This is a genomic window from Streptomyces sp. NPDC059003 (assembly GCF_042740445.1).
In the GTDB taxonomy this organism is placed as follows: domain Bacteria; phylum Actinomycetota; class Actinomycetes; order Streptomycetales; family Streptomycetaceae; genus Streptomyces.
This window is the reverse complement of the sequence record NZ_JBHYJH010000082.1, coordinates 1-43,081: the sequence shown is the minus strand read 5'-3', so window position 1 is coordinate 43,081 and position 43,081 is coordinate 1. Positions and strand designations below refer to the sequence as shown.

38 protein-coding genes are annotated in these 43,081 nt (G+C 71.7%); 9 read left to right on the top strand and 29 right to left on the bottom strand.

What is annotated here, in order from left to right; all coding sequences use genetic code 11:
- Nucleotides 1-124: 124 nt before the first annotated feature.
- Genes ACFWZ5_RS26385 through ACFWZ5_RS26370 form a run of 4 tightly spaced genes read right to left on the bottom strand, consistent with a single transcriptional unit; the run spans nucleotide 125 to nucleotide 3,897 of the window.
- Nucleotides 125-802: a response regulator gene (locus ACFWZ5_RS26385; RefSeq protein WP_384799966.1), complete on the bottom strand. Its 678-nt coding sequence runs from the start codon at nucleotides 800-802 to the stop codon at nucleotides 125-127.
- Complete coding sequence (locus tag ACFWZ5_RS26380) at nucleotides 799-2,136, bottom strand: sensor histidine kinase (protein ID WP_384799969.1); 1,338 nt, start codon at nucleotides 2,134-2,136, stop codon at nucleotides 799-801. Before ACFWZ5_RS26380 ends, ACFWZ5_RS26385 begins: the two co-directional genes overlap by 4 nt.
- 25 nt (nucleotides 2,137-2,161) lie before the next feature.
- The gene (locus ACFWZ5_RS26375) at nucleotides 2,162-2,950 is read right to left on the bottom strand and encodes an ABC transporter permease (protein ID WP_384799972.1); all 789 of its coding nucleotides are present in this window, start codon (nucleotides 2,948-2,950) and stop codon (nucleotides 2,162-2,164) included.
- Nucleotides 2,947-3,897 (bottom strand): ATP-binding cassette domain-containing protein, encoded by a 951-nt coding sequence (locus tag ACFWZ5_RS26370; RefSeq protein ID WP_384799975.1) that lies wholly within the window; start codon nucleotides 3,895-3,897, stop codon nucleotides 2,947-2,949. The genes ACFWZ5_RS26375 and ACFWZ5_RS26370 overlap by 4 nt, the downstream gene beginning before the upstream one ends.
- A gap of 267 nt (nucleotides 3,898-4,164) precedes the next feature.
- Between ACFWZ5_RS26370 and ACFWZ5_RS26365 the strand changes: the two genes are divergently transcribed.
- Nucleotides 4,165-4,746 (top strand): GNAT family N-acetyltransferase, encoded by a 582-nt coding sequence (locus ACFWZ5_RS26365; RefSeq protein WP_384799978.1) that lies wholly within the window; start codon nucleotides 4,165-4,167, stop codon nucleotides 4,744-4,746.
- Here ACFWZ5_RS26365 and ACFWZ5_RS26360 read toward each other — a convergent pair.
- The 9 genes from ACFWZ5_RS26360 to ACFWZ5_RS26320 form a co-directional block, all read right to left on the bottom strand.
- Entirely contained in the window at nucleotides 4,743-6,425 is a 1,683-nt protein-coding gene (locus ACFWZ5_RS26360; RefSeq protein WP_384799981.1) for a type IV secretory system conjugative DNA transfer family protein, read from the bottom strand. The two genes, ACFWZ5_RS26365 and ACFWZ5_RS26360, sit on opposite strands and share 4 nt — an antisense overlap.
- 1 nt (nucleotide 6,426) lies before the next feature.
- Nucleotides 6,427-7,851, bottom strand: coding sequence for an ATP-binding protein (locus ACFWZ5_RS26355; RefSeq protein WP_384799984.1), 1,425 nt, complete (start codon nucleotides 7,849-7,851; stop codon nucleotides 6,427-6,429).
- 76 nt (nucleotides 7,852-7,927) lie between these two features.
- Nucleotides 7,928-9,487: an SCO6880 family protein gene (locus ACFWZ5_RS26350; RefSeq protein ID WP_384799987.1), complete on the bottom strand. Its 1,560-nt coding sequence runs from the start codon at nucleotides 9,485-9,487 to the stop codon at nucleotides 7,928-7,930.
- Nucleotides 9,484-10,815, bottom strand: a complete 1,332-nt coding sequence (locus tag ACFWZ5_RS26345; protein ID WP_384799990.1) for a hypothetical protein — start codon at nucleotides 10,813-10,815, stop codon at nucleotides 9,484-9,486. The genes ACFWZ5_RS26350 and ACFWZ5_RS26345 overlap by 4 nt, the downstream gene beginning before the upstream one ends.
- The gene (locus ACFWZ5_RS26340; RefSeq protein WP_384799993.1) at nucleotides 10,805-11,653 is read right to left on the bottom strand and encodes a hypothetical protein; all 849 of its coding nucleotides are present in this window, start codon (nucleotides 11,651-11,653) and stop codon (nucleotides 10,805-10,807) included. The genes ACFWZ5_RS26345 and ACFWZ5_RS26340 overlap by 11 nt, the downstream gene beginning before the upstream one ends.
- A gap of 165 nt (nucleotides 11,654-11,818) precedes the next feature.
- A complete protein-coding gene (locus ACFWZ5_RS26335) occupies nucleotides 11,819-12,127 on the bottom strand; it encodes a hypothetical protein (RefSeq protein WP_188337772.1) in 309 nt (102 codons plus the stop codon).
- Nucleotides 12,128-12,414: 287 nt separating this feature from the next.
- Complete coding sequence (locus tag ACFWZ5_RS26330) at nucleotides 12,415-14,187, bottom strand: tol-pal system YbgF family protein (protein WP_384799996.1); 1,773 nt, start codon at nucleotides 14,185-14,187, stop codon at nucleotides 12,415-12,417.
- Between the two features lie 149 nt (nucleotides 14,188-14,336).
- A complete protein-coding gene (locus ACFWZ5_RS26325) occupies nucleotides 14,337-14,888 on the bottom strand; it encodes a GNAT family N-acetyltransferase (protein WP_384799999.1) in 552 nt (183 codons plus the stop codon).
- 3 nt (nucleotides 14,889-14,891) lie between these two features.
- On the bottom strand, nucleotides 14,892-15,131 hold the full coding sequence (locus ACFWZ5_RS26320; RefSeq protein WP_384800001.1) for a DUF397 domain-containing protein: 240 nt from the start codon (nucleotides 15,129-15,131) through the stop codon (nucleotides 14,892-14,894).
- Between the two features lie 138 nt (nucleotides 15,132-15,269).
- On the opposite strand from ACFWZ5_RS26320, the gene ACFWZ5_RS26315 reads away from it, so the two are divergent.
- Nucleotides 15,270-16,394: an NlpC/P60 family protein gene (locus ACFWZ5_RS26315; RefSeq protein WP_384800003.1), complete on the top strand. Its 1,125-nt coding sequence runs from the start codon at nucleotides 15,270-15,272 to the stop codon at nucleotides 16,392-16,394.
- Nucleotides 16,395-16,650: 256 nt separating this feature from the next.
- Nucleotides 16,651-17,352: a phosphatase PAP2 family protein gene (locus ACFWZ5_RS26310; RefSeq protein WP_384800006.1), complete on the top strand. Its 702-nt coding sequence runs from the start codon at nucleotides 16,651-16,653 to the stop codon at nucleotides 17,350-17,352.
- 325 nt (nucleotides 17,353-17,677) lie between these two features.
- On the opposite strand, the gene ACFWZ5_RS26305 is transcribed toward ACFWZ5_RS26310, so the two are convergent.
- On the bottom strand, nucleotides 17,678-19,267 hold the full coding sequence (locus tag ACFWZ5_RS26305) for an FAD-binding oxidoreductase (protein ID WP_384800009.1): 1,590 nt from the start codon (nucleotides 19,265-19,267) through the stop codon (nucleotides 17,678-17,680).
- A gap of 672 nt (nucleotides 19,268-19,939) precedes the next feature.
- On the opposite strand from ACFWZ5_RS26305, the gene ACFWZ5_RS26300 reads away from it, so the two are divergent.
- On the top strand, nucleotides 19,940-20,764 hold the full coding sequence (locus ACFWZ5_RS26300) for a hypothetical protein (RefSeq protein WP_384806374.1): 825 nt from the start codon (nucleotides 19,940-19,942) through the stop codon (nucleotides 20,762-20,764).
- A gap of 93 nt (nucleotides 20,765-20,857) precedes the next feature.
- A complete protein-coding gene (locus tag ACFWZ5_RS26295; protein WP_384806372.1) occupies nucleotides 20,858-21,049 on the top strand; it encodes a hypothetical protein in 192 nt (63 codons plus the stop codon).
- Between the two features lie 144 nt (nucleotides 21,050-21,193).
- On the opposite strand, the gene ACFWZ5_RS26290 is transcribed toward ACFWZ5_RS26295, so the two are convergent.
- Entirely contained in the window at nucleotides 21,194-21,550 is a 357-nt protein-coding gene (locus ACFWZ5_RS26290) for a metal-sensitive transcriptional regulator (RefSeq protein WP_384806370.1), read from the bottom strand.
- 179 nt (nucleotides 21,551-21,729) lie between these two features.
- Here ACFWZ5_RS26290 and ACFWZ5_RS26285 point away from each other — a divergent pair, with 179 nt between their 5' ends.
- Together ACFWZ5_RS26285 and ACFWZ5_RS26280 are read left to right on the top strand one after the other, a co-directional pair.
- Entirely contained in the window at nucleotides 21,730-22,350 is a 621-nt protein-coding gene (locus ACFWZ5_RS26285) for a DUF47 domain-containing protein (RefSeq protein ID WP_384806368.1), read from the top strand.
- A gap of 6 nt (nucleotides 22,351-22,356) precedes the next feature.
- Nucleotides 22,357-23,355, top strand: coding sequence for an anion permease (locus ACFWZ5_RS26280; RefSeq protein WP_384806366.1), 999 nt, complete (start codon nucleotides 22,357-22,359; stop codon nucleotides 23,353-23,355).
- Between the two features lie 259 nt (nucleotides 23,356-23,614).
- Here ACFWZ5_RS26280 and pstB read toward each other — a convergent pair whose 3' ends face one another.
- From pstB to mshD, 11 genes are all read right to left on the bottom strand, one after another.
- Nucleotides 23,615-24,391 (bottom strand): phosphate ABC transporter ATP-binding protein PstB, encoded by a 777-nt coding sequence (gene pstB, locus ACFWZ5_RS26275; protein ID WP_384806646.1) that lies wholly within the window; start codon nucleotides 24,389-24,391, stop codon nucleotides 23,615-23,617.
- A gap of 82 nt (nucleotides 24,392-24,473) precedes the next feature.
- A complete protein-coding gene (pstA, locus tag ACFWZ5_RS26270; RefSeq protein WP_384806648.1) occupies nucleotides 24,474-25,526 on the bottom strand; it encodes a phosphate ABC transporter permease PstA in 1,053 nt (350 codons plus the stop codon).
- Nucleotides 25,523-26,548 (bottom strand): phosphate ABC transporter permease subunit PstC, encoded by a 1,026-nt coding sequence (gene pstC, locus ACFWZ5_RS26265; protein WP_384806650.1) that lies wholly within the window; start codon nucleotides 26,546-26,548, stop codon nucleotides 25,523-25,525. Before pstC ends, pstA begins: the two co-directional genes overlap by 4 nt.
- 106 nt (nucleotides 26,549-26,654) lie before the next feature.
- Nucleotides 26,655-27,776 carry a phosphate ABC transporter substrate-binding protein PstS gene (pstS, locus tag ACFWZ5_RS26260; protein WP_384805081.1) on the bottom strand — a complete coding sequence of 374 codons (1,122 nt, stop codon included), beginning with the start codon at nucleotides 27,774-27,776 and terminating at the stop codon, nucleotides 26,655-26,657.
- Between the two features lie 308 nt (nucleotides 27,777-28,084).
- Complete coding sequence (locus tag ACFWZ5_RS26255; RefSeq protein ID WP_384805083.1) at nucleotides 28,085-28,507, bottom strand: NUDIX hydrolase; 423 nt, start codon at nucleotides 28,505-28,507, stop codon at nucleotides 28,085-28,087.
- A gap of 21 nt (nucleotides 28,508-28,528) precedes the next feature.
- On the bottom strand, nucleotides 28,529-29,716 hold the full coding sequence (locus ACFWZ5_RS26250; RefSeq protein WP_384805093.1) for a CHAD domain-containing protein: 1,188 nt from the start codon (nucleotides 29,714-29,716) through the stop codon (nucleotides 28,529-28,531).
- A gap of 1 nt (nucleotide 29,717) precedes the next feature.
- On the bottom strand, nucleotides 29,718-32,108 hold the full coding sequence (locus tag ACFWZ5_RS26245) for an RNA degradosome polyphosphate kinase (protein WP_384805085.1): 2,391 nt from the start codon (nucleotides 32,106-32,108) through the stop codon (nucleotides 29,718-29,720).
- 99 nt (nucleotides 32,109-32,207) lie between these two features.
- The gene (locus tag ACFWZ5_RS26240) at nucleotides 32,208-33,209 is read right to left on the bottom strand and encodes an ABC transporter permease (protein WP_384805087.1); all 1,002 of its coding nucleotides are present in this window, start codon (nucleotides 33,207-33,209) and stop codon (nucleotides 32,208-32,210) included.
- Complete coding sequence (locus ACFWZ5_RS26235; RefSeq protein WP_384805089.1) at nucleotides 33,206-34,117, bottom strand: ABC transporter ATP-binding protein; 912 nt, start codon at nucleotides 34,115-34,117, stop codon at nucleotides 33,206-33,208. The genes ACFWZ5_RS26240 and ACFWZ5_RS26235 overlap by 4 nt, the downstream gene beginning before the upstream one ends.
- Before the next feature lie 10 nt (nucleotides 34,118-34,127).
- A complete protein-coding gene (locus tag ACFWZ5_RS26230; protein WP_384805091.1) occupies nucleotides 34,128-34,568 on the bottom strand; it encodes a GntR family transcriptional regulator in 441 nt (146 codons plus the stop codon).
- Nucleotides 34,569-34,672: 104 nt separating this feature from the next.
- Complete coding sequence (mshD, locus tag ACFWZ5_RS26225) at nucleotides 34,673-35,617, bottom strand: mycothiol synthase (RefSeq protein WP_384804883.1); 945 nt, start codon at nucleotides 35,615-35,617, stop codon at nucleotides 34,673-34,675.
- 204 nt (nucleotides 35,618-35,821) lie between these two features.
- Between mshD and ACFWZ5_RS26220 the strand changes: the two genes are divergently transcribed.
- Both ACFWZ5_RS26220 and ACFWZ5_RS26215 read left to right on the top strand, forming a co-directional pair.
- Complete coding sequence (locus ACFWZ5_RS26220; RefSeq protein WP_384804885.1) at nucleotides 35,822-37,669, top strand: bifunctional metallophosphatase/5'-nucleotidase; 1,848 nt, start codon at nucleotides 35,822-35,824, stop codon at nucleotides 37,667-37,669.
- A gap of 52 nt (nucleotides 37,670-37,721) precedes the next feature.
- Nucleotides 37,722-38,927, top strand: coding sequence for a DUF2993 domain-containing protein (locus ACFWZ5_RS26215; RefSeq protein ID WP_384804887.1), 1,206 nt, complete (start codon nucleotides 37,722-37,724; stop codon nucleotides 38,925-38,927).
- A gap of 105 nt (nucleotides 38,928-39,032) precedes the next feature.
- On the opposite strand, the gene abc-f is transcribed toward ACFWZ5_RS26215, so the two are convergent.
- From abc-f to ACFWZ5_RS26200, 3 genes are all read right to left on the bottom strand, one after another.
- Complete coding sequence (gene abc-f, locus ACFWZ5_RS26210) at nucleotides 39,033-40,676, bottom strand: ribosomal protection-like ABC-F family protein (protein ID WP_384804889.1); 1,644 nt, start codon at nucleotides 40,674-40,676, stop codon at nucleotides 39,033-39,035.
- Between the two features lie 168 nt (nucleotides 40,677-40,844).
- Nucleotides 40,845-42,278, bottom strand: coding sequence for an ATP-binding protein (locus ACFWZ5_RS26205; protein WP_384804891.1), 1,434 nt, complete (start codon nucleotides 42,276-42,278; stop codon nucleotides 40,845-40,847).
- Entirely contained in the window at nucleotides 42,275-43,012 is a 738-nt protein-coding gene (locus tag ACFWZ5_RS26200; protein ID WP_384804893.1) for a response regulator transcription factor, read from the bottom strand. The genes ACFWZ5_RS26205 and ACFWZ5_RS26200 overlap by 4 nt, the downstream gene beginning before the upstream one ends.
- Nucleotides 43,013-43,081: the final 69 nt, after the last annotated feature.

Here is a 43,081-nt window from a genome sequence, read left to right as displayed (position 1 = left end):
GATGGTACTGCAGGGGGGACCCTGTGGGAGAGTAGGACGCCGCCGAACTAAATTTAAGGGAAAACCCCCGTATCTTACGATGCGGGGGTTTTCTGCGTTTTCGGGACGGGCCGTACCGCCCTCTTCAGGACGGCCGTACCAGCCTCGTGTCGTACGCCAGAATTACCGCCTGCACCCGGTCCCTCGCGCCCGTCTTGGCGAGGATGCGGCCCACATGGGTTTTCACCGTGGACTCGGCGAGGTGCAGTCGGGCGGAGATCTCCGTGTTCGTCCAGCCCTGGCCGATGACCGTGAGGATCTGGAGTTCCCGGTCCGTCAGGGCGGAGAGGCGCGGGTGCCTGGCCGGGTCCATGGGGGCCTCGGATTCCGTGCCGGTCGGCAGCTGGTCGGCGAAGGTGTCCAGGAGGCGGCGGGTGAGGCGCGGCGCGACCACCGCGTCGCCGGTGGCGACCGCGCGGATGCCGGAGAGAAGCTCCTCTGGTAGCGCGTCCTTGATGAGGAAGCCCGAGGCGCCCGCACGCAGACCCGCGTACGCGTACTCGTCCAGGTCGAACGTCGTGAGGATCAGGACGCGGGAGTTCGCCCCGGAGGTGACGATGCGGCGGGTGGCCTCGATGCCGTCCATGTCCGGCATGCGGATGTCCATCAGGACGACGTCCGGGCGCAGGCCGGAGGTCATGCGGACCGCGTCGGTGCCGTTGCCGCCCTCCCCCACCACCGTCATGTCGTCCTGGCTCTCCAGGAGCATGCGGAAGCCGAAGCGCTGCAACGGCTGGTCGTCGACTATGAGGACGGTCGTCACTGGGTGGATTCCTTGGGTCTCGGCAGATGGAGGTGGACGCGCCAGCCGTGCGTGGGGGCGGGCAGCGGGCCGGCCTCAAGTGTGCCCGCGTACAGAGACGTTCGTTCCCGCATGCCGGTGAGGCCGCGGCCAGGGGCCGACGTGGCCGACGTGGCTGATGTGGTCGACGGGGTCGACGGGGACGTGCGTGGGGACGAGGACGCGGTGGCGGAACCCGTGTCCGTGACCGTCACCGTCACCCCGTCCGTGTCGTCGTACGCCACATCGACCGTCGCCGTCGCGCCCGGGCCGCCGTGCTTCAGCGTGTTCGTCAGGGCCTCCTGCACGACGCGGTAGACCGTGAGCTCCTGACCCTGCGGCAGGCGGTCCGCGCGGCCGCGGAACGTGCTGCGTACGGGCAGGCCCGCGGCCCGTACGCCGTCGATGAGGCGGTCCAGGTCCGTCAGGGCGGGCTGGGGCGTGAGCGCGGCGGCCCCCAAGACGCCCGTGGAGCCGTTCGTGCCCGTCACGTCCGCGATGCCCGTCGTGTCCGCGGTGTCCTCGCGCAGGACGTCGAGCAGGCGGCGCAGTTCCGCGAGGGCCTGGCGGCTCGTGGAGCCGATGGCGTCCAGGGCGCGGGCGGCGTGCTCGGGGGACTTGGCCGCCGCGTACTTGCCGCCGTCGGCGAGGCCCGTGATGACGGACAGGTTGTGGCCGATGATGTCGTGCATCTCGCGGGCGATGCGGGTGCGTTCGGCGGCGGTCGCGAGCTGGGCCTGCTGGTCGCGCTCCACCTCGAGCTGGCGGGCTCGCTCCACGAGGGCCTTGGTGTAGTCCTGGCGCGAGCGGACGGCGATGCCGAGGAGCGCGACGATCGCGTACGCCCAGACCTGCGGGACGATCTGCTGGTCCCAACTGCCCTTCGGATAGCGGACGGTGCCCACCACGAGCGGCACCATCATCAGGGCGCCCGCCCGGCCGAGGGTGCGCAGCGGCAGCCGCAGCGCGATGTTGAACAGGACGATGAGCTGGACCAGGGCGATCTGCAGCATGGCGCCGGTGCCGCTGCTGACCGCGCCGAACGCCAGCATCACGGCGAGGACCGCCATCGGGTGGCGGCGGCGCCACAGCAGCGGGACCGACATGCCGAGGCTGAGGGTGAGGACGAGGGGGCCCGGCACGTCCGTGTCGTGCGCGACGTTGCGCCAGCCGCCGCCGGCGTAGTCGACGAGCGCCGAGATCACGAAGAAGACGGTCACCAGCAGGTCCCAGACCAGCGGGCGGCGCGTGTCGACGGCGCGCACCCGCTGGACCAGGCGCTGGACGTGCTGAGTGAGGGGGTGCTGGTCGGCCATCTCTCTCTTATACGTCCGTGCGTCGTTATACGTCACGGCGCTTGAGCAGCGCCGACGCCGCCGTCAGGACGGCCGCCGCCCACAGGGCCAGGGCGAGCAGGCCCACGCCCGGCGCGACGGTGTTGTCGACGCGTGTGATCGAGCCGAGGGACGAGGCGGCCTGCGCGGGGAAGTACTTGACGACCGTGTCGACCGCGTCGAACGGCAGCGACGACAGGACCTCCGGCAGGACCAGGACGGCGCCCACGAACGCGCCGATGCCGCCGGGCACCGACCGCAGCAGCGCGCCGAGGCCGAGCGCGATCAGGCTCATGAGGGTGATGCCTGCGGCGCTGCCCGCGAGGGCGCCGAGCACGCCGGAGTCGGTGAGCGACAGCTCCTTGTCGGTGCCGTCGAGCCAGATCTGGGCGGTGAGGAAGGTGAGGACGTTGGTGACGAAGCAGAGGGTGAGGGCGACGGCGGTGAAGACGGCCGCCTTCGACCACAGGACCGGCAGGCGGCGCGGCACGGCGGTCAGCGAGGCGCGGATCATGCCCGTCGAGTACTCGCCCGCCGTGACCAGGATGCCGAGGACCGCCAGGCAGATCTGCGACAGCTGGGTGCCGAAGAGGATGAACACGACGGTGTCGACGTCGGAGTCGTCGCCGTCGTAGGTGGTGCCCATGGCGATGCCGACGGTGAGGACGAGGGCGGCCGCGGCGGCCAGGGTGATCCAGGTGGTGCGCAGCGTCCACAGCTTGTGCCATTCGGAGCGCAGGACGCGGGCGGGCGTGATCCCGTACCTGGCGGGTGCGGTGGCGGGTGCGGTCGTCATGCCGCGGCTCCTTCCCGGGTGGCGCTCGGCAGGTCCAGGGACATGCCGTACTCGACGGAGTCGTGCGTGAGGTCCATGAAGGCCTGCTCCAGGGACGCGGCGTGCGGGGTGAGTTCGAACAGGGGGATGGCGTGGGCCGCCGCGGTGCGGCCGATGTGTTCGGCGTCGGCGCCGCGTACGTCGAGGGTGCCGGGGGTGTCGCTGGTGACGGTGGTGCCCGGGCCGGCGAGCAGTTCGGCGAGGCGGGCCGCCGCGGGCGAGACGACCTTGACGGAGCCGGTGCCGGAGTCGCGTACGAAGCGCTCGACCGTCGTGTCCGCGAGCAGCCTGCCACGGCCGATGATGATCAGGTGGTGGGCGGTCACGGCCATCTCGCTCATCAGGTGGGACGAGACGAGGACCGTGCGGCCCTCCGCGGCCTGGGCCTTGAGGAGGTTGCGGATCCACAGGACGCCTTCGGGGTCGAGGCCGTTGACCGGCTCGTCCAGGATGAGCGTCGCCGGGTCGCCGAGGAGGGCGGCCGCGATGCCGAGGCGTTGGCCCATGCCGAGCGAGAAGCCCTTCACGCGGCGGCCCGCGACGTCGGACAGGCCGGTGGTGTCCAGGACCTTTTGTACGCGGGAGCGGGGGATGCCGTGGGTGTGGGCGAGGGCGAGGAGGTGGTGGTAGGCGGAGCGGCCCGGGTGCAGGGAGCGGGCCTCCAGGAGTGCGCCGACCTCCGTGAGGGGTGCGGGGTGGGTGGCGTAGGCGCGGCCGCCGATGGTGCAGCGGCCGGTCGTCGGGGCGTCCAGGCCGACGAGCATGCGCATGGTGGTGGACTTGCCGGCGCCGTTGGGGCCGAGGAAGCCGGTGACGGTGCCGGGGTGGACCTCGAAGGTGAGGTCGTCGACGGCGGTCTTGGGGCGTTTGCCGCCGTAGCGTTTGGTGAGTGCGTGGGCCCTAATCATGGGTTGATGGTCGCTGGGGGTGTGGGGGTGGCGCGTCGGACCGGGGTGTTGTTGTCGGGTGGGGGGTGGTACTGGGGTACGACGGGGGGTGGGCCCTCGCGGGTGCGCCCCAGGCCCGCCCCTTCACCGAAACCAGGGGGCCGGCCCCCTGGCACCCCCGGGAAGCAATTGGCGCTTCGCGCCTCGTCCTCAAACGCCGGACGGGCTGAAACTTCGCCGAGCCGGGCTGGAACGGTGTGCGGCGGGCTGGAATGCGAAGATCGGTGTATGGAACATCTCATACGGGCCGTGCGTGCTGGGGAATGGCGGCAGGTCAGGGAGTTGCGGCTGGTCGCGTTGCGGGATCCGGCGGCGCCTGTGGCCTTTCTGGAGACGTACGAGAAGGCCGTCGCGAGGCCGGACGAGTTCTGGCAGGACCGTGCGGCCGGGGCCGCGGCGCCCGGTGGTGGGATACGGCAGTTCATCGCGGAGGGGCCCGACGGCGGCTGGGCGGGGTCGGTGACCGTGATCGTGGAGGAGCCGGGGACGCAGAGCGTGCTCGGCTCGGTGATCGAGCAGCGGCAGGCGCACCTGGTGGGCGTGTTCGTGCGGCCCGAGGTGCGGGGCACCGGGCTCACCGAGGCGCTGTTCGAGGCCGCGGTGGAGTGGGCGCTCGCCCCGGAGGGCGAGGGGGCCGGGGTGGAGCGGGTGCGGCTCTTCGTCCACGAGGACAACGCGCGCGCCGAGGCGTTCTACCGCAAGTTCGGCTTCGTACGCAGTGGGCTGAACGCACCCGTGCCGGACGACCCCGGCGCGCGGGAGCACGAGATGGTGCTCGGCCGGGGGCGCAGGACCGCGGACACGGCCTAGCCGCGGAGCTCGTCGTGGGGCCAGCGGGCGCGGCCCTGTTCGCGGGAGCGCAGGAGTGCGAGGGTCGGCATGCCTCGGTCGGGGCCGGTGGCGAGGAGTTCCGGGAGTTGCGGGAGCGGGGCCACGGCGGCGATGTCGTCCAGGACCAGCGTCATTGGTGGGTCGAGCCGACCGGAGGATGACCGTTCGGCCATGCGCCGGCCGCGCTCGACCACGCTGGAGGCGAGTGCCGTGAGAAGCGGCATCGCGCCGGGGTTCGTCTTCGGGTCCTCGATCGGCTCGCCCACCACGAAGAGCGTGCCCCCTTCGTCGACGAAGGAATCCAGGGCGAGGGCGTCGCCGCGGTTCGGGGTGCAGGACTCCCGTACGTTCACGGTGAACAGGGACGACAGGGCGCGGGCCGTCAGCTCCTGCGCGATGTCCCGGCGTTCGGTGTACGCGGTGAGCGCGGACTCCAGCTCGCCCGCTGCGCCCGACGACGCCTTCGGGTGCGTGCGCAGGATGCGGACGGCCTCCTGGACCTGGGTGCCCTGGGCCCAGCGGTGTACGTGCTTGAGGGAGCGGCCGTCCACGGCTGCGGCGTGCAGGAAGGTGCGCAGCAGGGTCTCCGCGGTGTCCGCGACGGCGGTGTCCAGCTTGGCGCTCGGCCTTATGGGGGCGAGCAGGGCGCGGGCGCGGTGGGTTGCCGTGGTGTTGTCCTCGCAGCCTGCGGTGGGGGACCAGTGGAGGCGGGCCGGGGTGTCGCACAGGTGCGAGGGGTCGTAGACGAGGACGGGGCCCAGCTTGGATCTGGCGTCCTTGGTCTCCTCCCAGAGGGTGGGGTCCGAGGTGACGACCAGGGCTGCGGATTCGGCGTCCGCGATGGCCTGGGCGGCCAGGGGGCGGCGGGTTTCGGGGGTGCCGAGGACCAGGGGGGTGCGGGGGGTGGGGACCGTCGGGGTTTTGGTGAGCGGTGGGGTGGGGGCGGCGTCAGGGTTGGGCGCACCCGGCGCGGTGGGCTGTGCCCACCCTTCCCCAAGTTCTCGGCTTCGCTCGAACAGGGGAGGCCCCACTCGCCCTGCGGGACGATTGCCCACAGCGGTAGCGGCATCGGCGTCGGCTGCCGCGTCGCGGGGGTTGTCCACAGCCGGTACGGCATCGGCGGGCTCGGCGTTCGGCCGTACTGCCGGGACGGTCGGTTTCTCCGGTGCCACCGTCGGGGCGGCTGTTTCCACGGCTTTCGCTGTGTCTGCCGTCTCCTTCGGGGCCGGGACCTCGTGGTCCCGTACACCTGCCTGCTCCTCCCGCCGAATCCGTCTCCCCGCGCGGAAGCGCGCCACCGTGCCGAGGACGAAGATGGCCAGGACGATCAGGACCATGATCTGGCCGATGAGGAAGCCCCAGAGGAGGCCGTAGCCGGAGAGCTCGGACTTGGGGGTGTCGGGCCAGGCGCCCGCGACGTCGTGGGGCTGTTGGATCAAGTGGCGCACGGCGGTCGGGGTGTTGGAGAAGGACACCTGGTCGGGCCACTCGCCGTGGGCCCACCAGGCGGCGATGCCCGTCGCCGACCACATGAGCACGACCATGCCGAGCAGGAAGGCGAGGACGCCCACGAGCAGCCCGTCGGGGACGCCGCCGGTCGGGCGCCCGCGCCGGTCGTCGTAGCGCCGGTCCGGCCCCTCGTGACGGTCCTGCCCCATGTCAGGCCACCGTCGAGCGGGAGGTCCCCGGGCCTTCGCCCATCTGCTGCTCCATGTACGCCGCCCTCTCCTCCGCCTCCCGTTCGGCCGCCGCGAGCGCGTCGGAGGACGCGAGCAGGTCGCTCGCGGACTCCGTCATGGCGCGGTCGGTGAAGACCAGGGGGCGTTCCGTTTCCGTGATCAGGTGTTTCACCACCTGGACGTTGCCGTTGACGTCCCAGACGGCGATGCCGGGGGTCAGCGTGGGAATGATCTCGACGGCCCAGCGGGGCAGGCCGAGCACGCGCCCGGTGGCGCGGGCCTCGTCGGCCTTCTGGGCGTAGATGGTGCGGGTGGACGCCATCTTGAGGATGGCGGCGGCCTCCTTCGCCGCGGCGCCGTCGACGACGTCCGAGAGGTGGTGGACGACCGCCACGAAGGACAGGCCGAGGCGGCGGCCGAACTTCAGCAGGCGCTGGAACAGCTGCGCCACGAAGGGCGAGTTGATGATGTGCCAGGCCTCCTCGACGAGGAAGATGCGCTTCTTCCGGTCGGGGCGGATCCAGGTGTGCTCGAGCCAGACGCCGACGATCGCCATGAGGATCGGCATGGCGATGGAGTTCCGGTCGATGTGGGACAGGTCGAAGACGATGAGGGGCGCGTCCAGGTCGATGCCGACGGTCGTCGGCCCGTCGAACATGCCGCGCAGGTCGCCGTCCACGAGGCGGTCGAGGACGAGGGCGACGTCGAGGCCCCAGGCGCGGACGTCGTCTATGGCGACGTTCATCGCCTCGGCGGACTCCGCCTCGGGGTGGCGGAGCTGCTCGACGATGTCGGTGAGGACGGGCTGGCGCTCGACGATGGTCTCGTTCACGTACGCGTGCGCGACCTTGAGGGCGAAGCCGGAGCGCTCGTCGAGGCCGTGGCCCATCGCGACCTCGATGATCGTGCGGAGCAGCGCGAGCTGGCCCGTGGTCGTGATCGCCGGGTCCAGGGGATTGAGGCGGATGCCCATGTCAAGGGCGGCCGTCGGGTCGAGCCGGATGGGAGTTATGCCCAGCTCCTGCGCGATGAGGTTCCACTCGCCGACGCCGTCCTCGCCCTGCGCGTCGAGGACGACGACCTGGCGGTCCTTGAACCGCAGCTGGCGCAGGACGTACGTCTTCTCCAGGGCGGACTTGCCGTTGCCGGACTCGCCGAGCACCAGCCAGTGCGGGGCCGGGAGCTGCTGGCCGTACAGCTGGAACGGGTCGTAGATGTAGCCCTTGCCGGAGTACACCTCGCGGCCGATGATCACGCCCGAGTCGCCGAGCCCCGGCGCGGCCGTCGGCAGGTAGACCGCCTGGGCCTGCCCGGTCGACGTACGCACCGGGAGGCGCATCGTCTCGACCTTCCCGAACAGGAAGGACGTGAACGCGTCCGTGAGGACGGTCAGCGGGTCCCGCATGGCACCTTCACACCCTTACGCCTCGGCCCGGTGACCCGCGCCGTCGTCACCGTCACCGTCACCGTCATCGTCGTCGTCATCGCCGGATGCCGGTCGCGAACGGCAGCGTGTTCACGAACGCCCTGTGGTGCTCGCGGTCGCACCACTCCAGCTTCAAATATGACTTCCCCGCCGACGCCCTGATCGTGCGCTTGTCACGTGCCAGAGCTTCGGGGGAGCGGGACGACACCGTGATGTAGCCGACGAGGTTGACGCCCGCCGCGCCGCTCGCGAGGTCCTCGCCGCGCTGGTCGAGGCGGGAGTGCGAGGCGATGTCGCGGGGGTCGACGGTGCGGTTCATCTTGGCCTGGCGGCTGGCCTCCGCCTCGTCGTTGGTCTTCTCCGTGAGCATGCGCTCGATGGCGACCTCGGTGGGCTCCAGGTCCATCGTGACGGCGACGGTGCGGATGACGTCCGGGGTGTGCACGAGCAGCGGCGCGAGGAAGTTGACGCCGACGGGCGTCATCGGCCACTCCTTCACCCAGGCCGTGGAGTGGCACCAGGGGGCACGGGTGGACGACTCGCGGGTCTTGGCCTGGAGGTACGTGGGCTCCATGGCGTCGAGCTCGGCGGGCCAGGCGTTCCGTTTCGTCATCGCCTGGATGTGGTCGATGGGGTGGTCCGGGTCGTACATGGAGTGGATGAGGGAGGCGAGGCGGCCCTGGCCGAGGGGCTGGCGGACCCGGATGTCCGCTTCCTGGAGGCGCGAGCAGATGTCGGTGAGCTCGCGGGCCATGACGACGGCGAGCCCGGCGTCGCGGTCGAGCTTCCTGCCGCCCTGCGGCCGGGCGGCGCGGGCCATCGCCTGGGCCTCGGCGGCCAGGTCGCGGGAGTAGTGCATGCAGGCGACGAGGTAGGCGCGGTGCTGCTCGCTGCTGGTGGACACCATCGACTGGAGCTGGTCGTAGCTGTGCTGGAGCCAGGGCAGCGCGCGGTCGTCGCCGCGCGCGGAGACGTCCTTGGCGTGCGCGTCCGGGTCGGCGGGCAGCGTACGGGCCAGCATCTGAAGGCGCGTCACGAAGCCGTCGCCGTTGGCGACGTGCTTGAGCAGCGTGCCGAAGCGGTCGACGAGGGCCTCCTGGTCCTCGCTGTCGCGCAGGCCGACGCCGGGGCCCTCGATCTCGATGGCGGCGGTCACGGTCCGCCGGTCGGCGTGCAGCAGGACGGCGATCTCGTCGGGGCCGAAGGGCGCGGCCAGCCAGCTGATGCGGCCGATGCCGGGCGGCGGGCCGATCTCGATCTCGCGTCCGTCGAGCCGTACGCCCGCTTCGGCGGCGGTCGAGCGGTAGGCGGTGCCGCGCCGCAAGGACCGCTTGTAGCTGCGGTTGATCTCGAACCACTTGTAGAACGTGCGCCCCTTGTACGGGACGTACACCGCGGCGATCGCGAGCAGCGGGAAGCCCATGAGCAGCACGATGCGCGGGGCGAGGAAGGGGATGAGGATGCCGCACATCATGCCGAGGAAGGCGCCGCCGATGATCAGCGCGATCTCGCCGGTCTCGCGGTTGCGGCCGATGACGGCGTTGGGCCGGGCGCGGCCGATCAGATAGGTGCGGCGGGGCGTGACCGGTGGGGACACATGGGACTGGGTCGTCAACGCCCTTCACCTCCTGTGCTGTTGGTACTGCCGCCGCGGTTGCCCGCGTGCGGGGTGTTGGACGGGCTGGTACGGGGCGGGGGTGCGGCGGAGGGGACAGATCCGCCGCTGTTCGGGGCGGGCGCGGGCTGCCGGTGGGCGTGCGAGGACATGCCGCTGCCCACGGCGTTGGCGGTGGCCGCCTGGGGCGGGGTGTCGCCGCCGCCGGCCTTGCCGCCGCCCGCCTTGCCGTTGGAGCGGGCGCTGTGGGTGCGGATGCCCTGGGCGACCCAGGCGGCGGGGGAGTTGAGGGCGGTGGCGGCCCTGTTCTCGGCGCCGCGCATGAGGCGGTTGTTGCGGGTGGCCATGATGTCGTCGCCGAAGCCGGGGACGAACCGGTAGATGGAGGCGCTCGCGAAGATGGCGAGCAGGATCACGGAGAGGCCGGAGACGACGGCCGACAGGGAGTCGGGGCCGTCCTCGCCCTGCAGCGCGCCCGCGACGCCGAGCACGATCACGATGATGGGCTTCACCAGGATGATGGCGACCATCAGGCCCGCCCAGCGGCGGATGCGGCCCCAGGTGTTCTTGTCGACGAGGCCCGAGTACACGACCGTGCCGAGCAGCGCGCCGACGTACAGCATCGCGGCACGGATCACCAGTTCGAGGCAGAGGATGCCCGCGGCGGCGATGGACACGGCGGACACGACGATCAGCATGATGGGGCCGCCGCCGATGTTCTCGCCCTTGTCGAGGGCCTGCGAGAACGTGCCGAAGAACTGGTCGGTCTCGCCGCCCACCGACTTGGCGAGCACCTCGGAGATCCCGTCGGTCGCGGACACGACGGTGGACAGGATCAGCGGGGTGAACGCGGACGCGAGCACCGTCAGCCACAGGAACCCGATGGCCTCCGACAGGGCCGTGAGCAGCGGCACGCCGCGCACCGCCCGCTTGGTGACCGCGAGCAGCCACACGATGAGCGTCAGGACGGTCGACGCGGCGAACACCACGGCGTACTGCTGCAGGAACTTCTGGTTGGTGAAGTCGACCGCGGCCGTGTCGTTCACGTACTCCGTGAGCTTGTTGACGATCCATGAGGCGGCGTCGCCGAAGCCGCGGGCGAGGGCGGACAGGGGGTCGAGCTGGGAGAGCGCGTCGTTGTCGCCGGGCGACTTGGGGGTGCCGCTGTCGCCGCCTTCGCCTTGTTGGCAGTACTTCTTGGCGGGGCCGTGGATGAGCTTGCAGGGGTCGTCGGGCGCGGCCGTGGCGCGCGCCGCGTGGAGGAGCACCACGGTCTGTACGGCCGCCAGCGCGGCGGCGAGCTTGAGCACGGGGCGACTACCGGGCATAGGTGAACCCTCCGTACCCTTCGACCGCCTCGGCGATCTCGTCGGAGCCGGACGCGCGGTCGTCGCCAGGGACCGGGGCGGGACCGTCCTTCTGGGAGTGCGTGGTGATCTTCCAGTCGCCGTCGATCCACGCCAGCTTCATGGTGATCGTGAACCAGCTGCTGGTGACGGGCTTGGTGGACCGCTCGCCCGCGAGCCCGAGCAGGCCGCCGCACCAGGTCTCCACGGTGGCCTTGCCGCCGGAGAACGCGGTGACCTTGGTGCCGATCGGGTTCGTGCGGGAGACGAATTGGTAGCCGCTCGGCGTCGAGCCGTCCGCGTTCAGGCCCACGTTCTTGAAGAAGCCCGCGGTGTACGCCTTGTCGAGCTCCGTCTTGAACCTGCCGACGCTGGCCGGGGCCATGATGGTGCTGAGGATGCCGTCGCGCTTGGACTTGTCGAACATCTCGGCGGAGCCGAGCGCCACCGCGTAGTTGGCCGCGGCGCTCTGCACCCCCTGCTCACTCTTCCCGAACCCCCCCGGAATCCCCCCGTTCTTCCCGCTCACCGGCCGCTCCCCGGACGGTGCGGTGGGCGCCGCCTCCGCCCCCTTGCCGCCCCCGCGGCCCCCGTCGCCCCCGCCGGACGACGAGTCGTCCTGGTTCGCGAAGGCGATGGCGGCGATGAGGAGGACCACGACGCCCACGACCGTGATGAGGCTGCGCGAGGACGAGCGGCCGCCGCGGCCCGGGGAACGGCCGGATCTGCGCGCCGTGCCGTACCCGTCGGGGCCGTCGCCCTCGGGGAGCCGCGTCCGGGTCTCGCCGGTCCCGCCGAAGAGGTCATCGTCATCGCTCATGCCGCGCACGTCCCCTCAACCTCTTCCTTGTCCGCCGAGTCCGCCAGGTGCACCGGATACGACGGTAGCCGTGCTGGATTCCGCGCGGGCGCGGTGTGGTGACTCGACATCAGGGAGTTGCAACCTCAGCCGGTGGGCACGACGGACGGGGGTGGAAGGAAGGGTTCAGACCGCCATGCCGTACACGATGGTGAACAGCGTGCCGAGTGAGCCGATGATGAAGACGCCGGTGAGGCCCGCGATGATCAGGCCTTTGCCCTGCTCCGCGCTGAAGGTGTCGCGCAGCGCGGTCGCGCCGATGCGCTGCTTGGCCGCGCCCCAGATCGCGATGCCCAGGCACAGCAGGATGGCCACGGCCATCACGACCTCGATCATCACGCGTGCCTCGTTGCCGAGGGTTCCGAAGGGACCCCAGTCGGGGGCGATCCCACCGATGATGGTGGTGATGTCGCCCTTCTCGGCTGCCAAAAGCATGTGTAACTCACCGCCCCTAGTGGGTTGTTCGTGCACCTCTGCCCACCTCTGCCTACCGCAGTGCAGAGGACGGAGCTCATTGTCGCCGACAATCGGGCCGGAGCGTGCCGCGTTGACGCCATTCGTTGGCCGACTTCGTACGTTTCGTCGTACGCAACCCGCGTAGCCGTGCCACGCGGAGCGCAGAACGGTATACGAAGGAACGTATGGTCACTCTGTGTATCACGCGACTAGACGCCGGGCAATGAATGCCCGGCGTGGCCTCTGACGTCGATTCAGGGAGGCTTTCAGGTCAGGCCGTCGAGGTCGCCGATGCCGCCGCTGACGACGTAGGTGCAGTCCGTGTAGCGGTAGCCGCTCTGGACCTTGGCGCCGTCGCTGTGGTTGCGGACCAGGCCGGTGCCGCCGGCGCCGCGCTTGTAGAGGAAGTGGTACTCGCCGGGCGGCAGGCGCAGGGTCCGCTGCGGGTAGCTCTTGCCGCCGGCCTTGCAGGCCTTGCTCTTGCCCTCGGCCCTGCTGTCGTACGTCGAGCAGCCCGCGCAGGCGCCGAGCTTGACGCTGCCGGTCGCGGGCCCGGTGAACAGGACCTCGACGGCGCTCGGCCCGTCGTTCTTGACGACGAACTCCTGGCCGGACCCGGGGCCGCGCTGTGCGGGCAGCTTCCGGCCCGCCTGGGGGCGCTCGGCGGCGATCTCGGCGGCGATGGCGATGGTCCGGGCGCGCTCGCGCCTGTCGCTGTCCGGGTACGTCGTGGCGAAGTCGCGCAGCTTCTTGGCGGCCTCGGTGAACTGGTCGTCCTTGAAGGAGTCCACGCCGCAGGCGTAGTCGCCCGACTCGGCGGCGCGGTCGGTCTTGGCGACGACCGGGTCGCCGGCGTCGTCGGGCAGGCCGTGGGCGACGGCGGCGATGCGGTTCACCTTCTCGGTGGCCGTGCAGGGGTCGGAGCCCTCGATGCCCCGCGCACGGTCGTCGACGGCGGCGCTGAGGCCGGGGACCACCTTCCCGGCGGCGTCGGAGCCGGGGAAGGAGGCGAGCAGCTCCCGCAGCTGCGCGGGGTCGCCCTTGTCGAGGGAGGCCATCCCGCACTCGTACAGGGAGGTGGCGAGCCGGTTGTCGGGCCAGGTGGCGAGGGTGCCGAGGCGGTCCTTGCCGAGGCTGCGGGGCAGCGTGCGCAGATACTTCAGGGGCGCGACGGCCTCGCAGTACTGGCGGTCGGCGTAGGGCGCGGCGACGGATCTGTAGTACGCGTCGAGGCGGTCGGGCACGCGGTCGGCGGCCTTGGATCCGGCGTGGTCGTCGACGAGGCGCCGGTAGATGCCCATGGCGGTGCGGTAGTCGCTCTCGGCGGCCGTGAAGGGCTGTCCGGACCGGTCCTTGACCAACTGGTCGGCGTTGTCGAGCCGGTCGAGCAGCATCTCCTCGACGGCGTCGTCGTGCGCGGCGTCGTAGGCGTAGGCGCCGGTGGCGGGGACGGCGAGGAGGACGACGCCGAGCCCGGCGGCGAGCGGGGCGCGCAGGCGCCAGGCGAGGGCGGTGCGGCGGGCCCGGCGGGCCGCGTCGGCGGCGGCGAGCACGAGGAAGGCGGCGTATCCGACGAGGACGCCGCCGGGGACGCCGTTCACGTCGGCGGGCAGGGCGGCCAGGAGCAGCGCGGCGGTCGCCGCCCAGCACAGGACGGCGGGCAGCCAGGCCCGGACGAGCACATAGCCGAGGCCGAGCCCGCTGAGGTTGAGCACCGCGGCGGCGACGGGCCGCAGCGGCTCGGGCGGCGCGGGCGGCGCGGGCTCGGGCGGGGGCGCGGCGGCGGGGGGCTCCAGGAGCTCCGGGGGGCCGTAGGGCGGGGGCGCCGGGGCTGACGCCGGGGGAGACGCGGGGGGAGGTCCGGGCGGGGCCGCGGGCGGCTGCTGCGGCAGCGGTGGCGGCGGGGCGGCGGGGTGCGGGGCGTACGCGGGCGGTGGCGGGCCGAAGGCGCCGGGAGGGCTGTCGGCGGGCTCGTGCGGCTCCCCGGGCGCGCCGTGCCGATCGTCGCGCGGCTCGTCTCTGGGGTCGTTGGGTCCCATCGGCGGCTCCCCCCAGCCGTAGAACGTAGAACACCGAGAACGTAGAACACCGGGAACGCGGAAGACTCCCGTGCGGACGCGGAATGCTCCCGTGCGGACGCCTCCCCAGACGTCCAACTCCCCTACGGTCCGGCAAAGCTGGCGCTCCGTCAATCACCCGTGACGGTCTGCTTCCGGCCTGCTTGCAGCCGCCGCAGGAAGCAGACCCGGTCGAGCCCGGGACCGTCGTAGCCGGTGTGCACGGACACCCCGCCCGGCCCCACGGCGTCACCCGTCTCGATGCCGAACCCCATGGACCGGTGGAAGGCGATGGATCCGGTGTTCGTCGGCGAGGTCACCGCCCGCACCCGCGTGCGGCCCGCGTCGGCGGCGCCCCGGAAGAAGGCCTCGTACAGCTCGCGGCCCACACCCCGCCCGCGCAGCGCCGGGTCCACGCCGACGAAGTGGATGTACGCCTCGTCGGGCAGGTCGGCCGGATGGAAGCCGACCAGGAAGGCGCGGATGCCGGTCTCGTCCTCCCGTACGAGGCTGGTGCGCGCGAAGAACTGCAGGAACAGCTTCGGCAGGAGCAGGGAGAGCTCGCGCATCTCGGCCGGGGAGCGGTCGGTCCACCACGTGCGTACGGCGGCGACGACGCGGGCGTGGTCGTCGGGCCGCGCCTCGCGCAGCCGTGTCTCTCGCGTCTCGTGTGTCTCCCGCATCGCTCAGACCCCCTCGCTCCCTTCGACCCCCTCGACGAAGTGGTCGAACTCGCCCGCCTGTACGCCGAGCACGAACGCGTCCCACTTTCTGCGGGTCGTCGTGACCACGTTGTCCGGGTCGTCGGTCGTGCGCAGGTGGACCGTGTCGGCCGGGCCGAAGGCGAGCTCGATCCAGGGGCCCGGGCCCTGCTCGTCGTCCGGGGCGGCGCGGACCCAGTGCAGGTCGGGGTGTCCGTCGGTCATGGGTGGCGTCTCCTTGGGGGTGCGGGCGGGGGGCGGCTTCGAGTATGCGTTCTGGCTGTCGCGGTCCTCCACCCCGGCCGGGGGGTGCGCCTCTACACTGAGCGCGGCGGACTCCCGGTGGGCGAGGGGTGGTTGACGGTGCGTAAGGCGTGGTTGCTGGCGACCGTCGCGTTCAGCGGGTCCATGGGGTTCATCGGGCTGCTCGTCGTCGGGACGTTCGTCGCGGCGGGGAGCCTCGCGGGCGGGTCCGGCGGCGGGAACGTGGGGCTGGCCAAGGGTGCCGTGCCGACCACGTACCAGCCCATCGTCCAGAAGTGGGGCAACCTGTGCAAGGCCATCAACCCGGCCCTGCTCGCCGCCCAGCTGTACCAGGAGAGCGGGTTCAACCCGCAGGCGAAGAGCCCGGCCAAGGCGCAGGGCATAGCGCAGTTCATCCCCGGGACGTGGGCGACCCACGGCATCGACGGTGACGGCGACGGGGACCGGGACGTCTGGGACCCCAAGGACGCCATCCCCTCCGCCGCGTCGTACGACTGCAAGCTCGCCAAGTACGTGGAGGACGCCCCCGGCGACCCGACGAAGAACATGCTCGCGGCGTACAACGCGGGCGCCTACGCCGTCATCAAGTACGGCGGCGTACCGCCGTACCGCGAGACGCAGAACTACGTCCAGATCATCACGACCCTGGAGAAGAGCTTCGCGCGGCCCATCGGCCGGGTGCGGCCGTCGCAGCAGGCGGCGGGCGCCATCTACTACGCGCAGAAGAAGCTCGGCACCGAGTACCTGTGGGGCGGCAACGGCACCTCCGACCAGAACGGCCGGTTCGACTGCTCGGGCCTCACCCTGGCCGCGTACCGCAGCGTCGGGGTCGAGCTGCCGCGCGTCGCCAACGACCAGTACAACGCGGGGCCGCACCCCAAGCGGGACGAGCTCCTCCCCGGCGATCTGGTGTTCTTCTCCGACGACCTCAGCAACTCGCGGGCCATCCGGCACGTCGGTATCTATGTGGGCGGCGGCTACATGATCGACGCGCCCAGGCCCGGCGCGGTGATCCGCTTCGACCCCATTGACACTCCTGACTACTTCGGTGCCACGCGAGTCACGGAAGATGGCGCAAAAGCGCTGCCCGAGAAGCGCCCCGAGAAGCGTGTGGACCGGCCGGAGAGCGAGCCGTCGAGCAAGCCGTCAAGTGGGCCGTCGGACAAGCCCACCGGCACGCCCGAACCCTCCCCCTCGGGGGCGGACGGCGGCGCGGAGGTCTGACCGGCGGCGTGAGCGGAGGCGCGCGCACGGCGCGTGCGCCGTGTGATCTGGCTTGAACCCTGCGTTAAAGGACCCCCCTGAGCTGCGGTGATGAGTCTCTCTTCGATAACGTCTGAGTGATCTTTCGGTGGAGAGTGGAACGTAGTGAAGGGGACCGCACGTTCCCTTGACTGGTACGGCACGGACCACGGGGGTTGGTGGAAGGGCGCGCGGCGGAGCGCGCTCGTGAGTGATGAGGACAAGGGGCCGCGGCACCATGGCTGGACTCGATGCACCCGGGTCGAACCCCGACGTCAGCCTGCTCTACGACATCAACGGCCTGGCGGAGGACTCCCCGGGCTGGTTCGCCCGCACCATGGAATTCGTCGGCGAGTACGGAATCCTGCTCGCCCTGGTCCTGCTCGTCCTGTGGTGCTGGTGGGGCGCCCGCAGGCGCGGCACGCTCGACGACGCCGCCACCTCGGTCGCCGCCGTCGTCTGGGCACCGCTCGCCGCGGCCATCGCCGTCCTGGTGAACGTGCCGATACGCGGGTTCGTGGAGCGCCCCCGCCCCTTCGTCGACCACCAGGGCCTGGACGTCCTGGTCGACGGCAAGACCGACTACTCCTTCGTCAGCGACCACGCGACGCTCGCCATGGCCATCGGCGTCGGCCTGTTCGTCGCGAACCGCAGGTTCGGCATCGCCGGGATCGCGCTCGCCGTGGCCGAGGGCTTCTGCCGGGTCTTCATGGGCGTGCACTACCCGACCGACGTGGTCGGCGGCTTCGCGCTCGGCACGGCCGTCGCGCTGCTGCTCTCGCCGCTCGCGATGGTGCTCCTGACGCCGCTCACCAAGGCGGTGGGGCGCTCCGCGAAGGGTTCCCGCCTCGTGTGGCGGGGGGCGCGTGGGGTGGAGCCGGTAGCGGCGCTGCCGGAGCAGGAGTCCGCGGGGTCGGACGAGAAGGGCCTCGCGGCGTAGACGCGTCGGGCGCCGTGCACGGGGCGGCCCGCTCGGCCGCGCGGCGGCGCAGGAGCCAGAGCCCGGCGGCGCCCGCGAGCGCGGTGACGCCCGCGGAGACGAGGGCCAGGGGCCCCGCGTCGGAGTGTCCGGCGGCGACGGGGGCCGCCGAGAGAACCAGGGCCGCGGTCGCGGCCATCGCTATGTGTGGAGTCATGCCCCCAGGCCAGCGGGCCGGGCGGCGACGGGCCACCCGGGGGCCGGTCCTGCGGGGCCGAACGGGTTCCGGGCGGGGCCGAACGGGTTCCGGACGGGCGCGCCCACCCGGAACCACACGGCTCCGGGACTACAGCGCCTGCGGGAACGTGAAGAAGCGCGACGGGTCGTACGTCTTCTTCACCTTCTTCAGGCGCGGCGCCGCCTGGCCGTAGTACGCCTCGCGCCAGTTGGTGAGCGTCGCGTCCGTGTAGTTCTGGTACGCGGCCCCGGACGCGTAGCGCCGCATCGCACCGTGGGCCGCCGCCAGCCAGGACTGCGAGCCGGATCCGGACGTGCCCGCGCGCCACGACACGATGTACTGGGCGAGCATGCGCGAACGGCGGTGCACGAACGCGGTGGCCGTCGGGTCGACGCGGTTGACGGCGCCGCCGAGCGCGGTCAGGGCGATGCTGCCCGCGGTGCCGCGGGGGCCGCGCACGTTCTCGATCTGGTTGAGCAGCGCGCGGATCCCGGCCGCCGACAGGGAGCGGTCGAAGAAGTCCGAGCGGGCCGCGTACGTCTCCCGGCCGAGGGCCCCGCTCGGGGTGCGGCCCGGCGTGGCGCCCGGCAGATGGCACTGCGCGTCCGACGCGAACGACGAGCAGCCCGCGTACACCTCCATCGCCTCCTCGTACGAGCGGCGCTTCAGGGAGACGCTGCGGGCCGGGGAGCCCGCCTTGTCGGCGAGCCGGTCCACGGCGTTCTGCAGGCCGCCGTACGTGCCGAGCGAGAACGCGGCGACGGAGAGGGTGGGCGTGCCGCCCGGCACGGCCGCGAGGTGCAGCGACGACCAGATCTCGTCCGGCTGCGAGGGCCCCCACTCCTGCCAGGCCTTGAGGACGGCGGCGGCCTTCGACCAGGGCCAGGTGAGGTACGCGGACACGGCCTGCGGCGCCGGGTGCGTACGGAACGTCAGCTCCGTGACGACGCCGAAGTTGCCGTTGCCGGCGCCGCGCAGGGCCCAGAAGAGGTCCTTGTGCTGCGACTTGTCGGCCGTGAGCTGCTTGCCGTCCGCCGTGATCAGGGTCGCGGAGGTGAGGCTGTCGCAGGTCAGGCCGTACGCGCGGGAGACCACGCCGTGGCCGCCGCCCAGGGTCAGACCGCTGATGCCGACCGTCGGGCAGGAGCCCGCGGGGATCGTGACGCCCTTCGCGGCGAGGGAGCGGTAGACGTCGATGAGCTTGGCGCCGCCGCCGATGGTGGCGCTGTTCCCGCTCGCGCGGACGCGGTTCAGCTTCGACACGTCGACGATGAGCTTGCCGGTGCCGGAGGACCAGCCCGCGTAGGAGTGGCCGCCGTTGCGGATCGCCACGCGCACGTCGTGCGCGCGGGCGTAGGCGAGCGTGGTGCGGATGTCGTCGGGGTGCGCGACGTACGCCACCGCGGTGGGCTTCAGGTCGTCGAAGCGGGTGTTGTACAGCTGGCGTGCCGTGGCCCACTTGGCCTCGTTCGGGCGGACCAGGACGCCGTCCAGGTCCCTGGCCAGGGCGGCGAGGCTCGCGGGGGCGGAGGCGGCGGCCGTTCTTATCGGTGTGGTGCCGGTTGTTGCGGCGGTCGCTGTGCGTGTGCCAGCGCCTGCGCCGCTGCCGTTCCCGTTGCCGCTGGTGCAGGCGGCGGTGCCGGTTGCCGCCAGTGCGGCGGCGGTTGCGGCCGTGCCGATGAACGTACGTCGTTCCATTGAGCCCTCCCGTTGCTTCCCGCCCATCGAGACGGCGCCAGGCCCCCCGGGGTTCCGGTGAGTGGGGGGCCGCCGTCGCCGACTGCGGGCCCCCGCCGCTACCGCGGCGGCCTTCTCCCACCCGCCCGCCCGTTTCCAGCGTCCCGCGGGGTGACTGCCCCCAGCGGGGGTTCCCCGCCGTCGGCGGCGAATGGGGTGGGCGGGCGGGGTAGCTCTCGCCGCGAAGCGGCGGGCCGGGGGCGTATCGGGGCCGGGTGCGGGTCGGTGGGTGGTGCGCCGCGCTGCGCGCGGCGTTGTTTCCCACCCGCCCGCCCGTTTCTGGTCGGACGGGGGTGGACGCCCCCTGTGGGGGTTGCCCGTCGTCGGCGGGTGCGGGGGTCAGGGGGAGGTGGGCGCGCCCTCTTGGAGGGCGTGGGCGGTGGCGTCTGTGCGGGCCTTGCTTCGGGCTCTGCGGGCCGGGCCCCGCCAGCCGCAGGTACAGCGTGCGGCGCAGAAGCGGCCGTTATCGACGGTGGAGGTGCGGTGCGGTGCTTCGGGAGGTCGCTGCTCGGGCACGGACCCACGGTACGCCCAACGGGTGAACGCGATACCGCGTGACAACACCCCGTACCGGTCGTTAGTCGAGACGACACGGCTGGTTGACGCCGGGAGAGGCTGGGGGTCGGCAGGGCGATGGGGCAGCAGCGCAGGCACGCGGGCAGTGCGGTGGTCGGGGCGGCGGCGGTGGGGCTCATGGCGCTCGTGACGGGGTGTTCCGGCGGCGGGGCCGCGGCGAGCGACGACCCGAGGGCGGCCGACCCGGCGGGCACGGTGCGGCGCGTCGCCGACTCCCTCGTACGCGCGGGCAGTTCCCAGGCGCGTACGTCCATGGAGATGGCCAGCGGCGGCACCCGCGTGACGATCCGCGGCGAGGGGGCGTACGACTACGCGCGGCGCGTGGGGCGGTTCCGCGTCGTGCTGCCGCAGGACCCGGCGGACCGCGGCAGGCGGAAGCCGCCGGTCACCGAGCTGATGGCGGACGGCGACCTCTACATGAAGAACCGCGGGGCCGGGGTGCCCGCCGACAAGTGGGTGCGCGTCGAGACGGAGTCCCTGTCCGACGGGAACCTCGTCACCGGCGGCGCCACCGACCCGCTCGTCGCCGCCGAACTCCTGCGCGGCGCGCACGACGTGACGTACGCGGGCCGGACCCGGCTCGACGGCGTCGACGTACACCACTACCGAGGGGTCGCGGACCTGGCGCGCGCCGCGAAGAGCGCGGCGGAGGACCACAGGGGAGCGCTGCGGGCCGCGGCGGCGAAAGGGTTCAGCAAGAGCGGGGTGCGGTTCGACGCGTACCTCGACGACCGGGGTCTGCCGCGCAGGATCCGGCACCGGTTCGCGGTCGCCAACGCCGATGTGGCGTCGACCACTTCGCTGTACGGCTTCGGCGCCCGGGCCGGCGTACGGCTGCCCGCGGAGCGGGACATCTACGCGGGGAAGATCGCCGAGCGGTAGTCGCAATATGGTCCGTCCGTGTCATGCGCGGTGCGTAGGGCGCTCCCTACTCTAGGAAGCCGGTACCGGCACAACCGTGGTCAGGAAGAGGTGGTGAACGTGGCTCCTATCGGCGGCACAGCGGTTCAGGACCACGTTGCCCTCGCCGAGATCGAGCTGTGCGGCGAACTGATCATCGCGGCGTCGGCCGCGCGCGGTGAGCGGCTCAGTGCGGACCGGATCGACGAGGTGCTCAGGGTCTCCGACGGGCCGGAGGAGATGGCGGAACCCCGACCGGGGTTCTGACCTCCCACGGCCCCGCCGCTTCGCGGCGGGAATTTCTCCCACCCGCCCACCCGTTTACCAGGCACCGCGCGGTGGACCTCAGCGCGGAGCGCCGCGGGTGAGTGGGTGGGGGTGCCGTAGTCCCCGCCCAGCCCGCCGCAGGCGTCACGTGCGGAGCATCCGCCCGATCGCCTTCGTCGCCTCCTCCACCTTCGCGTCGATCTCGTCGCCGCCCTTGAGGGCCGCGTCGGCGACGCAGTGCCGCAGGTGCTCCTCGAGGAGCTGCAGCGCGAAGGACTGGAGTGCCTTCGTGCCCGCGGAGACCTGCGTGAGTATGTCGATGCAGTAGACGTCCTCCTCGACCATGCGCTGGAGGCCGCGGATCTGCCCCTCGATGCGGCGCAGGCGCTTGAGGTGCTCGTCCTTCTGCTTGTGGTAGCCGTGCGTCTGGTGGGCCAGGTGCTCCTGCGGCTGCTTCTCGACATCGCCGCCGGGCGCGGCCGCCGCCTCCGTGGTCGTCATCGCATCCTCCTGTGCGTCCCCCGGTATATACCCTGGGTGGGTATATGGTACCGGATTTCTTGGGTGGTGTGCTGATCACTGTGCCTGATGGGCGACACTGGGGTCCGGCCGGTTAGCAGTGGCCGGATGATGCGCCTAGCATCAGCCTGACCGCATCCAAAGCACCCCGAGGACCCCACGTGCGTTTTCGTCTGACCCCCAGGGAGACGAGCTTCTACGACATGTTCGCCGCATCCGCGGACAACATCGTCACGGGCTCCAAGCTCCTGATGGAACTGCTCGGGGCCGACGCCTCGGCCCGAGCCGAGATCGCAGAGCGTATGCGGGCCGCCGAACACGCGGGGGACGACGCGACGCATGCGATCTTCCACCAGCTGAACTCCTCGTTCATCACGCCGTTCGACCGTGAGGACATCTACTCCCTCGCGTCGTCGCTCGACGACATCATGGACGCCATGGAGGAGGCCGTCGACCTGGTCGTCCTGTACCAGATCGAGGAGCTCCCCAAGGGCGTCGAGCAGCAGATCGAGGTGCTCGCCCGGGCCGCCGAGCTGACGGCCGAGGCGATGCCGAATCTGCGCACCATGGCCAACCTCACCGAATACTGGATCGAGGTCAACCGTCTGGAGAACCAGGCCGACCAGATCCACCGCAAGCTGCTCGCGCACCTCTTCAACGGCAAGTACGACGCCATCGAGGTGCTGAAGCTCAAGCAGATCGTCGATGTGCTGGAAGAGGCGGCCGACGCGTTCGAGCACGTCGCCAACACCGTGGAGACCATCGCGGTCAAGGAGTCCTGAGGCTTCGTGGACACCTTTGCGTTGGTCGTGACCATTGGCGTCGCGCTCGGTTTCACGTACACGAATGGCTTTCACGACTCCGCGAACGCCATCGCCACATCCGTCTCCACCCGGGCCCTGACGCCCCGCGCGGCGCTCGCGATGGCCGCGGTCATGAACCTCGCCGGCGCGTTCCTCGGCAGCGGCATCGCCAAGACCGTGAGCGAGGGGCTGATCGAGACGCCGCACGGCACGAAGGGGATGTGGATCCTCTTCGCCGGGCTCGTCGGCGCGATCGTCTGGAACCTGGTCACCTGGTACTTCGGCCTGCCCTCGTCCTCGTCCCACGCGCTGTTCGGCGGTCTCGTGGGTGCGGCGCTCGCGGGTGGGATCGGGGTCATCTGGTCCGGGGTCGTCGAGAAGATCGTCATCCCGATGTTCCTGTCGCCGCTGGTCGGGCTCCTGGTCGGCTATCTGGTGATGTGCGCGATCATGTGGATGTTCCGCAAGTCGAATCCGCACAAGGCGAAGCGGGGTTTCCGTATCGCGCAGACCGTCTCGGCGGCCGGCATGGCGCTCGGGCACGGTCTTCAGGACGCGCAGAAGACCATGGGCATCGTGGTGATGGCGCTCGTCATCGCCGACGTCGAGGACGCGGGCGATCCCATTCCGGTGTGGGTGAAGCTCTCCTGTGCGGTGATGCTGTCGCTCGGTACGTACGCCGGTGGGTGGCGGATCATGCGGACCCTCGGGCGGAAGATCATTGAGCTTGATCCGCCGCAGGGGTTCGCCGCGGAGACCACGGGGGCGGGGATCATGTTCACCACCGCCTTCATGTTCCACGCGCCCATTTCCACGACGCATGTCATCACCTCGGCGATCATGGGTGTGGGGGCCACGAAGCGGGTCAACGCGGTGCGGTGGGGGGTCGCCAAGAACATCATTCTTGGGTGGTTCATCACCATGCCTGCGGCCGCGCTTGTCGCTGCGCTCAGCTTCTGGATCGTGAATCTGGCGTTCCTGTAGGCCTCGCGGTGCGCCCCAGGCCCGCCCCTTCCCGAACTAGGGGGCCAGCCCCCTAGCACCCCCGAAAAGCAGTTGGCGCTTCGCGCCTCGTCCTCAAACGCCGGACGGGCTGGATATTTGCCGAGCCGGGCTGAAAGGCTTCGCGAGCTGGGTTGGAGAGTGCCGCGGGCCCGCCCCCCTGGATGGAAGCCAGGGGGGCGGGCCCTTTTGCGTCCCTGCGGTGGCACCGCCATGCAGCACCGCGGGGAGTCGGGGTGGCTCAGCCGAAGCGGCCGGAGATGTAGTCCTCGGTGGCCTGGACCGACGGGTTGGAGAAGATGCGCTCGGTCTCGTCGATCTCGATGAGCTTGCCGGGCTGGCCGACCGCCGCGAGGTTGAAGAAGGCCGTGCGGTCCGAGACGCGGGCCGCCTGCTGCATGTTGTGCGTCACGATGACGATCGTGAACCGTTCCTTCAGCTCGCCGATCAGGTCCTCGATGGCGAGCGTGGAGATCGGGTCGAGGGCGGAGCAGGGCTCGTCCATGAGGAGGACCTGGGGCTCCACGGCGATGGCGCGGGCGATGCACAGGCGCTGCTGCTGGCCGCCGGAGAGGCCGGAGCCCGGCTTGTTCAGGCGGTCCTTGACCTCGTTCCAGAGGTTGGCGCCCTTGAGGGACTTCTCGACGACGTCGTTCAGCTCGGACTTCTTGTACGCGCCGTTGAGCTTCAGGCCCGCCGCGACGTTGTCGTAGATCGACATGGTCGGGAACGGGTTCGGGCGCTGGAAGACCATGCCGATGGTGCGGCGCACGTTCACCGGGTCGACACCGGAGCCGTAGAGGTCGTCGCCGTCGAGGAGCACCTTGCCCTCGACGCGGCCGCCGGGGGTGACCTCGTGCATGCGGTTCAGGGTGCGCAGGAACGTGGACTTGCCGCAGCCGGAGGGGCCGATGAAGGCCGTCACCGAGCGGGGCTCGACCGTCATGGAGATGTCTTCGATCGCCTTGTGCGATCCGTAGTAGGCATTGAGGCCCGAGACGTCGATTCGCTTGGCCATGGGGATCACTGCTTTCGGAAATGAGGGGTACTGCTGTCGGTCGCTCTGGCCGCGTCAGCGACCTGTCGTGCGGCGGAGCCGCTCATCGATACCGCGGGGCCTTCCAGCGGGCGATGCCGCGGGCCACGAGGTTGAGGATCATGATGAAGGCGATGAGGGCGAGCGCCGCCGCCCAGGCGCGGTCGTAGCCGGCGGCGGTGCCGGACGCGTACTGCTGGTAGATGTACAGCGGCAGCGAGCCCTGCGGGCCGTTGAACGGGTCCGTGTTGATGAAGGGGTTCGTCCAGACCAGGAGCAGCACGGGGGCGGTCTCGCCCGCGATGCGGGCGACGGCCAGCATGACGCCGGTCGTGATGCCGCCGATGGCGGTGGGCAGGACGACCTTCAGGATGGTGCGCCACTTCGGTACGCCGAGGGCGAGGGAGGCCTCGCGCAGCTCGTTCGGGACGAGCTTGAGCATCTCCTCGGTGGAGCGCACGACCACCGGCATCATCAGGATCGACAGCGCCATGGCGCCGGCCCAGCCGGAGAAGTCGAAGTCCAGGATCAGGATCCAGAAGCTGAGGACGAACAGTCCCGCGACGATCGACGGGATGCCCGTCATGACGTCGACGAAGAAGGTGACGGCCTTGGCGAGCTTGCCCCGGCCGTACTCGACGAGGTAGATCGCGGTGAGCAGGCCGATCGGCACGGCGATCAGGCAGGCGAGGCCGACCTGCTCCAGGGTGCCGATGATGGCGTGGTAGATGCCGCCGCCGGCCTCGTCGTCGGCGACGACGCCCATGGAGTGGGTCAGGAAGTAGCCGTCGAAGACCTTCACGCCGCGCTTGACGGTCTCGTAGATCAGCGACGCCAGCGGGACGACGGCGAGCAGGAACATCACCCACACCACCGAGGTGGCGAGGCGGTCCTTGGCCTGGCGGGAGCCTTCCACCCGGGCCGCGAGGGCGTAGGAGGCGCCGACGAACAGCAGGGCCGCGATCAGGCCCCACTGGAGGCGCGATTCCAGGCCCGCCCCGAGGCCGACCGCGACGGCGACGGCGAGGGAGCCGGCCGCGAGGGCGTACGGCGCCCAGCGGGGCAGGCGCGCGGCCTTCAGGCTGACGGGGGCGGGCTTGACGGTCGTGGTGCTCATGCGTTGGCCCCCGAGTACTCCTTGCGGCGGGCGATGATCAGCCGGGCCGCGCCGTTGACGAGGAGCGTGATGATGAACAGGACGAGACCGGAGGCGATGAGGGCGTCCCGGCCGTACTCGCTGGCCTCGCTGAACTTGCTGGCGATGTTCTGCGCGAACGTGCCGCCGCCGTAGTCGAGCACGGACGTCTGGATCAGGAAGCTCGGGGAGAGCACGGTGGCCACGGCGATCGTCTCGCCGAGCGCGCGGCCGAGGCCCAGCATCGAGGCGGAGATGATGCCGGAGCGGCCGAAGGGGAGCACCGACATGCGGATGACCTCCCAGCGCGTGGCGCCGAGGGCGAGCGCGGCCTCCTCGTGCATCTTCGGGACCTGGAGGAAGACCTCGCGGCTCACGTTGGTGATGATCGGCAGGATCATGATCGCGAGCAGGATGCCGACGGTCATGAGGGAGCGCGGGGCGCCGCCCTCGTACTCGAAGATGCCGGTCCAGCCGAAGTAGTCGTCGAGCCAGCTGTAGAGACCGGTGAGGTTCGGGGCGACGACGAGGGCGCCCCACAGGCCGTACACGATCGAGGGCACGGCGGCCAGCAGGTCGATCACGTACGCGATGGGGGCGGCCAGCTTGCGCGGCGCGTAGTGCGAGATGAACAGCGCGATGCCGACGGCCACGGGCACGGCGATGGCGAGCGCGATGATCGAGCTCACGATGGTGCCGAAGACCAGGACGGCGATGCCGAAGTAGGGCTTGCCGTCGTGCATGACGCCGGCGGGGTCCCACTCGAAGGTGGTGAGGAAGTTGCCCTCGTTGTCCGCGAGGGCGATGGACGCGCGGTAGGCGAGGAAGGCCGCGACGGCGGCCATGATCAGCAGCAGCGCGATGCCCGAGCCCCGGGAGAGGGCGAGGAAGATCCGGTCACCGGGGCGGGTGGCGCCGCGTGCGGCGCGCTTCTGCTCGGTGGTCGTGGGCTTGGCGTCCTCGACGTGCGAGGGCGGGGGAGGTGTGTCGGTGGGTATGTCCATGGGGTTCTCCGGTCTGCGGAGCCGGCCGTGCGGTGGGCGCGGGCGGCTCCAGGCGGCGGTGCACCGGACGGCGCGGCCCGCCGGGGAGGCGGGCCGCGCTCTTAGGTCAGCTCAGGCCCTTGACGGTCTCGCGGACCTTGGTGATGATCTCGGTCGGCATCGGGGCGTAGGACTCGTCCTTCAGCACGGACTGGCCGTCCTCGCTGGCGATGTAGTTCAGGAAGGACTTCGTCGTGGCGAGGGTTTCCTTGTTGTTGTTCTTCTCGCAGACGATCTCGTACGTGACCAGGATGATCGGGTACGCGCCCTCGGCCGTGGGCTTGTAGTTCAGCTCCATGGCCAGGTCCTTGCCCTTGCCGACGACCTTGGCCTCGGCGATGGCCTTGGAGGCGTTGTCGACGGTGGCCTTGACCGGCTCCTTGGCGCCCGTCTTGACGTCGACGGTCTTGATGCCTTCCTTGGCGTACGACAGCTCCATGTAGGAGATGGCGCCCTCGGTCTGCTTCACCTGCTGGGCGACGCCGGAGGAGCCGCTCGCGGACTGGCCGCCCTTGGCCGCCCAGCTCTTGGCGGGCTCGTACGGCCACGCGGAGGGGGCGGCGCCCTTCAGGTACTTGGTGAAGTTGTCCGTGGTGCCGGACTCGTCGGAGCGGTGGAAGGCCTGGATCTTGGTGCTGGGGAGCTTGGCGTCGGGGTTGAGCTTCTTGATCGCCTTGTCGTCCCAGTTCTTGATCTTGTCGTTGAAGATGTCGGCGATGGTCTTGGCGTCCAGGGTGAGGCTGTCGACGCCCGGGACGTTGTAGCCGATCGCGATCGGGCCGCCGACCAGCGGCAGGTCGATGGCCTGGCTGCTCTTGCAGACCTTCTTCGACTGCGCGATCTCCTCCGGCTTCAGGGCCGAGTCGGAGCCCGCGAAGGCGGTCTGGCCCTGCAGGAAGGAGGTGATGCCGGCGCCGGAGCCGTCGGGCTTGTACTGCAGCTGCACGTCCTTGCAGGCCGCGCGGTACTGCTTGACCCAGGCGTCGATCGCACCCTTCTGCGCGGACGAGCCGGAGGCCATGAGCTGGCCCTTGGCGCCCTCACAGTCGATCTTGCTGTTGGCGGTGGTCGTCTTGCCGCCGTCCTTGTCGCCGGTGTCGTCCGAGCCGCACGCCGTGAGGGCCAGGGCGCCGGAGACGGCGAGAGCACCGAGGGTGAGGGCCCGCCGGTTCATGCGCTGAAGCTTCACTTTCGGGAGTTCCTTCCGGGAGCCGCCGGGCCGTTTGGTCGGCCGGTGGTGGCGGCGTGCGAAGTGGTTCGGGGAGGCCGTGGACGGCCGCAGGTTCCATCGCTGGTTCCAACACGTGGTGCGGGAGCGATCAGGGCGGTCACGCCACGCATCACGTAAGGCCGAAATTAGGCAGATCAGGTGAAGCGGTCGATGGGCGTAAGTGAACGAGCGGTGAACCTACGCGGACGTTGTGGTTAGGTCACGGGCCGATTACGGCGACGGGCGCGTGACGAATGAGGGGGCGTGCGGCGCTGTGCCGTGCGCCGTCATGCGGTGCGCGCCGCCCCGAGCCATACGTCCAGGAGGCGGCGGTCCCGGTACTGGGTGAGGCGGGCGCGGGCCTCGGGTGCGGGGAGCCAGCGGATGCGGTCGACCTCGCGGTTGGGGGTGAAGTGGCCGGGGCCCGCCTCGGCGGCCCAGTAGTGGACGACCTTGGGGCGGCCGTTCGCCAGATAGTGGGCCGCGGGGAGGGGCGGGCCCAGTACGCAGGTGAAGCCGGTCTCCTCCTCGACCTCGCGCACGGCGCAGTCCAGGAGGGTCTCGCCGGGCTTCAGCTTGCCCTTGGGCCAGGACCAGTCGTCGTACTTGGGCCGGTGCACGACGCAGAACTCCAGGGCGCCGTGCACCGGGGAACGGCGCCACAGGACGCAGCCCGCCGCGCTGATCGGGTCTTGTGCCGGTCCGCCCATGGAGCCCTCGCCCTTCCTTCCTTACGTGGTGACCGCCTCGCGCAGCCAGGCCCGCTGGAACGCGAACCTCGCCGCCTCCACCTCGTGCCGCTGGTCGGCGTGGAGCACGCCAAGGGCGTACGCGGTGGCGGGGGCGATGCGGGGCGTGCGGGCCGCCGACGCCGCCGCGGCCGCGGCGTCCGCCGCCTCGCGGTGGTGGTCGAGGGCCTGGCCCGCGTGGAGCAGGCGGGCGTCGGGCGGGGCGTCGCCGAGGAGCACCTCCTGGGCGTAGCGGTGCAGGCGCAGCAGGGAGCGGACCTTCAGCCAGGGGGCGTCCTGGGCCTCCGGTGCCGTGTCGGCGGCGAGGCCGTGGACGAGGGCCTCCGCGTTGTACGGGTGGCCCGCGAGGAGCAGGGGGAGGGCGGCGACCGCCTCCTCGAGGTGGGCCTCGGCCGTCGCGGCCAGGGGTTTGAGGTCGGCCTCCGGGGCGGGGCGGAGGGGGACCTCGCTGGCCAGGACGGCGACGTTGTCCGCGACGGCGTGGAAGCGGGAGGAGCCGAAGGCCTGGAGGGCGGCGGAGTGGGCGCGGGTGCGGGCGAGGGTGAGCTGGCGCTCCAGCAGCGCGGCGGCCTTGGCGGCGCCGAGGGCCAGCTGGCCCGTTGGCTTCTTGGCGCCTTGCCCTTGCCCTTGCCCTTGCCCTTGCCCTTGGCCGGGGAGGTTGGCTGCGCCGGTCCTGGAGTTGGCGGCGCCCGGCGCGTGGGGCTGTGCCCACCCGTCCCGCCCTGCGGGACGACTGCCCACAGCCGGTACGGAACCAGTAGACCTGATGGGCTTGGGTACGCCCGTTGGTTCACCCATGGGTGGGTGGGCGGGAGGAGAGCCGCCGCGGAGCGGCGGCAGGGGGGCCGCAGGCGGGGGTGCCGAGAGCCGGTGGAGGGCGCCCAGCAACCGTTCGAGCCGCGCAGCGTACGCGTGTTCACGGGCCAGCGTGCCCGAGAGCCACGCCAGCTCCGGGCGGAGGGACTCCGTCCACTCCTGGTCCAGGAGTGGACGGAACGTGTGGAGCGTCGCGCCGACACGGCGGGCGGCGCGGCGCAGGGAGCGCGCCGCGGCCAGGGACTCCTCGGCTCCCTGCGCGTCCGTCGCGGACTCGCGGTGCAGCCGCAGCGAGCGGAGGAAGTCGGTCGCCTGGTGCTGCAGGTAGACCGAAAGGACCTCGCCCGCCGTCATCTCATGGTGTTGCTGTGCCACGCCGGCGCCTCCGGGCGTCTATGAGCATCTCCTGTACGTTCCGCAGGGGCTGGCCTTCCGGGTCCGTGGCATGCCGCGTCCAGTTGCCGTCCGCCCCCAGGTGCCACGAGGCCGTGGTGTCCGACATGCCGGTTTCGAGGAGCCGGTTCAGGGTCGCCCGGTGACCTGGGTCGCTGACCCTGACGAGGGCCTCGATGCGGCGGTCGAGGTTGCGGTGCATCATGTCGGCGCTGCCGAGCCACACCTCCGGTTCGCCGCCGTTGCCGAAGGCGAAGACCCGTGAGTGCTCAAGGAAGCGGCCGAGCACGGACCGCACGCGTATGTTCTCGGACAGGCCCGCGACGCCGGGCCTGACCGCGCAGATGCCGCGCACCCACACGTCGACCGGGACGCCCGCCTGCGAGGCGCGGTAGAGCGCGTCGATGACGGCCTCGTCGACGATCGAGTTGACCTTGATCCGGACGTAGGCGGGGCGGCCCGCGCGGTGGTGCTGGACCTCGCGGTTGATGCGGGTGATCAGGCCGTCGCGCAGGGACCGCGGGGCCACGAGCAGGCGGCGGTAGGTCTCGCGGCGCGAGTAGCCGGAGAGCCGGTTGAAGAGGTCGGAGAGGTCCGCGCCGACTTCCTGGTTGGCCGTGAGCACGCCGAGGTCCTCGTAGAGGCGGGCGGTCTTGGGGTGGTAGTTGCCGGTGCCGACGTGCGAGTAGCGGACCAGGTTGTCGCCCTCCTGGCGGACGACGAGCGACAGCTTGCAGTGGGTCTTCAGGCCGACGAGGCCGTACACGACGTGGCAGCCCGCCTCCTCCAGCTTCCGCGCCCACTTGATGTTGGCCTGCTCGTCGAAGCGGGCCTTGAGCTCGACGAGGACGAGGACCTGCTTGCCGGACTCGGCGGCGTCGATGAGCGCGTCCACTATCGGGGAGTCGCCGGAGGTGCGGTACAGGGTCTGCTTGATGGCGAGGACGTTGTCGTCGGCGGCGGCCTGCTCCAGGAAGGCCTGCACGGACGTGGAGAACGAGTCGTACGGGTGGTGCAGGAGCACGTCCTTGCCGCCGCGCAGCACGCCGAAGATGTCGGGCGCGGACGCCGACTCGACCTCGGCGAGGTCGCGGTGCGTGCCCGCAACGAACTTGGGGTACTTCAGCTCGGGCCGGTCGAGGCCCGCGATGGCGAACAGGCCGGTGAGGTCGAGCGGCCCCGGCAGCGGGTGCACCTCCGACTCGCCGATCTTCAACTCCCGCATCAGCAGGTCGAGGACGCCCTTGTCGATGGACTCCTCGACCTCCAGGCGCACCGGCGGCCCGAAGCGGCGCCGCATGAGCTCCTTCTCCAGGGCCTTGAGGAGGTTCTCCGCGTCGTCCTCCTCCACCTCCAGGTCCTCGTTCCGGGTGAGCCGGAACATGTGGTGCTCCCGGATGTTCATGCCCGGGAACAGCTCCTGGAGGTGCTTGGGCGCGGCGATGACGTCCTCGATGGGGACGTACCGCTGCGGCGAGGCCTCCAGGAAGCGGGACAGGAGCGGCGGGACCTTGACGCGCGCGAAGTGCTCGTGGCCCGTGACCGGGTTCTCGATGACCACGGCGAGGTTCAGGGACAGGCCCGAGATGTACGGGAAGGGGTGCGCGGGGTCCACGGCGAGCGGGGTGAGGACCGGGAAGATGCGCTGCATGAACAGCGTGTAGAGCCGGGACTGCTCCTTGTCCGTGAGCTCGTGCCAGCGCACCACGTGGATGCCCTCGTCGGCGAGGGCGGGGGCGACCTCTTCCTGGTAGCAGGCGGCGTGCCGGGCCATGAGCTCGCGGGAGCGGTTCCAGATGAGCTCCAGGACCTCGCGGGGCTGGAGGCCGGAGGCCGAACGGGTGGCGACGCCGGTCGCGATGCGCCGCTTCAGACCGGCGACGCGGACCATGAAGAACTCGTCCAGGTTCGACGCGAAGATCGCCAGGAAGTTGGCCCGTTCGAGCAGGGGCGTGTTCGGGTCCTCGGCGAGCTCCAGGACGCGTTCGTTGAAGGCGAGCCAGCTGCGCTCCCGGTCCAGGAAGCGGCCCTGCGGCAGCTCGGCGCCGTCGGGCGAGGCCTGGGCGTCCTCGTCGTACCCGTCGAGGTCCGCGTCGATGTCCGGGTCCAGGTCGGAGACCGTCGCCGCCAGCGTGTGCGGGCGGTGCGCCGCCAGGGAGCCGACGGAGGGCTGGGCGTGCCTCAGGCCGTCGGCGTCGGGGCTTGCGACTTCGGTGGGTACGGTGGGCTCGCTCATGGGCCCATTCTTCCGCGCGTGGCCCCCGGTGGGCGCGCCGGAGAGCGCGGGCGCGGGACGGACCTGACCGTTCGGGCGCGCTCGGCCATGCGGGTCGGGCACGGTGGGGGGCTGCATTGCCTGAGCGTCGCAAGCCTGTCTGAATCATTGGTTACGCCGACATGACGCCTGGGGGTTGGCGTGGCATCCCCCAGACGTCTACACGTCAGGGCGTACTCACGGCGTGCGGCGCCGCAGTATCCAGAACGATGCGTACACCGCCGCCGCGGTGAGCGCGAGGACGATTCCGGTCTCGATGAGCTGCGCGTACCAGAAGTGCGAGCGGGGGTGGAAGTCCGCGTACGCCTGGACGGCGTGGAGGTCGGCGGGGCAGTCGGAGCCGGGAGCGGGGTCCGGCAGGCACTCGCCCGGCGAGAAGCGCTCACCGGCGGCGTTGGTGACGCCCTGGCCCACCAGGTGGACGTCTCCCGGCATGTTGCGGGGCCACCAGAACTCGATGGCGCGGGCGCCGGAGTCGACGACGGTGTCGGCCGGGACGAGGTCCCAGCGGACGCTGCTGAACAGCCACAGGGCGGCGCCGGTGACGAGGCCCGTGGCGGACATGGCGAGCAGGGTGCGGCGCACGAGCAGTCCGGCGAGCGTGCCGACGGCGACGGCGAGCAGGCAGTACGCGACGACGGCGGGCCCGGTCGCCGCGTAGATGCCCGGGTCGGCCCAGCGCAGGGACCCTTGGGCGTGCACGATGTCGTGGCCGCCGAGCTCGAAGACGCCGATGACCGCGAGGCCCGCGGCGACGGCGAGCGCGCCGCCCACGGTGAGCCGGGCGGCGAGCCAGCGGGCCGGTGAGTCGCCCTGGGACCAGGCGAACCGGTGCAGTCCGCCTTCGAGTTCACGGGCGACGAGGGGGCCCGCGGTGAAGGCGCCGACGGCGAGCGGCACCAGGAGCAGCGCCCACGCGCCCCTCGACAGGTACACGTTCAGCAGGTCGTGCGTGTTGGAGAGGCCGAAGGGCTCGATTAGCCCGGGGTTCCCCTCGGCCGCGAGGCGCACGTAGGACGTCACGGCCGCGGCGAGCACGGTGAGCGCGAGCGCGGCCCACAGGGTGGTCCGGTGCAGGCGCAGGACGGACCGCAGGGAGCCGGGCAGGACGGAGGCGCGGGCGGCCCTCGCGGCGGCCGGGGGCCGGGAGGCGGCCGGGGTCAGGGACGCGGTCGTCATGCCGTCACCGCCGCGCGGTCGGCGGGGTTCGCGCCGGGCGTGAGCAGGGGCGGCGCGTCGGGGGAGCGGAGATGGGCGAGCAACAGCTCCTCCAGGGAAGGCTCTTGGACGCCCCAGCCGCTGTCGAGGCGGAGGGGGCCTTCGGGACGGATGAGGGCGGTGAGCCCGCGGCCGGACGCGCGGGACTCGACGACGGTGTGCGCGGCGAGGTCCGAGAGCGGGGCGCGCCCGGTGACCAGGGCGTGTGCGTGGACGAGGTCGTCGATGCCGCCCGCGAGCCGGATGCCGCCGTCGGAGACGAGCAGCAGGTGGTCGCAGGCGTCGGCCAGTTCGCCGACGATGTGCGAGGACATGACGACGGTGGTGCCGTGCTCGGCGGTCTCGGCCATGAGGGTGCCCATCAGGCGGTGGCGGGCGAGGGGGTCGAGGTCGGCCATCGGCTCGTCCAGGAGCAGCAGTTCGGGGCGCTTGCCGAGGGCGAGGGCGAGCGCGACGCGGGTGCGCTGGCCGCCGGAGAGCGAGCGGACGCGGGCGCGCGGGTCGAGGCCGCCGTCGGCCATGACGCGGTCGGCGGCGGCCGCGTCCCAGCGGCCCGGGTTGAGCTCGGCGCCGAGCCGCAGCGTGTCGGCGACGCTGAGCCGCGGGTAGAGCGGCTTGTCCTGCGCCACGTACGCCACGCGGGGGCGGGCCGCGGCGGCGTCGGTGCCGAGGACGGAGAGGCGGCCGCCCGTGGGGCGGAGCAGTCCGGCGGCGAGCGCCAACAGCGTGGACTTTCCCGCGCCGTTGGGCCCGACGACCGCGCACACGCGCCCCGCGGCGAGCCGGAAGGAGCAGTCCCGCAGGGCGGGCGTGCGGCGGCGGCCGTAGGCGAGCGTGAGCCCGTCCGCCTCGATGGCCGTGTCGGTCATGCGGGTCCCCCTAAGTGGTGGCGTGGCTGGTCGCGGTACTTGTCGTGGTGCTGGTCGTGGCGCCTGTCCCGTCCTGCCGGGCGAACTGCTCCTCCAGTACGGCGGCGAACAGCGCCGCCACGTCCTCCCGTTCGAGGCCCGCCGCGCGGGCGCGCCCGGTCCAGGCGAGGAGTTCGGCGCGCAGCGGCGAGTCGCCCTGGGCGGCCCCGAGCGCCCTGCGGACGAACGTGCCGAGGCCGCGGCGCGCCTCGACCAGGCCCTCGCGCTCCAGCTCGCGGTAGGCCTTCAGGACCGTGTTCGGATTGATGGCGGTGGCCTCGACGACCTCGCGGGCCGTGGGCAGTTTGTCGCCGGGCGCGAGCAGTCCCAGGCGCAGGGCCTGCTGGGTCTGCTGGACGATCTGGAGGTACGTGGCGACGCCGCTGCGCCGGTCGATGCGGTACTCGATCACGGCCGTGCACCACCCTTTCACTAATTGAGTAGTGAAAGGGTGGTGCAAAAGAGGGGCGGCGTCAAGTGACGCCGCCCCTCAGGTGGTTGGGGTGCCGCTGCGCATCAGGATTCGGTGCGGTACATCAGGTCGGTCTCGTGCGTGACGAAGCCGAGGCGCTCGTACACGCTCACCGCCGCCTTGTTGTCCGCGTCCACGTACAGCATCGCCGTCGGCAGACCGGAACCCGCGAGGTGGCGGAGCCCGATCGTGGTGAGCGCCTTGCCGAGCCCGGCGCCCTGCACGCCGGGCCGCACCCCGAGCACGTACACCTCGCCGAGCCCCTCGGCCGCGTGCACCTTCGTCCAGTGGAAGCCGATCAGCTCGGCGCCCCCGCCCTCGGCCGTCCGCTCGGCCAGGAAGAACCCGGCCGGGTCGAACCACGGCTCCGCCTTGCGGTCGTCGAGGTCGCGCTGGGTGAGGGAGCCCTGCTCGGGGTGGTGCGCGAACGCCTCGGCGTTCACCGCGAGCCACGCCGCGTCGTCCTCGCCGGGGGCGAAGGCCCGTACCCGCACCCCTTCCGGAAGCACCGGATCCGGCAGGTCGAGGTCGGTCAACGGGCGCCGCATCTGCCGCAGTTCCCTGAACAGGGTGAGGCCGAGCACCTGCGCGAGGTGCCGCGCCGCCGCGTGCCCGCCGTGCGCCCACACGCGCAGACGCCGGCCGGACTCCGCGAGCAGCGCCGTGCCGAGCGCACGCCCGTGCCCGTGGCCCCGGTGCGCCGGATGCACGACGAGCTCGGCGGCCGGGGCCTCGACGGGGTCGGTGTCCTCCAGCTGCGCGTACCCCACGAGGTCGTCGCCGACGGTGAGCACCAGATGCCGCACGCCCTCCCGGGCGCCGCCCCGCAGTTGCAGCCGCCCCTGCTCGGACACGGCCTGCTGGCCGTCCGTGCGGGCGGCCTCGGCGAGGAGCCCGAGCACGGCGGTGGCCTGGTCGGCCGACAGTGCGTCGTAGGTGTCGATCTGTCGAAGGGCGGCGGGTGTCCCTGCGGGCTGCTCAGCTGTCATGCGTCGAGGGTAAGTCGAGGGTTGCCGGTGGAGGGGAAGCGGTGGGCGTCATCGCGCTGCGCGCTCGTCCTCAATCGCCGGACGGGCTCAATCCGTCCCCGTAATGGCAATCAGGCTGTAACCAGCTGGGCTCTGTTGCGCTACGCGCGTTGACCATAGGCTGCCGGACGGTCCCAGTCGTCTCTCACCACTCCAGGGGAATTCGTGTCAGCCATACCGAAGGCACGCAGGCCCAGGCGCCGCGCCGCCCGTGTCCTCGCCGTCACGGCGGGCCTCGCCACCGTCGGCGCACTCGCCGCCGCGCTGCCCGCGGCCGCGGGCCAGGAGCAGGGCCAGGACCGGATGCAGGCCGCGGGACACCACGCCAAGAAGCGCACGGTCGACGTACAGCTGCTCTCCTTCAACGACTTCCACGGAAACCTGCAGCCGCCCGCGGGATCCTCGGGGCAGGTCACCGAGAAGCAGCCCGACGGCACGGAGAAGAAGATCGACGCGGGCGGCGCCGAGTACCTGGCGACGTCCCTGCGCACGGCGCGCAAGGGTCACCCCTACTCGGTGACGGCGGCGGCGGGCGACCTCATCGGGGCGAGCCCGCTGCTGTCCGGGCTCTTCCACGACGAGCCGACCGTCGAGGCCCTGAACAAGATGGACCTGGACGTCACCAGCGTCGGCAACCACGAGTTCGACGAGGGCGCCAAGGAGCTGGCCCGCATCCAGAACGGCGGCTGTCACCCCAAGGACGGCTGTTTCGAGAAGGACAAGCACGGCAAGCCGAAGAAGTTCAAGGGCGCGGACTACCCGTACCTCGCCGCGAACGTCACCAACGAGAAGACCGGCAAGCCCATCCTCAAGCCCTACTGGGTGTGGAAGCACAAGGGCGTGAAGATCGGCTTCATCGGCCTGACCCTCGAAGGCACCCCGGACATCGTCTCGGCGGACGGCATCAAGGGCCTGAAGTTCCACGACGAGATCGAGACGATCAACAAGTACGCCAAGGTCCTCGACAAGCAGGGCGTGAAGTCGATCGTCACCCTCATCCACGAGGGCGGCTCCCCGGCCAGTCAGGCCTACAACTACGACTGCGACTCGCCGGGCGCGGGCGACGGCATCTCCGGTCCGATCACCGCGATCGCCAAGGGCGCCTCGCCCAAGGTCGACGCGTTCGTCACCGGCCACACCCACCAGGCGTACGTCTGCACCATCCCGGACCCGGCGGGCAAGCCACGCATGGTCACGTCGGCGTCGTCGTACGGGAAGCTCTACACGGACACCACCCTCACGTACGACCGCAAGACCAAGGACATCGTGCGGATGAGCGTCAAGTCCGCCAACAGGGTCGTCCGTCGTGACCAGCCCAAGGCCGGTGACATGACGCGCCTGATCGAGCGCTGGAACAAGCTGGCCGCGCCGATCGCCAACCGGCCCGTCGGCTACATCTCCGGCGACATCCCCGGCCGGGGCGCCACCACCCCCGAGGCCCCGCTCGGCGACCTGATCGCCGACGCGCAGCTCGCGCACGCCAAGTCCCTGGACCCGAAGGCCGAGCTCGCCCTGATGAACCCGGGCGGCATCCGCTCCGACCTCGTCCACAAGGCGAGCGGCGGCGAGGGCGACGGCGTCGTGACGTACGGCGAGGCGTTCACCGTGCAGCCGTTCAGCAACACCGTGAACCTCGTCGACCTCACCGGCGCGCAGCTGCTCACGGCCCTGCGCCAGCAGGTCAGCGGCCCGAACCAGGCCTCCCCGAAGATCCTCCAGGTGTCGGACGGCTTCACGTACACGCTCGACATGACGAAGTCCGGCGCCGACCGGATCGTCACCGACTCCGTGAAGCTGAACGGCAAGGCGCTCGACCCGAACGCCACCTACCGCGTCGCCATGAACTCCTTCCTCACCGGCGGCGGCGACGGCTTCGCCGAGCTGGGCAAGGGCACGAAGCCGCTGGTCGGCGGCGACGACCTGAAGGCGCTCAACGACTACTTCGCCGCCAACTCCTCGGCGGACAAGCCGATCGCGCCGCCGAAGGCGGACCGGATCACGGTTGTGAAGTAACTCTCCGCAGTGAGGCTTGGGGTGGGGTGTGAACGTATGGTGAGATCACCTGATGCGTTCCCCCCACCGCATAGCCACAACTGACCCCGTTTCCAAGCCCAATCCCTACGACGAGCTGGGCGACCTCGCGCCGAACCCGCTGGACGAGTTCCTGCGGGAGGACGACGCGGACGCCCGGGCCGACGAGCCGTGGTCTCCCCCCAACCACCGCCGCGGCAGCCGTCGCCGTCGCAACCGCTTCGCCGGGCTCCCGCTCGCCGCGAAGACGCTGATCGCCCTCGCCGTCGGCGCCGCCTTCCTGGTCCTCGCCGACCGCTGGGCGCTTCTGTACGCCGAGCACCAGGCCGCCGACAAGCTCAAGGACCAGCTGAACCTGAGCGCGGCGCCCGAGGTCGAGATCGACGGCTTCCCCTTCCTCACCCAGGTCCTCGACCAGCGGCTCGACCAGGTCGAGGTGACCGTCCCCGACGTCGCCGCCGACCGGGTCTCGCTCGCGAAGGTCTCCGCGAAGGCCACCGACGTCACCCTGAAGGGCGACGGGCCCACCTCCCTCACCGGTGCCGTGATCGGGCGGATGCGCGGCGAGGTGCTGCTCTCCTTCGACGACCTGAACCGCGAACTCGGCGCCTCCCAGGTGACGTTCACCGGGCACGGCCGCGACCAGGTCCTCGCGCGCGGCACCCTGCCCGTGGCCGGGCACCCGCTGAAGGTGCGCGCCGACGCCCGGATCGAGCGCACCGGCGACCGCGGCGTGGCCACCGACATCGACCGCATGCGGCTCGACATCGGCGACCTGGCCACGTACCGGCCCGGCAACCGCCCCACCGAGGGCCTCCATCTGAGCCGCAAGTCCGCGCGGCGGGTCGCGGGCGAGTCGGCCAGGGCGAAGGCGCTGCTCGCCGTGCCGACGATCGCGGACCGGCTCGGTGTGCCGGAGGACGTCGTGCGCGAGGCCCTGAAGAGCGACGCCAAGCTGAACGACGTCACCGGCTCCCCCCGTTTCGTGGCCGACGTGATGCGGCTCAACCTCCTTGACGTGGCGATGGAGCACCCCGCGCTGCTCAAGCGGCTGGGGCTGGATCCCGCGCTGCTCAAGGGGCTCGACGGGCTTACGCGGCCCGTCCTCGTGGACCGGCTCTCGCTCTCCTTCGAGCTGCCGAAGCTGCCCGGGGACGGGGCCGTGCGGCTCAGTGATGTGCGGGTGGAGAAGGGCGGGATACGGGTGGGGCTTGAGGGGTACGGGATCGGGTTCGGGTAGGCCTTCGCGGGGCGCCCCAGTCCCACCCCTTCCCGAAACTAGGGGCTCCGCCCCTAGGACCCCTTCTTTCCGCGCTTCGCGCTCGTCCTCAATCGCCGGACGGGCTTAATGGCCCAGCTCGATTGCCGGTCCTGCAAAGGACTTCCGCAGGCGGCGGTCGTGTGTCACCACGATCAGCGTGCCCGCGTACGTCGCCAGGGCCGCCTCCAGGTCCTCCACCAGGGCCGGTGAGAGATGGTTCGTCGGCTCGTCGAGGAGGAGCAGGTCGTACGGGCGCGTGACCAGGCGGGCCAGGTCCAGGCGGCGGCGTTGGCCCGTGGACAGGTCCCGGACCGGGCGGGCCAGGTCCTCCTCGCGGAACAGGCCCAGGGCCAGGAGCTCGTCGCGGCGGTCGTCCCCGAAGGCCGACAGGAGCGGACGGGCCCCCTCCGCAGGGGAGAGCGGCGCGTTCACCTGACGCAGCAGGCCGACCCGCTCGGGCCGCCGCACGGTCGCGCCCGCCTCCGGGGCGAGCTCGCCCGCGAGCACCCGCAGGAGCGTGGACTTGCCCGCGCCGTTGGGCCCGGTCACCAGGAGCCGGCCGCCGGCGGGCACGTGCAGCTCGTCGAGGGCGAGCCGCCCCGGCACGCGGACGTCCGCGAGGTCGACGGCGCGGTCCGCCGCGCCCTCGATGCCCGCCGTGAACCGCAGCGGCTCGGGCGGCCTGGGCGCGGGCCGGTCCGTGAGCCGGGCGAGCCGTTCGCGGGCGTTGCGAATCCGGCCCATCGCGCCGTGCGCCCGTGAGCGGGCCCGGAAGGCACCCGCGCCGCTGAACGCCGCCGGCGCCTTGCGCGGGATCGCATCCAGCCGCCCGATGCCCGCGTCGGCGAGCCGCGACTGCCGGGCCACTTCGGCCCGCCACTCCTCGTACTCCCGCTCCTGGCGGGCCCGTTCGGCGGCCTTGGCGGTCAGATAGCCGGCGTAGCCGCTGCCGTAGCGGCGTACGGAGCGCGTCTCATGGTCGACCTCCAGGATGGTGTCGGTGACCCGGTCGAGGAACGTCCGGTCGTGGGTGACGGCGACGAGCGTGCCGCGGTGGGCGCGCAGGCGCTCCTCGAGCCAGGCCACGGCCTCGTCGTCCAGGTCGTTGGTGGGCTCGTCGAGCAGCAGCAGTTCGGGGGCGGAGGCGAGTGTCGCGGCGAGCGCGAGCCGGGAGCGCTGCCCGCCGGAGAGCGTGCCGAGCCGCCGCGACCGGTCGAGCCCGGTGTGCTCGCCCAGGTGCCGCAGGGCGACGTCGACGCGGCGGTCCGCGCCGTATCCGCCGCGGGCCTCGAACTCCTCGACGAGCGCGGCATAGCGCTCGTACGCCGCCGGGTCCGCGTCGGCGAGCCCCGCACCCGCGACACGGATCCGCCGCTCCAGGGAGCGCAGTTCGGCGAGCGCGAGGTCGACGGCGTCGCCGACGCGCGCCGAGCCCGGCAGGTCGAGGGTCTGCGCGAGGTGTCCGGTGCCGCCCGGGGCGACGACGGTGACCGTCCCGTTGTCGGGCGGCTCGGCCCCGGCGATCAGGCGCAGGAGCGTGGACTTGCCCGAGCCGTTGTCCCCGATGACGCCGGCCTTCTCGCCGGGCCGGACGGAGAGGGAGACGCGGTCGAGGACGACGTGGTGGGGGTAGCGCTTGGTGACGTCGGTGAGGGTGAGCTGGGAGGCGGGGGCGACGGGGGTGGTGGGGGCGGTGGGGGCGGTGGGGCCTGCTGGGGCACGGAACAAGTGGGGCTTCTTTCGTAGGCGACGGTGAGCGAGGTGCGTATGCACTTCGTTCCGTACGAGACGTCTCGTCTCGTCAAGAACGCCCCGACCGTAACACCCGCGCCCGCGCAACGCAAGACGCTCCGTCTCGTTAGATGTCCTCGTTGAATGCCCTCGCCGGATGCCGGGTCACGGCGTGGCCGGAGGCGGGGTCCCCGCGCCCGGGAGCCGTACCGTCGCCACCGTCCCGCCGCCGTCCGCCGGACCGAGCGTCACCTGGCCGCCCGACTGCCGCACCGTGCGCGCCACGATCGACAGGCCGAGCCCCGAACCGGGCAGGCTGCGGGCCGTCGGCGAGCGCCAGAAGCGGTCGAAGACGTGCGGAAGCTCGTCCTCGGCGATGCCGGGGCCGTGGTCGCGCACCGTCAGGACGCCGTCCTTCAGGGCGACCTCGATGACGGTGCCCGCGGGGCCGAACTTCACCGCGTTGTCGAGGATGTTCACGATGGCCCGCTCCAGGGCCGGGGGCTCCGCGCGGACGTACCAGGGGGCGAGGCTCGCCTCGAAGTCCAGGTCCGGGCCGCGCAGCCGGGCCCGCTCCAGGGCCGCGTCGACGATGTCGTGCAACGCCACCACCTGCACCTTGCCGCCCTGCGCCGCGTCCGGCCGGGACAGCTCCTGCAAGTCGCCGATGAGCGAGGCCAGTTCGGTCATCTGGGCCTTGACGGAGGCGAGGAGGGCCTTGCGGTCGTCCGGCGGGATGGGGCGGCCGGTCTCCTCGCTGCGGGCGAGCAGCTCGATGTTGGTGCGCAGGGAGGTCAGCGGGGTGCGGAGTTCGTGCCCGGCGTCGGCGATCAGCTGCTGCTGGAGGTCGCGGGACGAGGCGAGCGCGGACGTCATGGAGTTGAACGAGCGCGACAGGCGGGCGATCTCGTCGTCGCTCGCCTCGTCCGTCGGGATGCGCAGGTCCAGGTCCTCGGTGCGGGCCACGTGCTCGACGGCGGCGGTCAGCTCGTCGACGGGGCGCAGGCCGGTGCGGGCGACCCACAGTCCGGCCACTCCGGCGCCGACGACGCCGGCTCCGGCGACCAGGGAGAGGACCAGGACGAGGTTGCTCAGGGTGTCCTGGACCTCGTTGAGGGGGCGGGCGACGGAGATGGCGTAGGGCTGGCCGGGCTGGGGGTAGGTGAAGACGCGGTACTTGGTGCCGTCGGACGTGGTGGCGTCGTGGAACGCCTCGTCCTTCTCGCGCCGCGCGACCGCGGTGTCCGACTTCTTGAGGCCGAGGGTGATGTTCGGCTTGCCCAGGATGATGCAGCCGTTGCCCGACTGGTCGACCACCTGGACGATCTGCTGGTACAGGTCCGGCCTGTCGACCCGCCCGATGGACGCGCGGCCGCACTGCTCGGTGACGGGGTCGATGAGGCCGCGCACCTGGTCGTCGGAGACGATGCCGCGGCGCTCGCTCAGCGCGTCGTCGAGGGAGCTCACCAGGACGTTGCGCACCACGAACCAGCAGGACACCGCCGCCGCCGCGACGGCGACGGCCACCGCCGTCGCCACGAGCAGCGCGAGGCGCGAGCGCAGCGGCAGCGTGCGGTAGCGGCGGAGCAGGCGCTTCACTCGCGGCCGCCGGTCCCCGCGGCGTCGGCGCGCAGCACGTACCCCACGCCCCGCACCGTGTGCACCAGGCGCGGCTCGCCGCCCCCCTCCGTCTTGCGGCGCAGATACATGACGTACACGTCGAGGGAGTTGGACGACGGCTCGAAGTCGAAGCCCCACACCGACTTGAGGATCTGCTCGCGCGTGAGCACCTGGCGCGGGTGCGCGAGGAACATCTCCAGGAGCGTGAACTCCGTCCGCGTCAGCTCCACCGTCCGCGATCCGCGCGTCACCTCGCGGGTCGCGAGGTCCATGCGCAGGTCGGCGAAGGCGAGCACGTCGCCCTCCGGGGCCCGGCCCGCGGCGGCCGCGAACGAGCTGCGGCGCAGCAGCGCCCGGATCCGGGCGAACAGCTCGTCCAGCTCGAACGGCTTGACCAGGTAGTCGTCGGCGCCCGCGTCCAGGCCGGTGACCCGGTCGCCCACGGTGTCGCGGGCGGTCAGCATCAGGATGGGGGTGGTCGAGCCGGTGGCGCGGAGGCGGCGGGCCGCGGTCAGGCCGTCCATGCGGGGCATCTGGATGTCGAGTACGACCAGGTCGGGGCGGTAGGCCGCGGCCTTCTCCAGGGCGTCCGCGCCGTCCACGGCGACCTCGGTGCCGTAGCCCTCGAACGCGAGGCTGCGCTGCAGGGCCTCGCGGACTGCGGGCTCGTCGTCCACGATCAGAATGCGCGGGTCGCCTTCGGCGGGGCTCATGGCTTCTTCGACTTCCTCGGGGCGGGTGGTCATCGTCTATCGGTATCAGCGTCGCATGTGGGGTGGGGG

What these genes read in the sequence shown, in the direction of transcription:
- ACFWZ5_RS26370 (WP_384799975.1), bottom strand. Translation starts at nt 3,897, where the DNA reads ATGATTAGGGCCCACGCACTCACCAAACGCTACGGCGGCAAACGCCCC.
- ACFWZ5_RS26200 (WP_384804893.1), bottom strand. Translation starts at nt 43,012, where the DNA reads ATGAGCCCCGCCGAAGGCGACCCGCGCATTCTGATCGTGGACGACGAG.
- pstB (WP_384806646.1), bottom strand. Translation starts at nt 24,391, where the DNA reads ATGGCCAAGCGAATCGACGTCTCGGGCCTCAATGCCTACTACGGATCG.
- ACFWZ5_RS26360 (WP_384799981.1), bottom strand. Translation starts at nt 6,425, where the DNA reads ATGGGGCAGGACCGTCACGAGGGGCCGGACCGGCGCTACGACGACCGG.
- ACFWZ5_RS26300 (WP_384806374.1), top strand. Translation starts at nt 19,940, where the DNA reads ATGGGGCAGCAGCGCAGGCACGCGGGCAGTGCGGTGGTCGGGGCGGCG.
- ACFWZ5_RS26365 (WP_384799978.1), top strand. Translation starts at nt 4,165, where the DNA reads ATGGAACATCTCATACGGGCCGTGCGTGCTGGGGAATGGCGGCAGGTC.
- ACFWZ5_RS26345 (WP_384799990.1), bottom strand. Translation starts at nt 10,815, where the DNA reads ATGCCCGGTAGTCGCCCCGTGCTCAAGCTCGCCGCCGCGCTGGCGGCC.
- pstA (WP_384806648.1), bottom strand. Translation starts at nt 25,526, where the DNA reads ATGAGCACCACGACCGTCAAGCCCGCCCCCGTCAGCCTGAAGGCCGCG.
- ACFWZ5_RS26355 (WP_384799984.1), bottom strand. Translation starts at nt 7,851, where the DNA reads ATGCGGGACCCGCTGACCGTCCTCACGGACGCGTTCACGTCCTTCCTG.
- pstC (WP_384806650.1), bottom strand. Translation starts at nt 26,548, where the DNA reads ATGGACATACCCACCGACACACCTCCCCCGCCCTCGCACGTCGAGGAC.
- ACFWZ5_RS26380 (WP_384799969.1), bottom strand. Translation starts at nt 2,136, where the DNA reads ATGGCCGACCAGCACCCCCTCACTCAGCACGTCCAGCGCCTGGTCCAG.
- mshD (WP_384804883.1), bottom strand. Translation starts at nt 35,617, where the DNA reads ATGACAGCTGAGCAGCCCGCAGGGACACCCGCCGCCCTTCGACAGATC.
- ACFWZ5_RS26375 (WP_384799972.1), bottom strand. Translation starts at nt 2,950, where the DNA reads ATGACGACCGCACCCGCCACCGCACCCGCCAGGTACGGGATCACGCCC.
- ACFWZ5_RS26215 (WP_384804887.1), top strand. Translation starts at nt 37,722, where the DNA reads ATGCGTTCCCCCCACCGCATAGCCACAACTGACCCCGTTTCCAAGCCC.
- ACFWZ5_RS26255 (WP_384805083.1), bottom strand. Translation starts at nt 28,507, where the DNA reads ATGGGCGGACCGGCACAAGACCCGATCAGCGCGGCGGGCTGCGTCCTG.
- ACFWZ5_RS26320 (WP_384800001.1), bottom strand. Translation starts at nt 15,131, where the DNA reads ATGACCGACGGACACCCCGACCTGCACTGGGTCCGCGCCGCCCCGGAC.
- ACFWZ5_RS26310 (WP_384800006.1), top strand. Translation starts at nt 16,651, where the DNA reads ATGGCTGGACTCGATGCACCCGGGTCGAACCCCGACGTCAGCCTGCTC.
- ACFWZ5_RS26240 (WP_384805087.1), bottom strand. Translation starts at nt 33,209, where the DNA reads ATGACGACCGCGTCCCTGACCCCGGCCGCCTCCCGGCCCCCGGCCGCC.
- ACFWZ5_RS26305 (WP_384800009.1), bottom strand. Translation starts at nt 19,267, where the DNA reads ATGGAACGACGTACGTTCATCGGCACGGCCGCAACCGCCGCCGCACTG.
- ACFWZ5_RS26325 (WP_384799999.1), bottom strand. Translation starts at nt 14,888, where the DNA reads ATGCGGGAGACACACGAGACGCGAGAGACACGGCTGCGCGAGGCGCGG.
- ACFWZ5_RS26235 (WP_384805089.1), bottom strand. Translation starts at nt 34,117, where the DNA reads ATGACCGACACGGCCATCGAGGCGGACGGGCTCACGCTCGCCTACGGC.
- ACFWZ5_RS26335 (WP_188337772.1), bottom strand. Translation starts at nt 12,127, where the DNA reads ATGCTTTTGGCAGCCGAGAAGGGCGACATCACCACCATCATCGGTGGG.
- ACFWZ5_RS26340 (WP_384799993.1), bottom strand. Translation starts at nt 11,653, where the DNA reads ATGAGCGATGACGATGACCTCTTCGGCGGGACCGGCGAGACCCGGACG.
- ACFWZ5_RS26245 (WP_384805085.1), bottom strand. Translation starts at nt 32,108, where the DNA reads ATGCAGCCCCCCACCGTGCCCGACCCGCATGGCCGAGCGCGCCCGAAC.
- ACFWZ5_RS26250 (WP_384805093.1), bottom strand. Translation starts at nt 29,716, where the DNA reads ATGACGGCGGGCGAGGTCCTTTCGGTCTACCTGCAGCACCAGGCGACC.
- ACFWZ5_RS26290 (WP_384806370.1), bottom strand. Translation starts at nt 21,550, where the DNA reads ATGACGACCACGGAGGCGGCGGCCGCGCCCGGCGGCGATGTCGAGAAG.
- ACFWZ5_RS26330 (WP_384799996.1), bottom strand. Translation starts at nt 14,187, where the DNA reads ATGGGACCCAACGACCCCAGAGACGAGCCGCGCGACGATCGGCACGGC.